The sequence below is a fragment of the Glycomyces sp. NPDC050141 genome (assembly GCF_055586545.1).
Genome location: NZ_JBVJHZ010000008.1, coordinates 1 through 55844, shown reverse-complemented (window position 1 = coordinate 55844; position 55844 = coordinate 1). Strand labels below are relative to the sequence as shown.

At 69.4% G+C, this 55844-nt stretch carries 56 protein-coding genes, 2 other RNA genes and 1 pseudogene (1 of these 59 running past the window's edge); 23 read left to right on the top strand and 36 right to left on the bottom strand.

Annotated features, from left to right (window positions below):
- From ACZ60M_RS07240 to ACZ60M_RS07225, 4 genes are all read left to right on the top strand, one after another.
- Window positions 1-334: the 3' portion of a helix-turn-helix domain-containing protein gene (locus tag ACZ60M_RS07240; protein WP_465415613.1), read on the top strand. 482 nt of this gene lie to the left of the window's left edge; only the last 334 of its 816 coding nucleotides appear in the window; the start codon falls outside the window, past its left edge; it ends in the stop codon at window positions 332-334.
- Window positions 234-482, top strand: a complete 249-nt coding sequence (locus ACZ60M_RS07235) for a DUF397 domain-containing protein (RefSeq protein ID WP_465415611.1) — start codon at window positions 234-236, stop codon at window positions 480-482. The genes ACZ60M_RS07240 and ACZ60M_RS07235 overlap by 101 nt, the downstream gene beginning before the upstream one ends.
- A 190-nt stretch (window positions 483-672) precedes the next feature.
- On the top strand, window positions 673-1371 hold the full coding sequence (locus ACZ60M_RS07230) for a hypothetical protein (RefSeq protein WP_465415609.1): 699 nt from the start codon (window positions 673-675) through the stop codon (window positions 1369-1371).
- A gap of 9 nt (window positions 1372-1380) precedes the next feature.
- On the top strand, window positions 1381-2280 hold the full coding sequence (locus ACZ60M_RS07225) for a sortase (RefSeq protein WP_465415607.1): 900 nt from the start codon (window positions 1381-1383) through the stop codon (window positions 2278-2280).
- Between the two features lie 31 nt (window positions 2281-2311).
- On the opposite strand, the gene ACZ60M_RS07220 is transcribed toward ACZ60M_RS07225, so the two are convergent.
- A complete protein-coding gene (locus tag ACZ60M_RS07220) occupies window positions 2312-3043 on the bottom strand; it encodes a hypothetical protein (RefSeq protein WP_465415606.1) in 732 nt (243 codons plus the stop codon).
- Window positions 3044-3189: 146 nt separating this feature from the next.
- Here ACZ60M_RS07220 and ACZ60M_RS07215 point away from each other — a divergent pair, with 146 nt between their 5' ends.
- The gene (locus ACZ60M_RS07215) at window positions 3190-3621 is read left to right on the top strand and encodes a hypothetical protein (protein WP_465415604.1); all 432 of its coding nucleotides are present in this window, start codon (window positions 3190-3192) and stop codon (window positions 3619-3621) included.
- 52 nt (window positions 3622-3673) lie between these two features.
- On the opposite strand, the gene ACZ60M_RS07210 is transcribed toward ACZ60M_RS07215, so the two are convergent.
- Both ACZ60M_RS07210 and ACZ60M_RS07205 read right to left on the bottom strand, forming a co-directional pair.
- Window positions 3674-4864 carry an FAD-dependent oxidoreductase gene (locus ACZ60M_RS07210; protein WP_465415602.1) on the bottom strand — a complete coding sequence of 397 codons (1191 nt, stop codon included), beginning with the start codon at window positions 4862-4864 and terminating at the stop codon, window positions 3674-3676.
- Window positions 4865-5032: 168 nt separating this feature from the next.
- The gene (locus tag ACZ60M_RS07205; RefSeq protein WP_465415600.1) at window positions 5033-5695 is read right to left on the bottom strand and encodes a PadR family transcriptional regulator; all 663 of its coding nucleotides are present in this window, start codon (window positions 5693-5695) and stop codon (window positions 5033-5035) included.
- 132 nt (window positions 5696-5827) lie between these two features.
- Between ACZ60M_RS07205 and ACZ60M_RS07200 the strand changes: the two genes are divergently transcribed.
- The 4 genes from ACZ60M_RS07200 to ACZ60M_RS07185 all read left to right on the top strand — a co-directional run bounded on the left by ACZ60M_RS07200 (window position 5828) and on the right by ACZ60M_RS07185 (window position 8850).
- Window positions 5828-6796, top strand: a complete 969-nt coding sequence (locus tag ACZ60M_RS07200) for an EamA family transporter (protein ID WP_465415598.1) — start codon at window positions 5828-5830, stop codon at window positions 6794-6796.
- Window positions 6789-7457: an alpha/beta fold hydrolase gene (locus ACZ60M_RS07195; RefSeq protein ID WP_465415597.1), complete on the top strand. Its 669-nt coding sequence runs from the start codon at window positions 6789-6791 to the stop codon at window positions 7455-7457. Before ACZ60M_RS07200 ends, ACZ60M_RS07195 begins: the two co-directional genes overlap by 8 nt.
- A gap of 23 nt (window positions 7458-7480) precedes the next feature.
- Window positions 7481-8380: an aminoglycoside phosphotransferase family protein gene (locus tag ACZ60M_RS07190; protein WP_465415595.1), complete on the top strand. Its 900-nt coding sequence runs from the start codon at window positions 7481-7483 to the stop codon at window positions 8378-8380.
- 89 nt (window positions 8381-8469) lie between these two features.
- Window positions 8470-8850, top strand: a complete 381-nt coding sequence (locus ACZ60M_RS07185; protein ID WP_465415593.1) for a VOC family protein — start codon at window positions 8470-8472, stop codon at window positions 8848-8850.
- A gap of 3 nt (window positions 8851-8853) precedes the next feature.
- Here the strand turns inward: ACZ60M_RS07185 and ACZ60M_RS07180 are convergent, their stop codons facing one another.
- The 16 genes from ACZ60M_RS07180 to ACZ60M_RS07105 all read right to left on the bottom strand — a co-directional run bounded on the left by ACZ60M_RS07180 (window position 8854) and on the right by ACZ60M_RS07105 (window position 18634).
- On the bottom strand, window positions 8854-9792 hold the full coding sequence (locus ACZ60M_RS07180) for a sigma-70 family RNA polymerase sigma factor (protein ID WP_465415591.1): 939 nt from the start codon (window positions 9790-9792) through the stop codon (window positions 8854-8856).
- 10 nt (window positions 9793-9802) lie between these two features.
- Window positions 9803-10990, bottom strand: a complete 1188-nt coding sequence (locus tag ACZ60M_RS07175; RefSeq protein ID WP_465415589.1) for an NAD(P)/FAD-dependent oxidoreductase — start codon at window positions 10988-10990, stop codon at window positions 9803-9805.
- A 315-nt stretch (window positions 10991-11305) separates the two neighbouring features.
- A complete protein-coding gene (locus tag ACZ60M_RS07170) occupies window positions 11306-12895 on the bottom strand; it encodes a hypothetical protein (protein WP_465415588.1) in 1590 nt (529 codons plus the stop codon).
- A gap of 11 nt (window positions 12896-12906) precedes the next feature.
- Window positions 12907-13296 (bottom strand): hypothetical protein, encoded by a 390-nt coding sequence (locus tag ACZ60M_RS07165; protein ID WP_465415587.1) that lies wholly within the window; start codon window positions 13294-13296, stop codon window positions 12907-12909.
- 58 nt (window positions 13297-13354) lie between these two features.
- Complete coding sequence (locus tag ACZ60M_RS07160; protein ID WP_465415585.1) at window positions 13355-13978, bottom strand: hypothetical protein; 624 nt, start codon at window positions 13976-13978, stop codon at window positions 13355-13357.
- Window positions 13979-14024: 46 nt separating this feature from the next.
- On the bottom strand, window positions 14025-15326 hold the full coding sequence (locus ACZ60M_RS07155) for a hypothetical protein (protein ID WP_465415584.1): 1302 nt from the start codon (window positions 15324-15326) through the stop codon (window positions 14025-14027).
- Complete coding sequence (locus ACZ60M_RS07150; protein WP_465415582.1) at window positions 15323-15682, bottom strand: RRQRL motif-containing zinc-binding protein; 360 nt, start codon at window positions 15680-15682, stop codon at window positions 15323-15325. The genes ACZ60M_RS07155 and ACZ60M_RS07150 overlap by 4 nt, the downstream gene beginning before the upstream one ends.
- A 93-nt stretch (window positions 15683-15775) precedes the next feature.
- Complete coding sequence (locus ACZ60M_RS07145) at window positions 15776-16003, bottom strand: hypothetical protein (protein ID WP_465415580.1); 228 nt, start codon at window positions 16001-16003, stop codon at window positions 15776-15778.
- Window positions 16004-16097: 94 nt separating this feature from the next.
- Window positions 16098-16556 (bottom strand): NUDIX domain-containing protein, encoded by a 459-nt coding sequence (locus ACZ60M_RS07140; protein ID WP_465415578.1) that lies wholly within the window; start codon window positions 16554-16556, stop codon window positions 16098-16100.
- A gap of 15 nt (window positions 16557-16571) precedes the next feature.
- Window positions 16572-16645, bottom strand: an RNA gene (locus ACZ60M_RS07135) — hammerhead ribozyme type II.
- 78 nt (window positions 16646-16723) lie between these two features.
- On the bottom strand, window positions 16724-16882 hold the full coding sequence (locus tag ACZ60M_RS07130) for a hypothetical protein (protein ID WP_465415576.1): 159 nt from the start codon (window positions 16880-16882) through the stop codon (window positions 16724-16726).
- Entirely contained in the window at window positions 16879-17232 is a 354-nt protein-coding gene (locus tag ACZ60M_RS07125) for a hypothetical protein (protein WP_465415575.1), read from the bottom strand. Before ACZ60M_RS07125 ends, ACZ60M_RS07130 begins: the two co-directional genes overlap by 4 nt.
- Window positions 17233-17325: 93 nt before the next feature.
- Window positions 17326-17793 carry a single-stranded DNA-binding protein gene (ssb, locus tag ACZ60M_RS07120; protein WP_465415573.1) on the bottom strand — a complete coding sequence of 156 codons (468 nt, stop codon included), beginning with the start codon at window positions 17791-17793 and terminating at the stop codon, window positions 17326-17328.
- Between the two features lie 22 nt (window positions 17794-17815).
- Window positions 17816-17886: hammerhead ribozyme type II (locus ACZ60M_RS07115), an RNA gene on the bottom strand.
- Entirely contained in the window at window positions 17886-18116 is a 231-nt protein-coding gene (locus ACZ60M_RS07110) for a hypothetical protein (protein ID WP_465415571.1), read from the bottom strand. Before ACZ60M_RS07110 ends, ACZ60M_RS07115 begins: the two co-directional genes overlap by 1 nt.
- Window positions 18116-18634, bottom strand: coding sequence for a hypothetical protein (locus ACZ60M_RS07105; protein ID WP_465415569.1), 519 nt, complete (start codon window positions 18632-18634; stop codon window positions 18116-18118). The genes ACZ60M_RS07110 and ACZ60M_RS07105 overlap by 1 nt, the downstream gene beginning before the upstream one ends.
- Before the next feature lie 130 nt (window positions 18635-18764).
- On the opposite strand from ACZ60M_RS07105, the gene ACZ60M_RS07100 reads away from it, so the two are divergent.
- The gene (locus ACZ60M_RS07100) at window positions 18765-19571 is read left to right on the top strand and encodes a GntR family transcriptional regulator (protein ID WP_465415567.1); all 807 of its coding nucleotides are present in this window, start codon (window positions 18765-18767) and stop codon (window positions 19569-19571) included.
- Window positions 19572-20474 (top strand): DMT family transporter, encoded by a 903-nt coding sequence (locus tag ACZ60M_RS07095; RefSeq protein WP_465415566.1) that lies wholly within the window; start codon window positions 19572-19574, stop codon window positions 20472-20474.
- A gap of 189 nt (window positions 20475-20663) precedes the next feature.
- Here ACZ60M_RS07095 and ACZ60M_RS07090 read toward each other — a convergent pair whose 3' ends face one another.
- From ACZ60M_RS07090 to ACZ60M_RS07035, 12 genes are all read right to left on the bottom strand, one after another.
- A complete protein-coding gene (locus ACZ60M_RS07090) occupies window positions 20664-22781 on the bottom strand; it encodes an NACHT domain-containing protein (RefSeq protein WP_465415564.1) in 2118 nt (705 codons plus the stop codon).
- A 90-nt stretch (window positions 22782-22871) separates the two neighbouring features.
- Window positions 22872-23138 (bottom strand): hypothetical protein, encoded by a 267-nt coding sequence (locus ACZ60M_RS07085; protein ID WP_465415562.1) that lies wholly within the window; start codon window positions 23136-23138, stop codon window positions 22872-22874.
- 50 nt (window positions 23139-23188) lie between these two features.
- The gene (locus ACZ60M_RS07080) at window positions 23189-23422 is read right to left on the bottom strand and encodes a hypothetical protein (protein ID WP_465415560.1); all 234 of its coding nucleotides are present in this window, start codon (window positions 23420-23422) and stop codon (window positions 23189-23191) included.
- 640 nt (window positions 23423-24062) lie between these two features.
- The gene (locus tag ACZ60M_RS07075) at window positions 24063-25055 is read right to left on the bottom strand and encodes an LLM class flavin-dependent oxidoreductase (protein WP_465415558.1); all 993 of its coding nucleotides are present in this window, start codon (window positions 25053-25055) and stop codon (window positions 24063-24065) included.
- A gap of 12 nt (window positions 25056-25067) precedes the next feature.
- Window positions 25068-25361 (bottom strand): ArsR/SmtB family transcription factor, encoded by a 294-nt coding sequence (locus ACZ60M_RS07070; RefSeq protein WP_465415556.1) that lies wholly within the window; start codon window positions 25359-25361, stop codon window positions 25068-25070.
- 72 nt (window positions 25362-25433) lie between these two features.
- Window positions 25434-26954: an FAD-dependent oxidoreductase gene (locus ACZ60M_RS07065; protein ID WP_465415554.1), complete on the bottom strand. Its 1521-nt coding sequence runs from the start codon at window positions 26952-26954 to the stop codon at window positions 25434-25436.
- Window positions 26955-26982: 28 nt separating this feature from the next.
- On the bottom strand, window positions 26983-27603 hold the full coding sequence (locus ACZ60M_RS07060) for a GyrI-like domain-containing protein (RefSeq protein WP_465415552.1): 621 nt from the start codon (window positions 27601-27603) through the stop codon (window positions 26983-26985).
- 36 nt (window positions 27604-27639) lie between these two features.
- Window positions 27640-28863, bottom strand: a complete 1224-nt coding sequence (locus tag ACZ60M_RS07055) for an ROK family protein (protein WP_465415550.1) — start codon at window positions 28861-28863, stop codon at window positions 27640-27642.
- Window positions 28864-28927: 64 nt separating this feature from the next.
- Entirely contained in the window at window positions 28928-31507 is a 2580-nt protein-coding gene (locus ACZ60M_RS07050) for a beta-galactosidase (protein WP_465415548.1), read from the bottom strand.
- Complete coding sequence (locus ACZ60M_RS07045) at window positions 31504-32442, bottom strand: carbohydrate ABC transporter permease (RefSeq protein ID WP_465415546.1); 939 nt, start codon at window positions 32440-32442, stop codon at window positions 31504-31506. The genes ACZ60M_RS07050 and ACZ60M_RS07045 overlap by 4 nt, the downstream gene beginning before the upstream one ends.
- Entirely contained in the window at window positions 32442-33341 is a 900-nt protein-coding gene (locus ACZ60M_RS07040; protein WP_465415798.1) for a carbohydrate ABC transporter permease, read from the bottom strand. Before ACZ60M_RS07040 ends, ACZ60M_RS07045 begins: the two co-directional genes overlap by 1 nt.
- Window positions 33342-33427: 86 nt before the next feature.
- Window positions 33428-34699, bottom strand: a complete 1272-nt coding sequence (locus tag ACZ60M_RS07035; RefSeq protein ID WP_465415544.1) for an ABC transporter substrate-binding protein — start codon at window positions 34697-34699, stop codon at window positions 33428-33430.
- A gap of 274 nt (window positions 34700-34973) precedes the next feature.
- Here ACZ60M_RS07035 and ACZ60M_RS07030 point away from each other — a divergent pair, with 274 nt between their 5' ends.
- Window positions 34974-36737, top strand: a complete 1764-nt coding sequence (locus ACZ60M_RS07030) for an ABC transporter substrate-binding protein (protein ID WP_465415542.1) — start codon at window positions 34974-34976, stop codon at window positions 36735-36737.
- 84 nt (window positions 36738-36821) lie between these two features.
- The gene (locus ACZ60M_RS07025; RefSeq protein ID WP_465415540.1) at window positions 36822-37769 is read left to right on the top strand and encodes a cation diffusion facilitator family transporter; all 948 of its coding nucleotides are present in this window, start codon (window positions 36822-36824) and stop codon (window positions 37767-37769) included.
- Here the strand turns inward: ACZ60M_RS07025 and ACZ60M_RS07020 are convergent.
- The 4 genes from ACZ60M_RS07020 to ACZ60M_RS07005 form a co-directional block, all read right to left on the bottom strand.
- Window positions 37756-38943, bottom strand: a complete 1188-nt coding sequence (locus ACZ60M_RS07020) for a hypothetical protein (protein WP_465415538.1) — start codon at window positions 38941-38943, stop codon at window positions 37756-37758. The genes ACZ60M_RS07025 and ACZ60M_RS07020 overlap by 14 nt on opposite strands.
- 76 nt (window positions 38944-39019) lie before the next feature.
- Entirely contained in the window at window positions 39020-40186 is a 1167-nt protein-coding gene (locus ACZ60M_RS07015; protein ID WP_465415537.1) for a hypothetical protein, read from the bottom strand.
- Between the two features lie 116 nt (window positions 40187-40302).
- Window positions 40303-40764, bottom strand: coding sequence for a peroxiredoxin (locus ACZ60M_RS07010; protein ID WP_465415536.1), 462 nt, complete (start codon window positions 40762-40764; stop codon window positions 40303-40305).
- A gap of 126 nt (window positions 40765-40890) precedes the next feature.
- Entirely contained in the window at window positions 40891-41271 is a 381-nt protein-coding gene (locus tag ACZ60M_RS07005; protein ID WP_465415534.1) for a DUF3052 family protein, read from the bottom strand.
- Between the two features lie 411 nt (window positions 41272-41682).
- Between ACZ60M_RS07005 and aceE the strand changes: the two genes are divergently transcribed.
- Window positions 41683-44415 (top strand): pyruvate dehydrogenase (acetyl-transferring), homodimeric type, encoded by a 2733-nt coding sequence (gene aceE, locus ACZ60M_RS07000; RefSeq protein ID WP_465415532.1) that lies wholly within the window; start codon window positions 41683-41685, stop codon window positions 44413-44415.
- A 54-nt stretch (window positions 44416-44469) separates the two neighbouring features.
- Here the strand turns inward: aceE and trxA are convergent, their stop codons facing one another.
- On the bottom strand, window positions 44470-44877 hold the full coding sequence (gene trxA / locus ACZ60M_RS06995) for a thioredoxin (protein WP_465415530.1): 408 nt from the start codon (window positions 44875-44877) through the stop codon (window positions 44470-44472).
- 117 nt (window positions 44878-44994) lie between these two features.
- Here trxA and ACZ60M_RS06990 point away from each other — a divergent pair, with 117 nt between their 5' ends.
- The 9 genes and pseudogenes from ACZ60M_RS06990 to ACZ60M_RS06950 all read left to right on the top strand — a co-directional run bounded on the left by ACZ60M_RS06990 (window position 44995) and on the right by ACZ60M_RS06950 (window position 55741).
- Window positions 44995-46164, top strand: a complete 1170-nt coding sequence (locus tag ACZ60M_RS06990) for a PucR family transcriptional regulator (protein ID WP_465415528.1) — start codon at window positions 44995-44997, stop codon at window positions 46162-46164.
- A 93-nt stretch (window positions 46165-46257) separates the two neighbouring features.
- Window positions 46258-47148, top strand: a pseudogene (locus tag ACZ60M_RS06985) (ACP S-malonyltransferase); the annotation flags it as partial.
- A 41-nt stretch (window positions 47149-47189) separates the two neighbouring features.
- A complete protein-coding gene (locus tag ACZ60M_RS06980; protein WP_465415526.1) occupies window positions 47190-48143 on the top strand; it encodes a beta-ketoacyl-ACP synthase III in 954 nt (317 codons plus the stop codon).
- Between the two features lie 26 nt (window positions 48144-48169).
- The gene (locus ACZ60M_RS06975) at window positions 48170-48406 is read left to right on the top strand and encodes an acyl carrier protein (protein WP_363528385.1); all 237 of its coding nucleotides are present in this window, start codon (window positions 48170-48172) and stop codon (window positions 48404-48406) included.
- A gap of 2 nt (window positions 48407-48408) precedes the next feature.
- Window positions 48409-49626, top strand: coding sequence for a beta-ketoacyl-ACP synthase II (gene fabF, locus ACZ60M_RS06970; protein ID WP_465415524.1), 1218 nt, complete (start codon window positions 48409-48411; stop codon window positions 49624-49626).
- A gap of 178 nt (window positions 49627-49804) precedes the next feature.
- A complete protein-coding gene (locus tag ACZ60M_RS06965; protein ID WP_465415522.1) occupies window positions 49805-51010 on the top strand; it encodes a DUF418 domain-containing protein in 1206 nt (401 codons plus the stop codon).
- A 147-nt stretch (window positions 51011-51157) separates the two neighbouring features.
- Window positions 51158-52357, top strand: coding sequence for a DUF418 domain-containing protein (locus tag ACZ60M_RS06960; RefSeq protein WP_465415520.1), 1200 nt, complete (start codon window positions 51158-51160; stop codon window positions 52355-52357).
- A gap of 73 nt (window positions 52358-52430) precedes the next feature.
- Window positions 52431-52970, top strand: a complete 540-nt coding sequence (locus ACZ60M_RS06955) for a hypothetical protein (protein WP_465415518.1) — start codon at window positions 52431-52433, stop codon at window positions 52968-52970.
- 80 nt (window positions 52971-53050) lie between these two features.
- Window positions 53051-55741, top strand: coding sequence for a Dyp-type peroxidase (locus ACZ60M_RS06950; protein WP_465415516.1), 2691 nt, complete (start codon window positions 53051-53053; stop codon window positions 55739-55741).
- The last annotated feature ends 103 nt before the right edge of the window (window positions 55742-55844 follow it).

The following is a 55844-nucleotide window of genomic DNA, read 5'->3' as shown; positions in this document are numbered from 1 at the left end:
GCTGGCATTCAAGCAGCTCAGCCTGGCCGAGCAAGAGGCGCAGATCGACCGGCTTCTTGAGATCGATGCCCTGCCGAATTGCGAGGTCCATGTGGTCGGCAGGCCCTTCGCGGCCACTCATGCCTTCGATATTTTTCGCGGGGCTGGACGGGCGGGAGCTGGACCGGACTTCGTCTATGTTGAGACGCTCGACCAGAGCCGCCACATCGTCGATGAGGAAAAGATCGGCTTGTATGATCGTTTCTCCAGCGTCATGTTGGATGGCGCGAGGCGAATCGGAAGGTTTCTCGCTGATGGTCGAGTTCACCAACTGGCGGAAGAGCTCCCGGAGTAACAACTCCGGTCAGTCTGACTGTGTGGAGGCTCGGAACACGGCCGCTGGGTTCCAGGTTCGGGACTCCAAGCTCGGGCATGACTCCCCTGTCTTCGATCTGACCGCCTCGGACTTCACTGGCCTCCTTCGCGTCGCTGACCGCGACTGACCGGCCAGGTCCCCGTAGATACCTCGCCCCCGTCCTCCACCTGGAAGGCGGGGGCGCTTCATGTCCTTTGAATCCCTGAGGCCAGCTTTGAGGGACGGTATATATAGGACGCTTTGCGCGCGCAAAGTGGCAGTCCAGAGCGCTACTCGCCATCGGATTGCCTGGATCCATGCCGCAGGAGGCGCACAGGATGCCGTTCGTAGGAAACGAAACCGCCGACCGCTGCGAGCGGCGAACCGGAAAGCAGCGACTCGCCGTATTCGCCACGGGCCTCGCGGTGGCCTCGGCCCTGACCGCGGCGATCGCGGCTCCCGCTTCGGCAGCCGAGACCACCATCAAGCAGACGAACACGGTCACCGAGGCGCAGGCCAAGGCAGGCGAGATCGTCTGGGTGGACGTGGCGTTCACCGACGTTCCCGACCCCGAACCCAACGGCGGCGTCGGCACCGTCCTCTTCCAGCGCATCGACGGCTACACCGACTTCCCGTGGAAGTACGTCGACGGTATGCCCACCTTGGACATCCCGGATGCGGACCAGGAGAAGGTGTGCGGCCCCGACATCGCGGGAGACCACCCATACCTCATCGAGGACAGCGGTCTCGTCTGCGAGATCCACGAAGGTTCCTTCACGTACTCGATCCCGGTGAAGATCCTCAAGGACATCCCTTGCGGGAAACCGATCCTCCCCTGGGACGCCCACTATTCCGAAGAGCGAGGGGCTCACCTCGGCGAGGCCAAGGTCGTGCCGTGCGCGGCTCCCGAGACCGGTGACGGCAGCCTCGCCCAGGCCAGCAGCGGCATGGGCAGCATGATCGGCTGGTCCGCGATCGCCCTGATCGCGCTCGCCGCGATCGGCGCGGTGCTGTGGCGTCGCCGTGTGCACGCCTAGCAGCCGCCAGTGACCGAAGACGAGAACGGGCGCAGCCGACCGGGCGGCGCCCACCGCCGTGCGGCGGGATACCGGAACGGACGCCAGCCCGGCGTGGGCTCGCGTCCTTCCCGGTATCTCGCCGCAGGCACCCCCCGGATCTCACAGCGGCCCGCTGTCGACCGGTCGCGGACCCGCCAACGCCCCGAACCCGAGCCGGCCCCCGTGCGCCGCGTTCCGCAGCGCAGCCTCGGCACGCGGCTCCGGCAGGTCTGGGGCCCCCGTTTCGCCCTCCTCGGAAGGGCTTGCGGCCCAGCGCTGCTCGCGTTCCTGAGGGGCTGCTTCGCGCATCCGCTCATCAGCGCCTCGGTCGCGATCTCGGTGATCCTGGCACTGATGTTCCTTCCCTCGCAATCGGACCAGGTGCACCCGCCTCCGCCCCCGCCGTCGAAGCCCCTCGCCGAGGTCGCCAGCCTTCCCGGCGATTGGCCCGCCGAGGTCACGATCCCGCGGATCAAACTCAAGGCTCCGATCTCGCCGTCCGGAGTGGACGAAAATGGCGCGGCGGAAGTGCCCGCGCTCGACGAGCCCGGGGCGGTCGGCTGGTTCGAATACGGTCCCGCGCCCGGCGAGACCGGTTCGGCGGTGCTGCTGGGCCACCGCGACGCCAGCGCTTCGACCGCCGCGTTCTACTACCTCGACCGGCTGAAGAAGGGCGACGACATCACGGTCACCCGCTTTGACGGGACGGTCTTGCGGTTCAAGGTGGAGGACACCGAGGTCGTGGAGAAGTCGAAGTTCCCAACCGAGGTCGTGTACGGGAACGCCGGACGCCCCGAGCTGCGGCTGGTGACCTGCTACGGGCTCTTCGACAAGGGCACGTACCCGAAGAACCTCATCGTGCACGCCGTGCTGACCGGCACGCCCTGAACCTGAGCTGGAACGCCCGCGCGGCCCGGGTTCACAGCCGGGCCTGCCACCCGGTTCCCTTGGGGCGCTCCGGGGCCCGAACCCAGACCGCCAGGCCCAGGAATCCGGTCCACACCCCGGCGCCCAACGGCAGCCACCACAGCCACGCTCGTTCCAGGGGCGGGCTGTCGTAGAGCTTGCCGAGGAAATGCGGGGCGTACCAGACCGTGACCGTCGAATACGGGTACGGGCACCCGACTCGGCAGTGCAGGCGGCCCAGGTACTCGCCGGTGTCGGCGTCGGTGACCGGAATGCTGCACGGAACCGTGGTCGGTCCGCTGGAACCTCCACCTCCGAACAGGTAGGCGGTGCTGCCCGTGCCGGTCTCGGTCCCAATGCTCACGTAGTCGCCGCAGTCGCTGTTCTCGTGACCGGCGACGGCGTCCTCGCGGACGCCCCAGTGGTAGTTCGCCAGCTGATCCGGTCCGTTGCCGGCGAAGAACACCCACATCAGGAACCACGAGAGGGCGGTCAGCAGGCCCGCGCGGGCCGGTCCGGCCTTGAGCACGACGCCGAACGCGACGAGGATCAACACAGCCGGGATCAACAGCGGCAAGACCATCGGCGAGCAGTACCAGGAGTACTCGCCGCTGTCGAAGCGGCTGCTGCTCAACCACAACGACAGGCCGATCGCCAGGCCGCTCACGACGGCCCAGACGGTGACGCGGGTGTCGGGCGACCACAGCGGCGGGTCGTCCTCGGGGCGGAGGGGAGGAGTGCTCATGGCTTCGATGCTAGGGCGGCCCGTCCACTCCGGACTCCGCAGCGGTTGCGGTCGTGCCTGCGAGCGGACCAACGCGTTTGCGGGCCTTGCGGCAGCCACCTACCCTTGTGGAACTCTCTCAGCTCACCTGCCCCTCAGGAGTTCCGATGGAACAAGCCCTCTACATCGCCGTCCTGTTCGCCTACGGCTACACGATCATCCTGTCTCTGGTCGCGGAACGGCGCCAGCGGGCGAAGATCGACTACCACCCGCATCAGGTGCACCCCGACCACAGCATGGGGAGCCATGTGGCCGAGCTGCTCCTGCACCGCATGGTGTCGTTGATCCTGACGTCCTCGGTCACGGTGCGGCTCTACCTGTTGAACGGCGATCCGGCGACGTGGCTGGCGATCACGCTCACGGTGGTCACGGTGATCCCGACGGTCCTCGTCCTGTTCCCGGTGCGGCGCATGGCCTGGGAGGACATCACTGCTTGGGCCGTGCCCGCCTACGGGAAGGCCATCGCGACGGTGCTGCTCTTGTGCGTGCTGGGTCTGTGGGCCGACCAGGTGGTGCGGGTGGTCGACCTGTTCCGGTAAGCGGGGCGGGCCATGAGGCTCGCGGCCATGGACTACACACCCCGGGGCCCGGCTACACCTTTGCGTCCCAGTCGATGCGGTGGCGTTGGATGGGGCCCTGGGTCTTCTCGGGGTTCATCACGGCCTTGATGAACAGGGGCATGATGAGCGGCAGGATCGCCTGCGCCACTGGCCCGGGGGCCTTGACCGAGTTGGCTTTCGCGCCCATGGCGGCGACCCGTTCGACCCTGTTGCGGCGCAGACGTTCGTAGGCGGTGAAGGCCGCTTCGGGTTCGTCGCGGTCGCGGAGGCAGCGGGCCAGCTCGATGGCGCTCTCGATGGCGAGGGAAGCGCCCTGGCCGGTGCTGTTGGAGGGGGCGTGGACCGCGTCGCCGACGAGGACCATGCGGCCACGGTGCCAGCGGGGGACCGGCGGCATGAGGTGGAGCGCGCCGCTGGCCTGCAGCGTCGCGGGATCAGTCGTGCGGAGCAGGTCGGCTCCGGGCGAGTCGTCGCCGTAGACCTCGCGGAGCCGCGCCATCCACTCCTCGTTCGAGGTCCGGCGAACCTCCTTGAGTGTCAAGGGTTTCGGGAAGGGGAGGTTGACGCCCCAGTGGGTGCGTCCGTCCTGGAGCGCGCCGTACAGGTAGTACCCGCGCTTGCCGAACGCGAAGGTCATGATGCCCGCGTCGAGCGGCACCCGGTGGTCGGCGATCGACTCGAACCCGAGCATCCCGGTGTACTTCGGGCCCGGGTTGGCCGGGTCGATGACGGCCCGGACGGCGGAGTGGACGCCGTCGGCGCCGATGAGCACATCCGCTTCGGCCTCCGTCCCGTCGTCGAAGAGCGCGGTGACCGAGCCCGCGCTTTCGCGGGCGCCGGTCAGCCGCTTGCCGTACGCGAACCGCACGCCCAGTTCCGCGGCCCGGTCGTGCAGGACCTGGTAGAGGTCGGTGCGGTGGAGCAGCTGGAGCGGGCCGACGTCGGGGAGGCCCGGGATGGTGAACCGCTTGCGGTCGCCGATGGTCATGTCCATGCGGTGGACCGGTTGCGCGGCGGCGGCCACCGCCTCGGCGGCGCCGATGATCTCCAGGGCCGCGAGGCCGTTGGGCGCCAAGGCGAGCGTGCCGCCGACGCCGTCCGCGCGGCTCGGGTACGCCTCGTAGACCGTGGCCTCGATACCGGCCATGCACAGGGCCGCGGCGGTGACGGGTCCGGCGATGCCGCCGCCGATGACGGCGGCGGTCCTCACTGTGGTTGACATGGTGCTTCCTTCCTCAGGGTTCGGTTCATGAACCGCCGTGGCAGGAGCGTGAGGCCCGGTTATCCTCGTGGTTGTCGCCTCAGGGCCGGATCTGCGCTCTCGCAAAGGTCGGTTCTGGGTTGTCGCGGTTCCGGCGGCGGCGCTGCAACGCCGCCACCGGAACCGCACTTACTCGCGTTGACCGTCGAGGCTCCTTTCTGCCAGGTCGGCCAGTGCTTCGGGGATCTCCCCGGTGGCGTGGAACGCGCGCCAGAGTCCGAGATCGGGGAATGCGCCGGAGGCGAGTTCTTCGCCGAGCGCCTGCGTCCAGGCCAGGTCGGCCTCGGTGAGCGCCAGTTCGTGCTCGCCTTCGATCTGGAGGAGCCGCGGCACGCTTCCCTCATATGCCGCAAAGGATTCGCGCAGGTCGGTGACGCGCTGTTCCAGGAGGGCGGCGCGCTGGCCCAGGAGTTCGATGACCTCGTCGGGGGTGATCACGGAGGCGACGGAGAGGCCCGCGCGGAAGCGGGCGGGGTCGGCCTCGGTGGCGATCAGTTCGCGGGCCCAGTCGACCATTTCGTTCCAACCGGTCTCGGTGATCCGGTAGACGGTGCGTTCGGGCCGGTTGCCTTCGCGGCTGGTCCCGGCCGCCTCGATGAAGCCGTGCTTCTCCAGGCTCGCCACGATCGAGTAGAGCGAACCCCATTTGACCTGCATGTCACGGTCTTTGCCCCAGGCGCGGAAGGCGCGCGCCATCTCGTAGGGGTGCATGGGGCGGTGGGTGAGGGCGGACAGGACCGCCAGCGCGGTCAGGTTCGACACCTTGCGGCGCGGGCTGCGTTTCGCGGCCATCGGACTCACCTCGAATCAATACTCGTCTTCGAGTATACGAGATCGAGTAATCCGGTGCAAGGTCCCGCGAGGCGGCTTCACATGGGAGGTTTTCCGTTTTGCTTTGCGGCCGCCGGGGCATAGCGTGTCTCCATGACCGCAGCAACAGACGTCGAACCCGATACCGGCCGGCACCAGTCGGCCCGGCCCGTACTCGTCCTGGCCGCCCTCGGCATCGTCTACGTCGTATGGGGCTCGACCTACCTCGGCATCCGGATCATGGTCGAGGACATCCCTCCCATGATCGCCGCTGGTGCCCGGTTCGCCTGTGCTGCAATCATTCTCGGCGTAATATTGATGGCGCGCGGCGGTTTCTCGCGGCTTGCGCTGAGCCGGGCCGAGCTGCTGTCCTGCGCACTGGTCGGACTGCTGCTGCCCGTGCTCGGCCAGGGCCTGGTGACGATCGCCGAAAGCGGCGGCGCCCCTTCGGGTCTGGTCGCACTCCTCATCGCGGCGGTGCCGCTGTGGGTGCTGATGTACCGGGTCCTCTCCGGCGAACGCCCCAAGAAAGCCACGGTCGTGGGCGTGCTCATGGGCTTCGCCGGACTCGCCGCGCTGCTCATCGCGAACGGCGTGGGCGGCGAGTTCCCGTTCTGGACCATCGCGCTGGTGATGCTGTCGACCGCGTCTTGGGCGTTCGGGTCGTGGCTGCAACCCCGCTTGCGGATGCCGAAGGACGCGTTCGTGGCGGCCGTGTACGAGATGGCGATCGCCGGGGTCGTGCTGCTGGCCGTCGGCCTGGCAGCCGGTGAGCGGTTCGACCCGGCCGCGTACTCGGCGCGGTCGTGGGCCGCGTGGGCGTACCTGGTGATCTTCGGATCGGTGGTCGCGTTCTCCGCCTACGTGTGGCTGCTGCAGGCCGCGAACATCTCGCTCGTCGCGACCTACGCGTACGTGAACCCCCTGGTCGCGGTCTTCCTCGGCTGGCTGGTGCTGTCCGAGGCGGTGACGGTGCCGATCATCGCGGGCGGCGCGGTCGTCATCGCGGCCGTCGTTATCGTAGTCAGTACCGAACGCCCTCAACGAAAAGCAGCGGCAGTGAAGGAGCCCGACCATGGCTGAGACCGCGACATTCGCACTGATTCACGGCGGCGGCAGCACCGCCTGGGACTGGCATCTCGTCGAGCCCGCGGTGCGCGGGTTCGGGCACGAGGTGATCGCCGTCGACCTGCCCATCGAAGACCCGGCGAACGGTATCTCCGAGTACGCCGACGCGGTCGTCGAGGCGTGCGCCGGCAAGCCGAACCTCGTGGTCGTCGCGCACTCGTGGGGCGGGCTCGTCGCCCCGATCGTCGCCTCCCGCATCGAGACCGAGCTGCTCGTGTTCGTGACCGCGATGGTCCCGGTCCCGGGCGAGGCGCCGAACGACTGGTGGGCCGCGTCCGGCTTCACCGACCTTGAGGGTGCTGAAGGGGACGCGTTCTTCAACGGGGTCCCCGCGGACCTGGCCGCGGAGTGCGAGAGGCGCGGCCGCGAGCCGGCTGGGGACCGGTACGGCGAGCCGTCGCCGCTGCAGGCCTGGCCCGACGTGCCGACCCGGTTCCTGCTCTGCCGCGACGACCGGTTCTTCCCGCCCGCGTTCATGCGCGGCATGGTGAAGGACCGCCTCGGCATCGAACCCGACGAGATCGACGGCGGCCACATGGTCGCCCTCTCCCACTCGCGCGAACTGGCCGAACGGCTCCACCGCTACTGGACCGACCTGCAAGGTGGCAAGCGCTGACCTCCGGCATGTAGGTTGCGTTGATGGATGAGCTGCAGCTGAGCGACATCGAAATCGACGAAGCCTTCGTGCGGGAGATGCTGCGCGAGCAGCACCCCGACCTGGCCGGGCTCGAACTCCGGGAGGTCGACGGCGGCTGGGGCAACCGGATGTGGCGCGTCGGCGAGGACCTCGCGGTCCGCATCCCGCGCCTGCCGGACAGCCCCGCACTGCTCGAGCAGGAGTACCGGTGGATGCCGGAGATCGCGGGGCGGCTGCCGCTGCCCGTCTCGGCTCCCGTCCGGCGCGGCGAGGCGACCGGCCACTTTCCCGCGACCTGGCTCGTGACCACCTGGGTCGCAGGCACACCGCTCGACTACGTCCCGGTCGAGCGCGGCGCGCACGCGGCCGAGGCGCTGGCGAAGTTCCTTGCGGCCCTGCACGAGGAGGCCCCCGAGGACGCGCCGGTGAACCCGCACCGGAGCGTGCCCCTCGCGAACCACACCGAGGACGTGGAGCGGGGCATCAACGCCTGGTCGACCGAGGAGAACGCCGCCGCGCTGCGCGCGATCTGGAGCGACGCACTCGCCGCCGACCCGTGGGAACACCATCCCGTGTGGATTCACGGTGACCTGCACCCCGCGAACGTGGTCGGGGCTGAAGGCACCCTGTCGGGCATCGTGGACTTCGGCGACATGTGCGCGGGCGACCCGGCCACCGACCTCTCTGCGGCGTGGATACTCCTGCCCGAAGGCGCCGCGCGGCTCTGCCTCGACGCCTATCCCGACACCGACGAGGCCATGGAGCTGCGCGCACGCGGCTGGGCCCTCATGCGCGCCCTCGGGCTCATGCACGTCGGCTACGCGGGCGAACAGGGCTGGCCCGGCGGCAAACCCACCTGGATGCCCGCCGGGAGAGCCACGATCGCCCGCCTCCTCGCCTAGGCCGTGTTGCGGCATCGCGTCCCCGGCGTCGGCGCCCTCCAGCCGTAATCCGGTAGCGGCCGGGTGGGGGTTGCGGCAGACTCGCAGGCATGGTCTCTGAACTGCAGAACGTCGCGATCGACTGCGCGAACGCCTACGAGCTGGCGCGGTTCTGGAGCAACGTGTTCGACCGTCCCCTGCACCCGGAGGACAAGCCCGGCGACGAGGAGACGGAAGTGATGCTGCCAGGCGGCCCGGCGATCTTCTTCAACCAGGTCCCGGAACCCAAGACCGCCAAGAACCGACTGCACCTTTGCCTGCGTCCGAAGACCACGCGCGACGAAGAGGTCGAGCGGCTGCTCGGGCTCGGCGCCACCTTCGTCCACGATCGACGGAATGCCGACGGCACCGGCTGGGCCGTGCTCGCGGACCCCGAGGAGAATGAGTTCTGCGTCCTCAGCAGTGCTGCCGAGCGCGCGGCGGCGACCTAGCGGCTACCAGGAGGCGATGAGCGGGGCGTCGTCGTGGTTTCCTTGGCGCCATTGGGTTGTGGCCCGGGTGAGGCGGTGGTCTGAGGCCATGCTGATGAGGCCCGCGATCTTGTCGCCGCGGGGGTCGAGGGCGACCAGACCCGCGACTCGGTCGTCCACAATGGCGAGGATGGCGGGGGCGCCGTTGACGAGCCCGGCGTGGAGCGACAGCGGTCCTCCCGCGAGGGCGCGTTTCGCCGGGGTCGGCCTGAGTCCGGCCCTGACGGCGGCGGCGATGCGGACCGGGACCGACTCGTAGCGCAGCTTTTCGAGGAGCCCGAAGCCGTCGGTGACGGCCGTGGCGTCGGCGGTCAGCAAGGTCACCAGTCGGTCGGTCTCGCCCGAGGTCGCGGCGTCGAGGAACGCCTCAACGATGCGTTGGGCCGCTTCGCGGTCGACCTGGGCGGCGTCGCGTCCGGCCGTGACGTGGCGGCGGGCGCGGAGGGCGTGCTGCTGGCTCGCGGAGACCGAGATGTCGAGGATGTCGGCGATCTCGTTGTGGCTGTAGGCGAATGCTTCCCGGAGGATGTAGACGGCGCGTTCGACCGGCGACAGGCGCTCCAGGAGCATGAGCACGGCGAGGGACACGGACTCGCGCTGCTCGAAGGTCTCGGCCGGGCCGAGCATCGGGTCGCCGTCCAGGAGCGGTTCGGGCAGCCACGCGCCGACCGCCCGCTCCTTGCGCGACTGGGCCGACCGGAGCTTGTCGAGCGCGAGATTCGTGACCACTTTGGTCAGCCACGCCTCGGGCACCTTGATATAGCTCTGGTCGGCGGCCTGCCAGCGCAGGAACGCGTCCTGCACGACGTCCTCGGCGTCGGCCGCCGAACCGAGCAGGCGGTACGCCAACGAGGCCAGCCGGGGCCGGCCGGCCTCGAAGCGTTCCACGGTGGCGGTGTCCATGAGCGCCACTCTAGGCGGCGACCGCCTCGGCGGCGCGCACGGCCGGGGCGGCCATGCGGTGCCTGCGCGAGGGCAGACCCCAGGTCGGGTTGGCGACGCCCCAGGTAGCGGTCTTGAGGATGCCGTTCTTGAGGCCTGCGGCGGTGCGGCCGCACATCGCGCCCTTTGTCCGGACGTCGCCGCCGACGACCTGCAGGATCGCGTCCTTGCGGCCGAGGCTGATGTGGTTGCCCACGTAGACCAGCGCGGTGCGTTTGACCGTGCGCCCGGTGAGGTCGCCGATGATCGCGGCGGTCGCCTGCTGGCTGGTGAACCCGGCTGAGGCGCAGGACATCGGCAGCGGCTGGCCGTTCTCGCCGACGACGAACGCGGCGTCCCCGGCGGCGTAGACGCCGGGGTGGGAGACCGAGCGCATCTGGCGGTCGACGGTGATCTGGCCGTTCGCTTCGACGGTGAGGCCGCTGGCGGCGGCGATCGGGTGGACGGCGAAGCCCGCGGTCCACACGGTCGCGTCGGCAGGCAGGAACGCCCCGTGCGCGGTGAACGCGCCGTCCGCCGCGACGCGGTCGACGGGGGCGTACTCGTGGATCGCGATGCCGAACCGCTCGAAGCTTGCGAGCAGGTGCCTGCGGGCTTTCGGGCCGAGCCAGCCGCCGAGTTCGCCGCTGGTGGCGAGCACGACCTTCAGGCCCGGGTGGGATTCGGCGATCTCGGTGGCGCCTTCGATCGCGGTCAGGTTGCCGCCGACGATGAGCACAGTGCCGTTGCCGCCCAGGGCATCGAGCCGGTCTCGCAGCCGCAGGGCCGCAGGGCGGGAGGCGATGTGGAAGGCGTGCTCGCCCACGCCCGGCACGCCGTGGTCGGCGGCGGTGCTGCCGAGCGCGTAGACGAGCGTGTCGTATTCGAGCAGGCCGAGGCGGTCGCCGCCGGTGATCGAGACGGTCCTCTGGTCGGGGTCGACGGCGGTCACGCGGGCCAGTTCGACGCGGACGCCGGTGCCCGCGAAGATGTTCGCGAGCGGCCGGTGCTTGAGGGTCTGCCCGGCCGCGACCTGGTGGAGGCGGAAGCGCTCGACGAAGTCCGGTTCGGCGTTGACGAGGGTGATCGCGAAGTCGTCCCGGTCGAGGTGGCGCGCGAGGTACCCGGCGGCGAACGTGCCGGCGTATCCCGCGCCGAGGACGATGATGCGGTGCTGCATGGTCTCGCTCCTGTCTGGTTCGGTTGACGCCCTTTGAACGGGACAGCTCCGAATTCCATGACAAGCCGCCGCTATGGCCTCCGTCACTGCGCAGCGGCGTGTGCCGGCCGCCCGCCGATCCGCATGCGGCCGCGGGGGGGGGGGGGCCGGGGGGGGGGGGGGGGGGGGGGGGGGGGGGGGGAGGAGGGGGGGGGGGGGGGGGGGGGGGGGGGGGGGGGGGGGGGGGGGGGGGGGGGGTGGGGGGGGGGGTTTTTTTTTTTTGTGGGGGGGGGGGGGGGGGGGGGGGGGGGGAACCCCCCCCCGCCGGTGAGTGGGTTAGTCGCCCAGCAGGTACTGCTTGCCGCCGGCCGAGGCGACGGCGCGGTGCGCGTCGGCCACGGCCTGGTGGCGGGCGAGTTCGGCGACGAAGTTCGCGAACGCGGTCTGGGCCGCGGTCAGCTGGTCCATCGCCTGCGCGAGGGCGGTGATGGGTTCGCCGGTGACTTCGGCGTTCACCAGCGAGGCCCGGGACTGCTCGGCGGCGACGACCGCGTTGCCGAGCTGCTCGACCATCGCGTTGCCGTAGCGCTGCGCGGCCGGAAGGGTCGCGGTCTCGCCAGAGGTGTTGGACATGGATGCCTCCTGAAGGTTGGTGTTCATCGGTTCGTTGTCGGACAGATCGGATTCGGTATCGGTGTGACGGGACGGGACGAGGACGGCTTCGACCCTGCGGCCCTGCTCGGCGACGACGTAGGCATCGGGCAGGAACAGGGTGTCGCCGGTGAGCTCGTCGCGGTACAGCTCGACGTGCTCTTCTCCGCGATCGAGCGCGTCGAGGATGGCGTCGATGGCCTGGGGCGGCATCCCCTGCCGCTCGGCCCGGTCGGCGAACACCGGGAAGCGTTCCTCCGGCGGCAGCTCCGCCTCGGGGACCTCGGCCAAGTCAGCCGTGTCTCCGTCCGGGCCCGGTTCGGGCGAGGTGTCTTCGGTCGCGTCGGCTTCCTGAGTGAAGGCCTCGGGGAACGCCGAGCGGTAGGCCCGGTCGAAGTCGCCGTCGTAGCGCAGGTAGGACTCGACGAACTGCCGGTACTTCCCGCCGCTCAGCCCGGTGCTGTCGGCCGCCGCATACGCTGCCTGCCGGTCGGCGAGCTCCTGCCGGTGCCGTTCGTATTCGGCCTCGGCCTGCGTGAAGTCGCCGCCGAATCTGGTGTGGGCCAGCATGAAGACCCAGTAGCCCTTGCTGCTCACGGCCAAGCCGTGGTCGCGGACCGCCTGCTTGCTGAGTTCGAGCCAGCGAGTCTCGTCGTCGTCCGGTTCGGACGGTGAAGTAACGAACGGGTTCCAAGGCTCGTCGGTGGTCTCGCCGCCTTCCCACTGCGGCATGACCGGCACCTCGACCTCGATCCCGTTGACCGGCTCCGGCGCGTCGTCTTCGGTCTCGGCGGGTTCGGCCGGGATCGGCTGCGCGGTGCGCGGGATGGAGTCGAAGGCCTCGTCGACGCTGTCGGCGGGCGCGGTCTCCAGCTCCGCGTCGATCGCGACGGGCGCGCCGAGCGCGTCCTGGTCGACCGCGACCGGTGCAGGTTCGGGTTCGGGTTGCTTGGGTCGCAGGGAGGCCGGGCCGAACCGGTTGATGGCCTTGGCCCAGCCCGCCGTCCACAGCGCGGTCAGCCACGCCGAGGGCCCGGGCTTGTAGCCGTAGGCGTCGACGGTCTTGCGACGCCGGGCCGCGGCGGCTTCCCACGCCTCGTCCCAGTACCGGCCGAACCCGCGACGGCCTGCCGTGCCGGTCTCGCGGCGGGCGGCGAACTTCTGCATCCGGGGCGACTCGGTGCCCTTGACGGCGTGGATCGCGTCGGTGACGTTCATACCGAGCGCGTGGCCGAGCACGGCGGTGATCGCGATGACGGCGATGATCTCGATCATGACCAGGCCCCTTACGCCAGGGCCGCGATGGTGCCGAAGACGATGCCGAACATCGGGGCGACCAGGGGCGAGAAGCAGATCGTGGTCCAGTGAATCCAGCCCTTGCCGCCCGAGGACTCGGCCCCGGCCGGTTCCAGGCTGTGCGGGATCATCACCAGGACCCAGAACAGGACGATCCCCAGCGCGATCGCCCACCCGGCAGAGGCGCCCAGGAGCGCGCCGGTGCCCATCGAGGACAGCTCGACCAGCCAGGCGCCGATCTTGCCCAGCCACTCACCAGCGATGCCCCCGGCGACACCGAGGCCGAACAGGAACAGGAACGTGTACTGGGCCTTGGGGTGGACTTTGAACAGTGCGAGCACGACCCAGGTGATCAGGCTGCCCGTTGCGATGAATTCCATGAGGTACCTCTCGGTTTCGATGTAGTCGGTTGCGGTGGAACGGGTTCGATTCGGTGGTCTAGAACGCGACGAGGAGGACCAGCCCCCACAGGCCGACCGCTAGGCCGACCGTGACGGCGCGGCCGGGCCGCTGGACGATCCAGGCCAGGACGTAGGCGAGCGCCGAGACCGGGACGGCGACGACGCGGTTGTAGACGCGCCCGGCCTTGCGGGCCTTGCCCTCCCCCGCGCACCAGGGCGCGGTGTCGGCGTAGGCGATGACCTCGTCGAGCGAGGCCGGACGCTCGGTCCGCCAGTCCGGCGGCACCCAGACCGCCCGGAAGTCCGCGAGCCGCTCAGCCATCGAGACCCCGGCCGGGGCGACCTCGGCCGCCGCTTCGTCGGCTTCGTGTGCCTCGGCGGGGACGGCTTCGGGTGCCGTCTCAGCGGCGGTCTCGGGCTCGGTGACGGCCGGGCCCGACCCTGCACTCGCTACACCCGGATCGGGTGCAGGGTGCAGGGTTTCGGGCGCTGCGGTCCCCGTCTGAGCTGCATCGTCGTCCGGGACGACCCGGAGGTGGCGGTGCAGGGTGCAGGGTGCAGGGTCGGCGTTCACGGCCGGTTCGGCCGGTTCTGGCGCGGGTGTTTGCGGGGCCGCAGACCCGTTCTCGAACGGGCTCCACGCGGCGGCTTCAGCGGTCATCTTCATCTCCTCTTCTCGGATCGGTGGCCGGACGGCCGGTCGGTGGCTAGTGGGTGTCGGTTTGCGCGTCGAACCAGGCCTTCAAAGCGCGGGCGCGGATCTTGGCGCATCCGAGGGTCCGGCGGATCGACTCGGCGTTGCGCGGGTCGATCACCTGCCCGGTCTTGGGGTCGATCCGCCCGTTCCGGATGGCCTCGCTGAACTCGGCGAGCAGTTCGGTATCGGACCGGGGTTCAGGAGTGGACTCGCCGCTGACCTGCGACGGTCCAGGCCCGGTCCACTCCCGGTCCAGGGCCAGTCCAGGGCCGGTCCAGTCCGAGTCCACGTGGACCGGCCCCAGTCCAGACCCGAAGCGGACGGCCTCGGCGGCGAACGTGTCCGGCTCGTCGGAGGCCTCGGCGAGGGCGGTGCGGACCTCGGCGATGAGCTTCGGTACCAAGTGCGCCGAGATCGCGAACCCGGCCGGGACGATCACCCACACCGCCGCGGCCGCCGTGAAGCCCTCGTCGACGGCGGCGTGCAGGCCGACGTTGAGGCCGACCGCGACCGTGACGAGGGCCCATTCCAGGACCCGGTACGGGTTGTCGTCGCCTTCTCCGACTGCGCCGAGGATCTGCGCCACCAAGATCGCGATGATCGGCAGCGTGATCAGCGGCTCGACTAGCCAGTTGATGAGGTGCGTCCCCGGTGAGAGCGCGTCGAGCTGGACGCCGACGTTGACCGCGCCGAGCACCGCCGCGAGGGCGGCGGGCAGGACCGCGATCCACGGCACGATCCGCTCGGCGAAGGCCAGGCGCACCATCCGCATGCTCGGGTCGAGCACACGGTCGCGGCGTTCCCGCGCCGCCGCAGCACGGCGCTCACGACGCCGACGCGACTCGTCGAGCTTCGCCTCATGCAGGGTCTGACGACGCGCGCCGTCGACCGCGAGGCCCATGCGCAACTCGGCGACTTCGCCGTCCGCCTTCCGCTCGGCTGCGCGCCGCGCGAAGGCCTGGCCGATGACCTCGCTGGCCTCGTACTCGGAGATCGCCTCAGCCAAACGCTCGACATCGGCCACGGTCAGTGAGTCGGCCTTGGCCAGGGCGGCGCGGGCCGCCGCCGGGTTGGGGCGGGCGATCTCGTCGGTCGGGCGGCCCTTGGCGTCTCTCACGCGCGGCCACAGATCAACGTCAGCGTCGGAATCCACCTCCGCCTCAACCACAGCGGAGGGGGCCTCGTCCATGGCGGGCACCGGGGGGACCGGGGTCGGTTCGACGCCGGTGGCGGCCAGGACCGCGTCCTCGAACGCTGCCCAGTCGTTCCCAGGCTCGTCGGGCCCGGTCAGGGTGTTGTCGATGGTGCTCATGCGGAGGCTCCTTCGTGGCAGGCCAGGCATTCGCCCAGGCTGCGCGGGATGTAGTAGCCGTACTCGGTGCCGCAGGTCGGGCAGATGCACTGCGCGACATGGGCTTTCAGCAGCGCGGCAAGCTGGGCCTCGGTCGCGGGGCGCTTGGGCCAGGCCAGCTCGGGGCGGTAGAGGTAGGCGAAGCGACGGCCGCAGCGCCACAGGATCTGCGCGGCGATCGGCTGGCGGCCCGGAGTCAGGCCGCGCTCGGCGAGCTGACGGCGCGTGTACAGGCCCGCCGGAGCGTGCTTGTAGTTGAACGTCGGCAGCCCGCCGTGGCGTGCTCCGGTCGGATCGTCGAACTCGGCTCGGTACACGGCCGCCTCCCTCCTGAAGTGATGTGGCTTGGCTCGTCAGCGGAGAGGGAGCCACCCTCATCCGGACCACGGGCCCAAAGGCCCGGGTTTCGCCTAGTACTTGCTGGCTCGGCGAGCGGCGTCCCGCGCGTCGCGATCCGTGCGGTGATAGGACGTGGACTCCTTCACCCGCCCGAGATCGGCCTCAGCGTCCTTGCGGAAAACCGTCAACTCGCTGTCGTTGTCGCGCCTGCAGACGAGGAAGACGTGCTCCTCGGTCTCCGCCTTCGCAACCCGACTGTCCGGAAAGGTCTTGGTCCAGGTGAGTTTCTTGCCGCCCATAGGCTTCCTCCTTCGCGTGTTGGCTTGGCTCGTCAGCGGGCCGGGAGCCGCCCGGCACCGGACGCGACACCCGCCAGGCGGGGTCGCGTTTCGCCTAGTCGTCGTGGTGGTCGAGTTCGCCGTCCAGCAGGGCGCTGTAGGCGTCGGCGAGAATGTCCTTGTGGTCGAAGGCCATCGGGCGCTTGAACGCGTCCTCGACGTCGACCCACTGAGCGGAGGCGGCGTCGTCGCCCGCCTGGGCGGTCGTCCCGAGCGGCACGGTCACGGCGTAGGCGATCGAGACGACGCGGCCACGCGGGTCGCGGTCGGGCTCGTCGTAGACGCCGACCTGGTAGAGCCGGTCGGGGTCGAGGTCGAGGTGGGTTTCCTCGGCGGCTTCGCGGGCGGCGGCGGCCCGGCTGGTCTCGCCGAGGTCGACGTACCCGCCGGGCAGTGTCAGGCAGCCTTTGAAGGGCTCCCAGCCGCGTTCGATCAGCAGCACCTCGTCACCGCGGAACGCGATGATGTCGGTGGTGAGGCTGATCGTCTCGACCGTGTCGTTGGTTCCCGACATGTTGTCTCCCTTGGGGTTCGGCTTGGCTCGTCAGCGCCGGAGGTGCCACCTCGCGACGGACCACGGGCCCGAGAGCCCGGGTTTCGCCTAGTGATTGCGTGGTCGGTTCGTGCAGGTCGAGGAGTAGTGGCCGCCGCCGCAGTCGGGGCAGGTCACGCGGTGCGCGGTCACAGTCCGACCTCCACGTAGATGCGGACCTGGCCCCGCTCTTGCGCCTTGCGGCACGCCTTCGGCTCGGAGACGGACTGGACCGGCAGGAGCCGGGAGAGCTGGGTGACGACCTGCTGCGCCTCGGACGGGAGGCCGATGATGCGGATCTTCGTCATGCCGCCACCGCCACGGGCTCGACGTAGTTGGCATAGGACATGTGCGCGGCGTGGCGCTGCATGTGCTCGCTCGTGATCGCCACTGCCTGGTACGCGACCGCACCGAACCAGTCGCCGTGGCGGACGAACCGGTGGGCCTGACCTTCGGCAGACATGCCGTGGACGCCAGTGATCGGGATGTCGGCCGCCTCGCTGATACGGGCGAGTTCGGCCGACTCCGCAGTGTCCGACTCGCCGCGGACCGAGTAGCGGGCCTCGACCTTGTCGATCGGGACCTCGGGGTGGTTCTCGAGCCAGTCGATCAGCTCGCGGGCCTGCGCCAGCAGCTCGGCGCGTTCGTTGGTGTCCATCGGTGCTTCCTCTCTGTCTTGGGTCTTGACTGCCACCGCTCCTTCACCGCTCGCCCCGTGCCGGGCGGTGAAGGACGGAGCCGGGCAAGGCCGCTAGAACGGCGGGTTGTTGGCGAAACCGCCAGCAGCAGCGGCGACCGGCTCGCGTGAGGTCTGCCCGGACCACGGGTCGTCCGCCGGAGCGCCACCGTTGCCCTTGGCGGCCTTGACGACCTGGGCGGTCGCCCACTGGAGCGAGGGGCCGACCTCGTCGGCGACCAGCTCGATCGCGGTCCGCTTCTGGCCCTCGGGGGTCTGCCACTCGGACTGGCGGAGCTTCCCGACCGCGATCACCCGCTGCCCCTTCGACAGCGAGTTCGCCGCGTTCTCCGCGATCGGCCCGAACGCGGTGCAGCGCATGAACAACGTGTCCCCGTCGACCCACCGGTTCTGGGCGGAGTCGAACCGGCGCGGGGTCTGCGCCACGGTGAACCGCGCCCACGCCTTCCCGGAGGCGGCGTACTTCACCTCGGGGTCGGCCGTCAGGTTCCCGACCACGGTCACTTCGCTGGTTCCCTGCATGGGCACCACTTCCCTTCCACTGCATCGGCTTGGCTCGTCAGCACCCCGGAAGCCACCCGGGATGGACCAAGGCCCGAAGGCCTGGTTTCGCCTCACTCGCCCGGCCTGTACAAGGCCAACCAGGCGTCGATCTCGTCGATGCGCGCCCGGTCGGAGACCTCGCCGGTCAGGACCAGGTGGTTGAACAGGCCAGCGGCCAAATTGACCGCAGCCTCAAGGCGATCGGAGAGGGTGGTGAGTCGCCGGATCTCCTCGCCATCGGCCTCGGCCTGGGCGTCGATCTCGGCCAGATCATCGGAAGACATCCAGATCCCGTCGCTCATCACGCCACCGCCCCAGCCGTGACGCGGGAACCCGCGTGCAGACCGGACACGAACGAGGCCCGACGCGCCGAACGACGGCGGGATCGGGCCTTGGCTGCGAGGGTGACGATGCGCGAGGGAGAGGCACCGCGAGACGCGGCACTGAGAACCGGGGCGTCGAGGGCGTTGCCCAGGCTGTCGACCACGGTGACGTTGCGGGAGAGAAGGAACCGGGCGTGCGTCAGACACACCTGGCGGCGGTGCATGAGCGCCCGCTTCGCGGCCTGCCACTCCGCCACGGTCAACTCGACCGCGACGCCGGCCACCGCGCGGTCCACCGCGACCTCATCGATCAGGTCCGGGTCGGCCGGGCACTCAAGGTCAAGACCAGACTCAGCGGCGGCTTCCTTGTCCGCGATGAGCGCGGCATCCCAGCACCCCGGGCAAGCAACGTCGTCCCACGACGGGGAGTGACCGTGCTCGGCACGGCACAGACGCGCCGCCGCCGAAGCGACCGGATGAGAACCGTCGAAATCCATGCGTACCTCCAAGGGAGCGAAACTGGCTTAAGCCAGATCTGGCTTAAGCCAGTTATAGCATGGATGATTCGGCTCACGCAAGCATCTGGCCCAAGCCAGTTGAGATACGCTGATCTACGAGGTGAAACGGATGACCAACCAGACCACCGGCCACGAAGAGACCGGACCCGAAGAGCCCACGAAGCTCGCGCCGCGGCACCAGATGGCGAACGAACTCCGGGACGACATCATCAACGGTGTCTACGAACCAGGCGAGAAGTTGCCCTCGCAGCGGGACCTGGTCAATCGGTATAGACACGCCCGCAATACCGTGGCCGAGGCCGTGAAGATCCTCATCACCGAAGGCCTGCTCGACAACAGGGACAGGGCTCGACCAACGGTCCGAGGTCCACGGCGACTGCTCAGACTCGGCGCCGAGCGCTACTCGAATCGACTTCGGGAGGAGACCGGGAAATCCCCGTTCCGCGCCGAGGTCGAGAAGCAAGGGAAGACGCCGCACGTCGACTGCACCATCACGACCATCCGACCGCCTGCGAATGTCGCGACGCGACTCGGGCTCTCGACGGATGAGGACTTCGTCGTCCGGCGGGAGAACTGGTACTACGCCGACGAGGAACCCGTGCAGGTCGGCGTCACCTTCATCCCCCTGGAGATTGCCAAAGGCAGCCCGCTCGAGAACTCCGCGAACTTGGGCAAGGGCAGCCTGTACGGCCGTTTCGAGGACCGGGGCCACCGCATCTCCGCGATCCGCGAGGAGATCTCCTCCCGGATGCCGACGCCCGAGGAAATCAAGGGCCTGATGATCCCTGCCGGTGTCCCGGTCATCGACGTCATCCATACAGGCATCGACCAGGATGACCAGCCCTTCGAGGTCACCCACTTCACGATGCGGGCCGATATCAACGGACTCGACTACCGAATTCGGATCGAGGACTAGGTGGCCCTGCGGCACCTTGGAACACTTCGCGTTGCCGCGTTGGCGGCCTTGTGGGGCTCAAGCTTCCTGTGGATCAAGGTAGGGCTGGAAGGGTTCTCCCCGATCCAGATCACCTTGTTGCGCATGGCTCTTGGGGCCGCCGTGCTCCTGTCAATCCTGCGCCTGCGAGGTGTCGGCCTCCCTGCAGGATGGGCGACCTGGGGCCACCTCACTGTTGCGGCGCTATTCGGCAACGCGATCCCGTACCTGCTCTTCGGCATCGGAGAGGAGACGGTCTCCTCGGCCACAGCAGGGGTCATCAACGCATCGACACCGCTCTGGACAGTCCTGCTCACGGTATTGGCGTATCGAAGCGGACGATCTGCCAGGCAGAACGCGTGGAGTCTTGTACTGGGATTCGCCGGGGTGCTGTTGATCTTCTCCCCTTGGCGCTATGGCTCGGAGATCGCCAGCTGGGGCGGAATGGCATGCCTTGCGGCGGCTGCCTCCTACGGCGTGAGCTATGTCTACATCGGCCGCTTCTTGGCGAGGCAGAAGCTTGGCGCGTTGAGCATGGCAGCGGGTCAACTGATATGCGCGACTGGTATCACCCTCCTCATGGTGCCGATGCTCGGCTGGTCCACGCCGAGCTGGGAGCTTGAGCCTGTCGTTGCCGTTGTCATCCTCGGAGCGTTCGGGACAGGCATCGCTTATGTTCTCAACTACCGAATCATCACTGACGATGGCCCAACTGCGGCATCAATTGTCGTCTACCTGCTGCCCGTCGTAGCCGTAGTGCTTGGAATGGCCGCCCTAGGCGAACGGCCCAAACTCCAAGTCATCGTGGGGATGATCGTAGTTCTCGCCGCAGCAAGGCTTCGGAGAACCGACCAGCGTCCTGCTCAAACCGAGGCTGAAACATAGGGGATTTCGCCACGAGAGCACGAGAGGCCCTTGGTAGTTGTCAAGGGCCTCTCGCATCGCCGTGATTTGACCTGGTGGCATCCCCTGTCGGCCGTTCACCGGACGGTGCTTCGGTTCGACTTCCGCCAACTCGCTTCGACGAAGTTCCCGTTACCGAGGTGCTGACTGGGCTCGCGTCCGGTGACGAGCTCAAGCGCCAAGGCGCGTATCTGGTCCGTCCGAGTCATCGGCGAGGTAGTCGAGCACTTTCGCGTGCCGGAACTCCCATCCGTACAGGGTGCGGCGAAGGACACCTCGGTGTTCAGCGTCGGCAAGGAACCGCCCGAGCCGCCACGGCAGGCGCCCGCGCACCGCGAGCATCACGTGAGCGAGTAACGCCGCAAACGAATCAGCGGTGTCGCTGTTCGCCAACGGCAGCAACAGCAGCGCACCGAGGCACATGTTCAACCAGATTCCCGGGTGCCGCAGGTCAGACACTCCCAGTGACACGTGTGCAACGACCCACCAAACCAACAGTGCTGCTACGTCTTCAATGAATGAGTGTTTGAACCATTGGCGAGCAGACACACTTGAAACGAGGGCCGAGTACCGGTCAGCAGCCGCAATTATTATCGCTGTGAGAACCAGTCCAGCGACGGTCAACACGCCAAATTGCAGGACCCTACTCTCAACTGCCAGCACCCGAGCTCCGGCCGCGTACCAGGCGTAACTACGTTCATCTGCGGCGGCAGGGCCCCCGGTGGCGATCACATACGACCCCCGCCCGGTCCACAGTATCCACGTGAAGTTTCCAATAATCACCGCAAGCAGCACAACTAGCAGCGCCTTGGCAAGGTAACGTCGTCGCCGACCAGTCAATACTCCTTTCTTCTTATTAAATCTCATTTTCCGATATTGCCGGTCCACATAGTTCAAGTACCCGTTGGCAATAGCCAAGCTCGCGGCAAGCGACGCGAAGCCAACATTGACGTTTGACCACACTCCAGAAACCGCGAGCGGAAGCACAATAGCTACCGCGAACACGATCGCGAGCACGAAAGCGCCGGCTGCCGTGGCACGCCAGTACTGGTACACGTGAACGAGACGCTCGGCGTTGAACACAGGTTGGCGGTATCTGCTCATGCGGGAGGCGATCGTCGACATCCACCGTTCGACCCTCAGGAACCGTTTCGGATCAGGCTCCGTGTGGCCCGGGGCCGTGTACACCGCAGGCAAGTACGCTGCCAGAAGGCGCCGTTCGATGTCTTTTGCGGTCGAAGCGTCAAGGAGCGATCCCGGGTCGGTTTTCGATCGTTTGAACACAGTCTGTGCCAAGTACAGGTGCAGTGGATTCGCAAGCGCGGCCGCTACAGGCCCGCCCGGGTCGGACCGGATCCGGTCAAGGACGACCCGCCACCGGTCCGGTCCGTTCAGTTGCCCTGTTGGCAAGTACTGGGCGGCGTCGGCAGCGGTAACGGGGGCCATGTCGACCACTGCGGTGCGGGCGAGCGGCACGCCCGCGGCCTCCACAGCGTCCGCGAACTCGCGGGGCCGGGACGAGAGTACGAGACTCCGGCCGGGCGCGAGCGAAGCGTTGACCGCTTTGAACGCCTGCACCTGTAGGTGCGGCGCGATCTCGTCAAAGCCGTCGACGACAGGAAGGATCCGCTGTTCGGCGACAAGCGCTGCGACGGCGTCCGGATCGACCCGGTGTTCTTTCCCATACGCAACACGGATCTGCGTGGCCAGCCACTGGTCGAACCGGTCAACGGCGGGATTCCACCCGGCAAGGCTCACGAGGACGGGTATGGGGTCGCCCTTACTGGATTCGGCAAGCAGTTGGGTGACCAGCAGCGCCAGGAGGGACGTCTTCCCACTCCCGGGCGCACCAAGAACAACCAGGCGACGGTACGGCAGTTCTCGCCATCGTTGGGCGGCATCGTGCACGTCGCCGTGCAGGCGCACCCGGACGACGTTCGACACCGATTTGTCCACAATGTCTCCGGGCGGGGCTGCAACGTTCAACGCCGTGGACGTCCATGCCACACGAATCGGAGTTGTCAATCCCCGCGTCTGAACGACCTCCGTCCACTGCCGCAGCACCTGCTGGCGAAGCGATGCCGCGAACGCGTCGGCGCGTTTGTCAACCGGTAGTCCCGGACCGACACGCGCGTACCACAATGACGCCACGGCGACGACAACCATGAGAACCGTGATCGCAGTGGCAACAGTCGGGTTGTCGCCGTTGGTGAACAGGACCCAAGCGAGGGCGGCGACTGCGGCGGAAGCGAGAACGGCGAGAAGCTGCCGCCGGGAGGGTGCACGCATACTGGGGGTCCTTGATGCAGAGCGGAACAGGGGTCCGTGCAGTGTCCCATCCCGGCGGTCTCACCGCCACTGCGCTCGAGATGGACCGCCCTACGGACCGAGGATCGCGCGGATCTGGTCAGCAGCTCGCGCAGCCGTTGTGGGGTCGGCTACCGCGATGGGCTCGTCGGCGCCCGCGAACCAGCCAGGGCCGACCGTAAACGGTGCGCCAGTGAGGGCGGTTCCCACGGGCCCGAGGTCACACACGATCGCGTTGCCCGCCAGGGACTCGGCGACGACCTCGACGATGATGTACTGCCCGCGGATGCGGTTGAAGTCGTCGGAGGAGACGATCAGGCAGAGCATCCCGCCGGGCATGACCGAACCCTCGGGTGCGTGCCAGACCTCTCCGAAGCGCGGGAGCCGCCTCAACGGCTACCCCGGGCGGCGAGGATCGCTGCTGTCGTCGTAGAGGCCCGTTCAGGGCCGTATCCGGCGGCGTTCAGGACGGCGGTGTCGGCGGCGAGCCGGGACCGGAGGTCGTCGGCGCGGATGAGCTGTTCGAGGTAGGCGGAGCGGTCCAGGTGGGATTCCTCGGCGCGACGCGCGAGGATCGAGATGGTCTCCTCTTCGAAGGAGACGGAGGTCTTCTGTCGAGCCATACCGCCGAGCATACCGCCGAACGGGTGCACAGACCAGCCCCAAGCGGGCAGTCAAGCCGTTCGAAGGCCTTCAGGTTCACGGTCGTCAAGGAAGGCTGAAACAAGGGAGAACATGGCTCTGACCTGCGAAAACATAACCCGCTGAGAGCCACGTAGAGCCACTTCCAGAGCTTCCCCCTGCATGGGTATACCCCCCTGAAACCTTGATCAGGAAGGAATGCCATGGAGAGAGGACGGTTGGTTGTAGATGTCCTACAAGAATCTCAAGGTTTGGTTGTATCCGGAAAGTGCGCAGGTTGCACCGTTTGAAACTTTCCCAGGTCAGAGGCCATTCGAAACGGTGCAACCGGTGCAACCAAGCTTCATGCACCGTTCCACCTCTTCCAGCCCATGTTTCAGCTTCCCGACCCAAGCGAAAACGTGGCTAGGGGCCAAATCCGGGGCCAAGCCGCGCGGACCCTGCCGGACTTCAGTGGACGATGCGTGCAACGGATCGGCTGGCAAGAGACGGTTCGTGCTGTCCTATCCAGGGCCTCTGCACCCTCGATTCACCCTTACAAGGAGGTGGTCACAGGTTCGATCCCTGTAGCACCCACTGGTACGACGACGGCCCCGCGCGGTGCGCGGGGCCGTTCTCGGTTCAGCTCGGGCCCATGGCCTTCGCGGTGAGTTCCACCGAGCGGATGCGGTCGGGGACTTTCTCCGAATAGTGGGCGGTGATGAGCTCGTCGGCGCGGGCTGCGGCCGCGAAGTTCTCCAGGTAGGTGCGGACCTCGTCCGGGGTGCCGGTGGCGGTGTACTTGGCCATGGCCGAGAGCTGCTGTCCCCCAGGGGAGTCGAGGAACGCCGCGATCTCCTCGTCGCTGAAGGTGCGGCCGCCCTGGCCGCGCGAGATGAACGCCCGCGCCCGGTTCCGGTAGGCGGTCTGGCGCTGCTGCTCGGCGTCGTCGTGGTCCTCGGCGGCGAACACGTTCACCCCGGCGATGACGTACGGCTCGGCGAGCTGCGCGGAGGGCTGGAACTCCTCGCGGTAGGCGGCGACGGCGTCGAAGAGCGCGTCGGGCGCGAAGTGGGACGCGAACGCGTACGGCAGGCCGAGCTGGGCGGCGAGCTGCGCGCCGAAGAGCGAGGAGCCCAGGAGGTACAGGGGCACTTCGCCTTCGGGGACGGGAACGGACTGCACGCCGGGGACGCGGGACTCACCGGCGAGGTAGGCCTGGAGTTCCAGCACGTCCTGCGGGAACGTGTCGGCGGAAGTCGCGTTGCGGCGGATGGCGCGCATCGTCTCGCGGTCGGTGCCGGGGGCGCGGCCGAGGCCGAGGTCGATGCGGCCCGGGAACAGGGTCTCCAGGGTGCCGAACTGCTCGGCGATCACCAGTGGGGAGTGGTTGGGCAGCATGATGCCGCCAGCGCCGAGCCTGATCGTCTCGGTGTGCTCGGCGACGTGGCCGATGACGACGCTCGTGGCGCTGGAGGCGATGGTCGGCATGTTGTGGTGCTCGGCGTACCAGACCCGCCGGTAGCCGCTGCGTTCGGCGGCCCGGGCGAGTTCGACGCTGGCCGCGAGGCTTTCACGCGCGGAGCGTCCCGGCGCGATCGGCGCGAGGTCGAGGATCGACAGTGCGACAGGCATACAAGGGCCTTCCTAGAGCTTCTGGTGGAGGTCTTCGGTGAACGCGCGGATGCGCGCCTCGTCGCGGCGGTAGTAGATCCACTGGCCGCGCCTGGTGGCCTGGAGGAACCCGGCGCGCTGCAGGATCGCGAGGTGCGCCGAGACCGTGGAGGCGGAGGCGCCCGACTTCTGCTGGATCAGCCCGGCGCACACCCCTAGCTCAGCCGTGTCCCCGCACGGGAAGTTGGCCTCGGGGTCCTTGAGCCAGTTGAGGATTCGCAGCCGCGTCTCATTGGAGAGGGCCTTGCACTCGTCGAGCACGTCCACCGCCTTTCGGCATTTCGCTAATTTCCGAAACTATCCCGGACGGAGGGCGGACGCCAAGATGAGGCTGGTCACTCAGTGGTGCGGGTGGGCTTCGAGCGGGTCGGGGGCGGGGCCCTGGATCACCGCGCCCGTGGTGTCGTACCGCGAGCCGTGGCACGGGCACTCCCAGGTCTGCTCGGCCTCGTTGAAGCCGACGACGCAGCCGAGGTGGGTGCACTTGGCGGACAGGACGCTCAGGCCGCCCTCCTCGTCCCGGTAGACGGCCCGCAGCGCGCCGTGGAGGCGCATGACCGCGCCCTCGCCGGGCGCGAGGTCGCCGGGCTCGGACGGGGCGGCGTGCGGCAGGCGGTCGCCGATGAAGTGCCCCATGACCTTCGACTGGGCCTTGGCGATGCGCCCGGCCTCCTGCAGCAGGTGGAACCGCCCGGGGCCGAACAGCCCGGCCCACTCGGGCGGCCTGCCCGCGATCGTCGCCGCGATGAGGCGCGCGGCCGCGACCCCGTTGGTCATCCCCCAGCCGCCGAACCCGCACGCGACGTACACGCCGTCGTCGCCGTGCAGCGGGCCGACGAACGGGACGCGGTCGGAGGTCGCGTAGTCCTGTGCGGCCCAGCGGTACTCGACCGGTTCGGCCTTGAAGCGGGCGGCGGTCCAGGCGGTGAGGCGGTCGAGGCGGTCGGCGGTGCCGTGGTCGCCGGGCGTGAACTTCTCGCCGGTGACGATGAGGAGCCGCCTGCCTTCGCCGTAGGGGGCGGTGCGCACGGAACGGAGGTTGTCGTCGGGGGTGAGGTACATGCCGCCGGGGTCGTCCGAGGCGGGGATCGGCGCGGCCACGACGAGTTCGCGGCGGGGCGAGAGGCGCGCGAAGAGCTTGATCCGGTCGATCACCGGGAACTGCGTCGCGATGACGACCTGGTCGCACTCGACCGCCGCACCGCCCGCGAGGGTCAGCGTGTGGCGGCCGTTCGTCTCGATACCGGTGACGCGGGACTGCTCGAAGATCCGCGCGCCCTGCTCATGCAGGTCGGCCGCGAGCGCGAGCAGGAACTTGCGCGGGTGGAACTGGGCCTGGTCGGCGACGCGGACGGCCCCGGCGACGGGGAACGGCAGCCCGGTCTCGGTGGTGAACGCGGCGTCCAGGCCCGCCTCCCGGGCGGCCTCGGCCTCCTCGCGCAGGTCGGCGACGCCGCCCTCGTGCTCGGTGTAGACGTACGAGGGCGCGCGTTCGAGGTCGCAGTCGATGCCCAGTTCGGCACTGAGGGCGAAGACGTGCTCGATCGCGGCGGTCTGCGACGCGGCGTAGTCGCTGGCGGCCGCCGAGCCGAAGGCGCCGGCCAGGTGCGCGTAGATCGCGCCGTGCTGGGCGCTGAGCTTCGCGGTGGTGTTGCCGGTGGCGCCGGTGACGATCCGGTCGGCCTCGAGCAGGGCCACCGAGCGGCCCGCGCGGGCAAGCTCCCAGGCGGTGCAGATCCCCGCGATGCCGCCGCCGACGACGGCGACCTCGGTGGCGACCCGGTCCTTCACGGCCGGGTAGGTGGTCGGCTCGGTCGTGGCGGTCCAGTAGGACCCGCGAGGGACCAGCGGCGTGCTCATGCCCTCGGGATACCCCGGGGCGCCCGGGTCATTCCACGGGTTTGACGGGCTGTCGCAGGATCGTCTTGAGCTTGGCGGGCGCGGTGCGGCGGGCGTCGCTGAGGTAGATCTCGTGGTGGTCGCCGTTGAAGGTGAGCTTGTTGTACGGCAGGTAGTGGTCGTGGAGGCGCTGCAGGACGGGCGTCTCGGACTCGTACGAGCCCAGGTGCAGGGTCTGGACGCACAGGCCTTCGGCGAACCTGACGAGCCGCAGCTGCTCGAACGCCGGGTTCGGGTGCTTCGCGGCGGCCTCGCCCGCGGCCGCGACCACCATCTCCTCGGTGATCCACTCGGGCTGGCTGATCATCATGGTCCACTCCCACGCGCCCTTCTCGCGGGTGAGGAACACGGCCGGGTCGTCGGCGCGCCACAGCCCTTCCATGGGGGCGACGGTGAAGTCCCGGCCGAGGGTCCGCTTGCTCGCGAACTTCAGCGTGTACGCCGTCCCGTACAGGGCCGCGACGGCGTCGGCGTACGAGTCCGCGGTGTTCGGGTCGCCCTTGCCGTCGACGGCGAGGAACCGGAACTCGGGCACCTCGACGACGGCGAACGCGTGGCGCGGCGGCGAGTACAGCTGCTTGTGGGCCTTCTTGACGTCGTACTTCTCCATGCCCCGCAGTGTCCCATCCCCGTGCGACACGGTTGATCAGATGGCGGTGGGGACCCGGGTGGTCACGAGGCCCACGTCGCCGAGGAAGCGCTCCAACGCGATCGTGGCGATGCCGGTGGCGACCGAGTTGCCGCGCACGGTGGAGACCTCGATGGCGAGGTCGGCGGCGGAGTCGCCGGGGGCTTCCTCGAGGACGCGGCGGCGCACGGCCGGGACGAGGTGGTCGCCCAGAGCCCAAGCGGTCCAACCGGTCAGGGTGATCATCTCGGGGTTGACGATCGCGCAGAGGTCGGCGATCGCCGAGCCGAGGTACCGGGCGGTCAGCTCCAGGGTCTCGGTCAGCGCCGGGTGCGCCGGGGGTTCGAGGGCCGCGGCGAGCGCCCCGATGAACTCGCGCTGCATCGGGACGGACGCGAGCGGATGCTCCGGGGCGATCGCCGCGAGCGTCTGCTGGATGCCCGCCGCGCCCACATAGGCCTCGACGCAACCCGAACGCCCGCAACGGCACCGGCGGCCGTCGAGGGCGAGGAGGCTGTGCCCCCACTCCCCCGCGCCGTTCTGGGCGCCGCGCAGGATCGTGCCTTCGAGGACGATCCCGGCGCCCACGCCGGTGCCGAGGTTGACGGTGATCATGCTCTTGTGGCGGCGGCCCTCGCCGAACCAGAGCTCGGCGGTCGCCATCGCCTTGAGCGGGTTGTCCACGACCATCGGCAGGCCGATCCGCCCGCGCAGCCGGTCGACGTGGAGCCACGGCGCGTTCGGCACGACGACGGCGACCTCGGCCCGGCGCTGCATGCCGCCGGGCAGCGAGATGCCCACGCCGAGCACGTCGTCGCGGGTGGCGTCCGCGCTCTCGAGCGAGGTGTCGAGGGCGTGCACGATGGCGTCGATGACGTGGTCGGAGTCGTCGTGGTGCTCGTCGGCGGCGACCTCGGCGGAGGCGAGCTCGTCGAGTGCGGCGTCGAACACGGTCGCCCGCACGTACGTCTCGGCGACGTCGACGCCCACGATGCGGCCGCGGTTCCCGTTGAGCCGCAACGTGGTCGTGGGCCGTCCGATGCGGCCGCCGGTGCGGCGGGCCTCGGTGGCGATGCCCTCTTCGAGGAGGTCGCTCACCACCGTGGCCACCGTCGCGTTGCTCAGGCCGGTCGAGGCGGCCAGGTCGCCCCGGCTCGCCTCGCCCGCCGCCAGCAGGGCATGCAGCACGTCGAGCCGCGACTCGCTGCGGATGTCGCGCGAGGTGCGCCTGGTGACGGCCATGTGGATCTCCTGTGCAGCTACTGGGGTTGCCGCGGCATCCGGGGATGCCGCGACACCCCCTGGATCATTCCGGCGAGACGGCGGCGGTGACGCGCGCGAGGCGCGGCCGGTCGCCGTCGGCGGTGCCGTGGAGCAGCAGGCGCACCGCGCCGGTGTTCCATGATCCCGGAATCCACAGTCGACCGGGGTCCCCGCCGGTGAACTTCGGCCGGGCCGCGTCGTCGAGCCACACGCGCCCCAGCAGTTCGCCGCGAACGAACGCGCTGACGCGCACCTGCTCGCCCTCGAACCGCAGCGACAGGCCGCCGGACGGGACGGTGACGTCGAGCCAGGCTTCCTCTCCCGCAGCGAGTTCGAGCGGCAGCTCGACCGCGGTCCCGACGCTGTCCTTCTCGGACAGCGCAAGGAGGGCGTGGTCGGGCTGCGCCTCGACCTGCCAGTCTCGCACAGCCTCCAGGCGCAGCAGGGTCGCACCGCCGCCGTCGACCGGCCAGTGCGGCATGGTGATCGCGATGTCGCGGCCCTCGCCGGGGCCGAAGTGCACCCAGGGGTCGTTGGGGCTCACGATGCTCGACTGACCGTCCACGGTGATCTCGCACGGGGTCTGGAGCCCGTCGAGGTGCAGCGCGTAGTGGCTGGTGCCGTCCACGGGCAGGGCGCGCCGGTACGTGACCGGGCGTCCGATCCGGGAGCTGCTCCAGCCCGCGAGGGTCCGCACGGGGGCGGGCTCGCCCGCCCACTGCTCGACGCCTTCGACGGTCCACAGTGAAGCGACGTCCTCGCTCGACGCGACCGCCCAGACGCGGCCGAGGCCGCGCAGCGACCCGATCGCGAGGCCGGGCAGGCGCGAGTCGTCGAAGTTCGCGTGTCCCCAGGTCTCCACCGTGGCGTCGAACTGCGAAGCGCCGTTCAGCGGAACCCGAACAGTCGCACCGAAACGCGCGAAGCTCGGGAGCGCGGTGCCGTCGAGGGCGAGGTCGACGATGTCGCCCGCGCCTTCGATGAGCAGTTCGCCGAGCCCTGCGACGGCGGCCGCGTAGTGGGTACGGCCCCGGTAGACGCCGACCGCTTCGGAGACCGGCGGCAGCTCGTGCGCCTCGGTCTCGCCGGTGCGGGTCTCCAGGTCGAGACGGGTTGCGGCCGTGAGGCCCTCGGGCTCGGGCAGGGCCGGGTGGATGACGCCCGCGGTACCGTCCGGGGTCGCCACGTCCTCGGGGTGGTGGACCACGACGGTCCAGCGGTCGGCGCCCGAGGCGACCTCGGTGACGACCGATCCGCCCTGTACGGGGGCGTCGATCGCGACAGTCTGCACGCCTCCTGCGCCTTCGAGCGCGATCGTGGTCCCCGTGCGGGAAGCGAATTCGAGCCCGGCAGATCCGGCGGCGACGAGGTCCGCCGAGGCGAACTTCAGCGTGCCGGGCAGGTCGAAACCGGCGAGCGGCAGGTCGCGCAGGACCAGCGCGCACGAGAACGGCGCGAGTTCGGCAACGAGCTCGCCGTCCTCAGTCGCGAAGGCGGCCTTGCCGACTGTGTCGCCGAGGTTCGGCACGCCGGTGAGCGTGCCGCCGCCGTCGAGGACCAGCAGCGACGGGGAGTCGCTGGTGGCCACGTCGACGCTGATGCCTTCGGCCGCAGTCGTGGTCGCACGGGCGAGAGCAGGGCCGAGGGTGCGGGCGAGGGCCGCGAGGACGCGTGCCTCGGCCGTCTCGGTCCGGGACTCGCCCACCGGGGACAGGAAGCCCCCGAAGTCGTAGTCGTGGGTCATGAACCCGCCGGGGTCGCCCCAGTTGCCGACCGAGGGCGTGTACCCGAAGTCGTAGCCGGAGGCCTGCAGGTACGGCGCGACCAGCGTTGCGCCGCTGGCCACGAGCCGCCGCAGCGTCGTGTGGAGGCGGTTGGTCTCGGTGACCAGCAGCGGGAGCCCCTTGGCGCCCACCAGGTCGGCGTAGCGGCGCACTTCGGCCTCGATGAACGGCGAGCGGTCGTCGGGGTAGAAGTTGAACGCCGGGGCGATGCCCTCGACGCCGCCGGTGGCGCCGATCAGGTCGCCCTGGCCCGCGCACGCGATGAGCGGCACGTCGATGCCGTGGCCGACCGCCATGTCGCGCAGGGCGGTCAGGTAGGCGTGGCGGTCGTGCGTGTCGAAGAAGTCGAGCTCGTTCTCCAGCTGCACGGCCACGACGCTGCCGCCGCGGCCCCACTGGCGGGAGGCCAGGAGCGGCAGGGCCTGGTCGAACCAGCGCCCGACCTGCTCCAGGAACTTCGGTTCCGCCTGGCGCAGTTCGAGTCCGTCTTCGAGCGCGAGCCACGAGGGCAGCGCGCCGCCGTCCCATTCGGAGCAGATGTACGGGCCGGGCCGGGCGATGACGGCCAGGCCCGCTTCGTGGGCGAGGTCGAGGAACGCGCCGACGTCGCGGCGGCCCTCGAAGTCCCACACGCCCGGGGCGGTCTCGTGGAAGTTCCACGGCAGGTAGACGTCGATCGCGCGGTACCCGGTGGCGCGCACCTGCGCGAGCCGCGCCTCCCAGACTTCGCGCGGAAGCCGGAAGTAGAACAGCGACGCGCACAGGAGCGTCTCCTCGCGGTCGTCGAGGACGAGCCCAGAGCGTCCGAGCCGGACGGTCGCGGTGGACAGATCAGTCACTTCACACCAGCACTTCCACCTTGGAGGTTCATTTCGTACAGGTACTTCTGGCCGAGGTAGTAGATGACGATCATGGGCAGGGTGAGGATGATCGACCCGACCATGATGAGGTTCCACGGCGGCAGCTGCATCGCGTTGCTCGTGCTCGTCATGTACTGCAGGCCCAGCGCGAGCGGCATCTGCTCTTCGGCGTTGAGGTAGATGAGCGGGCCCATGAAGTCGCCCCACGCGTGCGTGAGCGTGAAGATCGCGATCGCGGTGAGGATCGGCCACATCATCGGCAGGATGATCCGGCGGTAGACGCCGAAGTAGCCGAGGCCGTCGACCTGGGCCGCTTCGTCGAGCTCGTTCGAGATGCGGGAGACGAACTGCCGCACCAGGAACACGTTGAACGCGTTGGTGAAGAAGTTCGGGATGATCAGGGGCAGGTAGGTGTTGACCCAGCCGAGCTCCTTGAACAGCAGGAACTGCGGGATCATCGTGATCTGCGCGGGGATCATCATGGTGGCGAGCACGAGGATGAACATGAAGTTCTTGCCCGGCGCGCGCAGGCGCGCGAACGCGTAGCCGACGAGCGAGGACGAGACGACCTGGCCCACCGCCGACAGGGTCGCGATGACGACCGAGTTGGTGATGAAGCGCCCCACCGGCAGGCCGGTGGCGGTGAAGACGTCGGTGAAGTTCTGCCACCGGAACTCGGTCGGGATCACGGTGAACGCGTTCTGCGCGCTGGTCTGGTCGCTCGCGAGCGAGATCGAGATCATGAGCACGAACGGCACGAAGAAGACCGCGGAGACCACGAGCAGCACCGCGTAGGTGGCGGGCGAGGCCTTGAAGACCGAGAGCTTCTTCTGCGCGTTGTCGTTCGCGTCCTGCTTCTTGCGGCCGGTGCGGGCCGTGCTTGCGGTGATGGTGCTCGGGGAGACGGTCGCCATCACTTCACCTCCGTCTCGTAGAAGACCCACTTGCCGGCCGTGCGGAACGCGATCAGCGTGAGCAGCAGGATCACGATGAAGAGCAGCCAGGCGATGGCCGAGGCGTAACCGAAGTGGTAGAAGGAGAACGCCTCCTGGAACAGGAGCGACACGACCATCTGGCTGGCGTTGTCGGGGCCGCCCACGTTCTTGCCCGGCGCGAGGATGTACACCTGGGAGAAGATCTGGAACGCCCCGATCAGCCCCATGATGAGGTTGAAGAAGATCACCGGGGTGATCTGCGGGAACGTGACGGACCAGAACTGGCGCCAGGAGCTGGCGCCGTCGATCTCGGCGGCTTCGTAGAGCTCGCGCGGGATGCCGTTCATGGCCGAGAGCAGGAGCACCGTGGCGCCGCCCGCGCCCCAGATCGACAGGATGACCAGCGCGGGCTTGATCCAGGTGGTGCTGAGCAGCCAGTCGGGGCCGTCGATGCCGACCCAGCCGAGCAGGGTGTTGAGCGGGCCCGAGGGCGCGAGCACCATCTTGAAGACCATCGCGGTCGCGACGAGCGGGACGAGCGTGGGCAGGTAGATGAAGGTGCGGAAGAGCTTGCGGCCCTTGACCCTCTTGTTGAGCAGGTTCGCGAGCCACACGCCGATGATGAGGCCGAGCGGCACGGAGATCGCGGCGTAGAAGAAGGTGTTCCAGAGGGCCTTCCAGAAGATGGGGTCCTCGGTGAGCGCCTTGGTGTAGTTGTCCAGGCCGACCCATTGGGGCGGCGTGAAGGAGTCCCACTCCGTCAGCGAGATGTAGACGGAGGCGATCATGGGGCCGAGCAGGAACCCGACGAACCCGATCAGCCACGGCGAGATGAAGAGCCAGAAGAACAGGGCTTCCTTCTTGCGCCGCTTGGACATTTTGGGGCGACGCCTCCCGGCGCCGCGCGACTCGCGCGCGGCGCCGGGGGCTTCGTCGACGACGACGGTAGACATCGGAGCGTCAGCTACTCGATGATCGATTCGAGCTGCGTCTGGACCTTGTCCAGTTCGGTCTGCGCGTCGCCGCCCTCGTTCCAGAAGGTGCCGAGGTTGTCGTCGAAGGCCGCCTGCATCTCGTTCCACTCCGGGATGAACGGGGCGCGGAAGATGAACTCGGAGGACTCGCCGAAGGCGCCCATGTTCAGGCCCTCGGGGGCCCAGGAGGGCGCGAGGAACGCGTCGGACTGCTGCACTTCGAGGTTGGCCGGGACGTCCTGGCCCTTGTCGATGATGACGGTCTGCGCTTCGACGTCGGTGAGGAAGTCGATGGCCTCGAAGGCCTTCTCGGGGTTGGCCGAGTCGCGGGTGACGGAGAGGCCGGAGCCGAAGGCGGAGACGGCCTGCTCCTGGCCGCCCCACAGCGGTGCGATGCCCCAGTTGACGTCGGACTCCAGGAGTCCGCCGATGCCCCAGAAGCCGGTGGCGTTCATCGCGACGGTGCCCGCGGCGAAGGCGGAGTCGCCGCCCATGTCCGGGCCCATGTCCGCGTACTCGGTCGCGGTCGGCGCGTAGCCGTACTTGTACTGGAGGTCGTTGGCCCACTGGAGGGCCTGGACGACCTCGGGCGAGTTCACGGTGGGCTGACCGCTGTCGTCGATGATCTGGCCGCCGTTCTGGTAGGCGAAGCTCCACCACTGGGCCCACCAGCCGGCGCCGGAGAAGCCCCACTGCTCGCCGGGGATGGTCAGCTTCTCCATGGCGGCCTGGGCGTCTTCCTGGGTCCACGCGGCCGTCGGGTACTCGACGCCCGCAGCGTCGAAGAGGTCCTTGTTGTAGTACAGGATCATCGCGCCGGAGCGGTCCGGGATCGCGTAGGTCTGGTCCTCATAGGTGTACAGGTCGCCGGCGGGGCCGAAGCGCTGCTCCATGTCGAGGCCGGAGGACTCGATGTACTCGTCGAGGGGCACGAGCTGGCTCTTGGAGGAGTACGAGTTGACGTTCTCGGCCACCTGCATGATGTCGGGGCCGTCGCCGCCCGCGATCATCGTCTGGACCTTCTGCGCGTACTTGTCCGAGGGGATCAGCTGCAGTTCGATCTTGGTGTCGGGGTTCGCGGCCTCGTAGAGGTCGATGCGGGCCTGGTAGGTCTCCTTGTCGAGGTCGCCGCCCCAGACGACCATCGAGAGGGTGCCGTCGTCCTCGGCTTCGCCTCCGCCGCAGGCGGCGAGGGCCGTCGCACCGATGAGAACCGTCGCGGCCAGCCCGGCGCCTCTGCGCCAATAAGCCTTGTCCACCATGTCTTCCGCCTCCTTGCGGTCGGGGGTTCGGACGTCGGCGGGCCGCCGACGCGAGTTAAGACAAGGCAAAATCTAACCCATAGATAAAGGGTTGGATAGAGGCACCTGATAACGATTTCGACGCGATGAACGCAGGATGACCGGACGACGTTGCCGGTCGCCGGGCGCATACGCTAGCATTCCTATCGTTTTACTAGACTTCCATTTCAGACGGCATTATGGTGTGATGCACGTCTGTGAGTCTTTCCCCCCGAAAACCGTGAAAGAGCCAGCTATGCCCGAGATCGAACCCCGCCGGGGCCTGCGAACCAGAGCCCTCGCCGCCACCGCCGCAGCCGCCCTCGCACTGACCCTCAGCGCCTGCGGCGACGACGAAGCCGCCTCCACCGGCACCGGCTTCGAGGACTGCCTGACCGACCCCGTCACCTGCAACTCAGGACCCCGCGCCGAAGGCGGCGACCTCGTCTGGGCCGTGGCCGGAAAGTGGGAGGCCTGGGGCCAGGCCGACATCTACGGCTCCAGCCTCTCCACCTCGATCATCAACCAGCCGCTGCGCCCCACCGTCTTCGTCTACGACCAGGCCGGCGAGATCCACTACAACGACGGGATCTACTCGGCCGCACCCGAACTCCTCGCCGAAGCGCCGATGACCGTGGCCTACCACCTCAAGCCCGAGGCCACCTGGGGCGAGGGCACCCCGATCGGCCTCGACGACTTCCTCTGGCACTGGAAAGCCACGTCCACCGACGAGGCCCAGTGCGCCGGATGCACCCCCGCCACCGAGTACGGCTCCCACGTCGCCACCATCGAGCAGGGCGGGGACAACACGATCGTCGTGACCTATGAGGACGGCTACCTCGACGCCGAGTGGTACGCCGCCCAGGTCATCACCCACCCCGCGCACATCGCCGAAGCGCGCGGCCACGCCGACTGGCGCACCGACCCGGCCGTCATGGCCGCCTCCGTCGCCGACTTCTCCGCGCACCCGCCGCTCGACTACAGCGCGGGCCCCTTCAAGATGACCGAAGGCGTCCTCGGCGACTACGCGAAGTACGTGCCGAACACCGAGTGGACCGGCTCGCAGCAGTCCACCCTCGACACCTTGACGCTCAGGTACATCGAAGGCGCCGACGCCATGGCCACCGAGCTGCGGCAGGGCAACATCGACGGGGCCGCGCCCTCCAGCTTCGACCCCGAGATCCTCGACCAGCTCGGTGCCGACCCCGACCTCAAGTACAGCGTCGCGCCCCAGTCCGGCTGGTCCCACATCGACGCGAACTTCGACAACCCGTTCCTCGCCGCCGAACCGCTGCGCCGCGCGGTCTTCACCGCGATCGACGCCGACGAGATCAACGCCCGCGCCTACGGCACCGCGTTCGAAGGCACCGAGACGATGACCAGCGTGCTCTTCCGACCCGGCTCCGAGTACCACTCCGACCAGATCGGCGACTCCGGCCTCGGCTCGGGCGACCAGGACGCCGCCCGCCAGATCCTCACCGAAGCCGGGTACACCTGGGACGGCGACGCGCTCCTCACCCCCGAGGACGAACCGGTCTCGCTGCGCTTCCGCACCGGCATCGAAGGCGAGGCGTTCACGCCGATCATCCAGGACCTCGTCATCACCTACCTGGGCGAACTCGGCATCGAGATCACCACCGACCCGATCCCCGGCGGCGAGCTCAACTCCGTGCTCGAAGCCCGCGACTGGGACCTGATCCTGTTCTCCTGGATCGAGACCCCGCTGTTCGCGTCCTCCGCGGCCGACTACTGGGGCGAGGGCAACCACACCGGCTTCCAGAACGACGAAGTCGACGCGATCGTCGCCGAACTCGCCACCACGCTCGACCGCGACAAGGCCGCCGAGCTCAACAACCGGGCCGCGCAGATCTCCCTCGACAACGCCGTGCAGCTGCCGCTCGCGTGGACCCCGCAGCTGGTCATGGTCAACCAGGACGTCGTGAACGTCCGCGACAACTGGGCCACCACGATGCGGGTCTTCTACAACATCGGCGAATGGGGCTTCGCTGAGGAGTCCTGAACCGGACCCTGACGGGCCGGGCGCATCGCGCCCGGCCCGTCCGCTTGCGCCCGGAGCGCCCGCCGCTCGCATAGGCTCGGAGCCGTGAGCGATCAAGCGGCAGAGGTCAACTCGGAGAGCGTCCTCACGGTGCTCGTCGCCGGTCTCATGAACCTCGGCATCGCCCTCGCGAAACTCGTCGCGGGCCTCCTCGGCGGCTCCGCCGCGATGGTCTCCGAGGCCGCCCACTCGGCAGCAGATACGGTCACCGAGTTCATGCTGTACATCGCGCTGCGCAACAGCGCGAAACCCGCGAACGAGGCGCACCCGTTCGGGTACGGGCGGACGGCCTACCTGTGGGCGGCCCTGGCGGCGGCGTTCACGTTCGTCGCGGGCGGCCTGTTCTCGATCACGCACGGCTTCCACTCGATGCACGACGAGGCCGAAGGCGACTTCCTGCTCTCCTATGCCGTCCTGGGGATCTCCTTCATCCTCGAATCGGTCTCCTTCGGACGGACGCTCGTACAGCTGCGGGGCGAATCCGAGCGGTGGTCGGTGTCGCCCAAGTCGTTCCTGCGCCACACCCCGGACACGAGCCTGAAGGCGGTGTTCCTCGAAGACCTCGCGGCGCTGATCGGCCTGGTGCTGGCGGCCGGGGGCCTGCTGCTGACCGAGTTCACGGGCAGCCCGGTCTACGACGGGGCGGCGTCCGTCCTCATCGGCGTACTGCTGCTCGTGGTCGCGGTGCTGCTCGGCCGCGCCAACGTCTCGCTCCTGATCGGCCGGAGCCTGCCGCCGCGCTTCCGCGAGGCCGTGCGGACCGAACTCGAAGCGGGTGAGGACATCACGGCCGTCCAGGAGCTGCTGACCCTCCAGCTCGGACCGACCGAGGTCATGGTCGCCGCCAAGGTCGACTTCCGCGACAGCGCGAGCGGCGAGGCGATCGAGCGCACCTGCCGCACCCTCGAAGCCGGGCTGCGCCAGCGCTACCCGATGGTGCGGTACGTGTTCCTGAGCCCGTGGGGCGAGGCCCCGGAGGTCACTCCCCGATGACCGCCTGCGCGGTCTCCAGGTAGCCCTCCATGTCCTCCTGCCACGCGTAGGTCTCCTCCTCGACGTCGAGGTAGTACCGCAGCTGCGCCTGCGCCCAGGCCGCGTCGGCGGCCTCCCGGTAGCCGGACTCGTCGCCGCACTCGGCGAAGTCGACGGCCATGGCCCGCTCGAACTCGAGCCAGCCCGCGATGTCGGCGACGTCGGGGACCTCGTCCGGGATCTCGGGCCAGGGGCCAGTGGTCGGGGTGCCTTCGTCGGCCGGGTTCACGGTCTCGCCCGCCGCCACCAGGTACTCGCGGACCCAGATGCGGTCGTGGTCGAACGTCCAGCCGGTCGAGCCGCGCGCGTCGAGGCAGTCGAGGAGGCCGGACTCGGCGTCGGCGTCGTCCATGCGCGCGGTGTAGCGCTCGTCCATCGCGGCCCAGTCGCCGGTGGGCGGTTCGGGGCGCGCGATCCAGTCGGTGAGGCCGTCCTCTTCGTTCTCGACGGGTGTGAGCTCGCCGTAGACGGCTTCGACCATCTCCAGGTAGCAGCCTTCCGGGGGCGGGCCGCCGAGGTCGCCGCTGTCGCCGTCCGCGGCGGCCCCGGCGACCTCGGGGTGGTGGTGGGCCGCCCACGGTTCGCCCGCATAGGCGGTGTACCAGGCGAACTGGTCCTCGGGGTCCTGGAGGTAGAACTCGTGGAGCCCCGTCTCCTCCCCGGAGAGGCGCTGGCCCATCTCCTCGGCGAACCCCGCTGAGAAGGTCTCGGCGAGGAACGCCTCCTGCTCGAGCGCCCATTCGCCGTAGAGCTCGGGTTCGGCCTCCTGGGCGCCGTCGAGCGCCGTCCACTGCCAGAAGCCCCGGCGTTCGGCGTCCTCGACCCCGGGCAGGAACCGCGCGTACGGTGGTTCGCCGAGGAACGTGTCGCGCTCGCTCTGGGCGGTGATCGGGAACTCGGCCGGGTCGTGGAGGTCGAAGCCCTGCGCCTCCAGGCAGTCCTGGACGATCCGGGCCTCGGCCGCGTCCAGTTCGGCGGTGAGGCGGCTGCTCTCGTTGTACATCTCGGTGATGCGGTCGTCGTAGGCCTCGATGTCGAGGTCTTCCTCTTCGCCCTGGAACCAGGCGCATCCGCTTGCGGCGGCCGCGATCAGGGCGGTCAGAGCGGCAGCGGCGGTGGTTCGCTTGCGCAGCACGGGAATCCCATCCGGTCGGAGTCGTCGCTGACGAGTACGCCCGCGGTCCGACCCGGGGTTGCCCGATTGGGGTGCGTTATTCGCCGATTGCGGCCTGCGCCTGGGTGATGAGGTCGCGCATCTGCTCCTGCCAGGCGAAGGTCGCGCCTTCGACCTCCAGGTAGTAGTGGAGCTGCGCCTGCTGCCACGAGTCGACTGCGGCGGCGCGGTAGCCGGACTCGTCACCGCACTCGGCGAAGTCGACGGCCATGGCCCGCTCGAAGTCGAGCCAGCCCTGCGGGTCGTCGGCGTCGGGGACGTCGCTCGGCGGGTCGGGCCATCTGGTCCCGGCGTCGGGATAGGAGTTGAGCGCGTACTCGCCGTCGCCCGCCTCGGAGAGGTAGGAGTGGACGAACAGCTCCCCTTCGTAGAACTCCCAGCCCTCGTGGCCTTGCTCGACGAGGCAGTCGAGGAGGTCGCCTTCGGTGTCGGCGACGCCTTCCTCGTAGCGCTCCTTCATCAGGGTCCAGTCGCCGTTGGGCGGTTCGGGGCGCAGGTCGTGCTTGGTCCAGCCTGCTTCCATCTCGGCGATGGCGTCGCCGTAGACCGCTTCGAGCATCTCCAGCTGGCAGCCTTCGGGCGGCAGCGGCCCGGCCGACTCCCCTTCGGCGGCGTCCTCGCCGCCGGCGGGTTCGGCGCCGGTGAGGTACGAGTACGAGGCCGCGGCCCAGGTCTCGCCGCCGTAGGCGACGTACCAGGCGTACTGCTCGGACTCGGGCTGGGTGAAGAACTCCGGGAGCCCGTCTTCGTCCTCGCCTTCGAACACCACCGTCGTCCAGCCGATCTCGGCCTGGTACTCGGCCCATTCGGCGTCGAGCTCGTCGCCGCCTTCGACGTGCTCGTAGCCGTCGATGCTGGTCCACTGCCAGAATCCGCGCCGCTGGGCGTCCTCGGCCTCGGGCAGGAACCAGGCGTACGGCGGCGCGTCCATGAAGGACTCCCGCTCGCCGGGTTCCATGTCGCCCAGCTCGTAGGGGTCGTGGACCTCGAAGCCCTGGGCCTCCAGGCAGTCCTGCACGATGCGGATCTCGGCCTCGTCGAGCTCCTCGACGAGCCGCCGGCTCTCGTTGTAGGTGTCGGTGAGCTGCTGCTCGTACTCCTCGTAGTCGAGGTACTCGACCTCGGGCTCAGCGGCGAACCAGGAGCAGCCCGAGGCGGTGGCCAGCACGGCCAGGCCGATGACGGCGGCCTTCGTTCGCGGCACGGCGGACTCCAATCGGGGGGGGCTATGCCGTGACAGACGCACCGGGGCCCGCCCTGGGTTGCATCCGGACGCGCGGAAGGGCCGCCGGGGCGAACCCGGCGGCCCTTCCGGAAGTCCTAGGCCAGCTCGGACAGGGCCTTCTGCCAGGCGCCCTGGTCGCGGGCCTCGCCGGGCATGTTCATCTCGGCGAAGCGGACGACGCCCTGCTTGTCGATGACGAAGGTGCCGCGGTTCGCCATGCCCTTCTCCTCGTTGAACACGCCGTAGGCCTGGGCGACCTCGCCGTGCGGCCAGAAGTCGGACAGCAGCGGGAACTCGAAGCCCTCGCGCTGCGCCCAGACCTTGTGGGCGAACGGGGAGTCGATGGAGACGCTGAGGACCTGGACGTCGTCGCTCTGGTAGGCGTCGAGGTTGTCGCGGATGCCGCACAGCTCGCCCTCGCACACGCCGGTGAACGCGAACGGGTAGAACACGAGCAGGACGTTCTTCTCGCCGAGGAAGTCGGCCAGCGACACTTCCTGGTTGTTCTGGTCCTTCAGGGTGAAGGCAGGGGCCTTGGTTCCGGTTTCGATCGGCATGCGCGCTCCTCGCGGTGCAGCCCTCCGCGGAGGGCCTTCATTGCTCTGACGCGCTGAACGTTAGCGGCAGGCGCGCGCGGCCACCAGCGGGCCCGCCCGGAGCGGACCCTCCGACACACCCGGGGTTCAGCGGCGGGCGACGACCATGCGGGACGCGATCCAGTCCGGGGAGGCGTTCAGGGTCTTCGTCGATTTGAGACCGGCGAGGGCCGTCGACTCCTCGATGTCGGCGGGCTCGATGTGGCCGCGCCGCCCGGCCTTGGGGGTGAGGAGCCAGACCACGCCGTCGTCGGCGAGCGGGTCGCGGGCGTCGAGGAGGAGGTCGACCAGGTCGCCGTCCTCTTCGCGGCACCACAGGAGCACCGCGCCCACGATCTCGTCGGAGTCCTCGTCGAGGAGCTCCCCGACCGCCTCGATGAAGGCGCTGCGCAATCCGGCGTCGACATCGGTGTCGAAGCCGATCTCCATGACGGACTCGACGCCTTCGAGTCCGAATCGCTGCACCACGCTCGATGACTCCACCGGGCTGCTCGGAGCGTTCACTTCATCCCCTCCATCGGTCGGGCTGCCAGAGCGTCCCGCTCTGCTCTGCACAGCCTATGAAGTAGACCATAGGAGGCGTGTCATATCCAGCGCTCGCGCACGCGGAAATGAGGCCCGCGAACGGATTCGCAAAGCCCCCCTTGGGGCGTCGTGCGGACACGTTCACATGGCGGTGATCTCGCTTGCCGAGACGGCTTTCACAGCACCGCAGGTGAGCGGGTTTCACAGTCGCGGGGAGTGTGGGCGCGGTCGCATCAAGGCGGGTGGGTCGACGATGCTCGCGGTAGATTCAAGGGAGGATGGTAGAAAACGAAGACACTCTGCTGCCTGAAGAGCAACCCTGCAAAGCCGCAGTCTTAGAACGAGGGATCGCCCGTGACCACGGAACAGAACCGGCCGCCCATCAGTGACGGATTGCCGACCCAAGGACCGGACACTGACCCTGGGGAGACCAGCGAGTGGCTGGAATCCCTGGACGGCCTCCTCGACGGCGGCGGGCGCACCCGTGCCCGCTACGTCATGCAGCGGCTGCTCGAGCACGCCCGCAAGCGCCAGATCGGCGTACCGGCGTCCACGAGCACCGACTATGTGAACACCATCCCGGTGGAGTCCGAGCCGCACTACCCCGGCGACGAGGCCATCGAGCACCGCATCCGCTCATACGTGCGCTGGAACGCGGCGATGACGGTCCACCGCGCGCAGCGACCCGGCATCGGCGTGGGCGGCCACATCTCGACGTACGCCTCCGCGGCGAACCTGTACGAGGTCGGCTACAACCACTTCTTCCGCGGCCGCGGCCACGAGGGCGGCGGCGACCAGATCTTCTTCCAGGGCCACGCCTCCCCCGGCATGTACGCCCGCTCCTTTGTGGAAGGCCGGCTGACCGAGGACGACCTCGACGGCTTCCGCCAGGAGGTCTCGCGCCCGCAGGGCGGCCTGCCGTCCTACCCCCACCCGCGCCTCATGCCGGACTACTGGCAGTTCCCGACCGTGTCCATGGGCCTGGGCCCGATCAACGCGATCTACCAGGCGCTGTTCAACCGCTACATGGACGACCGCGGCATCAAGGACACCAAGAAGCAGCAGGTCTGGGCGTTCCTCGGCGACGGCGAGATGGACGAGGTCGAGTCGCGCGGCGCGCTGCAGTTCGCCGCCGGCGCCGAGCTCGACAACCTCACCTTCGTCGTCAACTGCAACCTGCAGCGCCTCGACGGCCCGGTCCGCGGCAACGGCAAGATCGTCCAGGAGCTCGAGTCGTACTTCCGCGGCGCGGGCTGGAACGTCATCAAGGTCATGTGGGGCTCCGAGTGGGACCCGCTGCTCGCCGCCGACGCCGACGGCGCGCTGGTGAACCTCATGAACACCACCCCCGACGGCGACTTCCAGACCTTCAAGGCCGAGTCGGGCGCGTTCATCCGCGAGCACTTCTTCGGCCGCGACACCCGCACCAAGGCGATGGCCCAGCCCCTGTCGGACGACGACATCTGGAACCTGCGCCGCGGCGGCCACGACGACCGCAAGATCTACGCCGCGTACAAGGCCGCGATGGACCACGAGGGCCAGCCGACGGTGATCCTCGCGCACACCGTCAAGGGCTACAAGCTGGGCTCGACCTTCGAGGGCCGCAACGCGACCCACCAGATGAAGAAGCTCTCCCTCGACGACCTCAAGGGCTTCCGCGACGCCCTGGAGATGCCCGTCACCGACGCGCAGCTCGAGGCGAACCCGTACCTGCCGCCGTACGTCAAGCCCGCGGCCGGTTCGGCCGAGGCCGAGTACGTGCAGGCCCGCCGCGCCGCACTCGGCGGTTCGATCCCCAAGCGCCGCAACACGGTCATCCCGATGAACCTGCCCGGCGAGGAGACCTACAAGTCGGCCAAGCGCGGCTCGGGCAAGCAGAAGGCCGCCACCACCATGGCGCTCGTCCGCCTGCTCAAGGACCTCATGCGGGACAAGGAGACCGGCAAGCGCTGGGTCCCGATCATCCCCGACGAGGCGCGCACGTTCGGCATGGACGCGATGTTCCCGACGGCGAAGATCTGGTCCACGCACGGCCAGCAGTACCTGTCGGTGGACCGCGACCTGTTCCTCTCCTACAAGGAGTCCGAGCAGGGCCAGCTCATGCACGTGGGCATCAACGAGGCCGGTTCGATGGCCGCGTTCACCGCCGTGGGCACCTCGGGCGACACGCTCGGCGAGCCGATGATCCCGTTCTACATCTTCTACTCGATGTTCGGGTTCCAGCGGACCGCCGACGCGATCTGGGCCGCCACGGACCAGCTCGCGAACGGCTTCCTCATCGGCGCCACCGCCGGGCGCACCACGCTCAACGGCGAGGGCCTGCAGCACGAGGACGGCCACTCGCTGCTCCTGGCGCACACCAACCCGGCGGTCGTCTCGTACGACCCGGCGTACGGCTACGAGATCGGGCACATCGTCCAGGACGGCCTGCGCCGCATGTACGGCGAAGGCGAGCACGTCTTCTACTACATGACCGTGTACAACGAGCCGATCGTGCAGCCCGCCGAGCCGGAGGACGTGGACGTCGAGGGCATCCTCAGGGGCATCCACAAGGTCCAGACCGCGCAGGGCTCCGGCCCCCGAGTACAGCTCCTGACCTCGGGTTCGGGCATGTCCTGGGCGACGAAGGCCGCCGAGCTGCTCGAAGCGGACTGGGGCGTGGCCGCCGACGTCTGGTCGGTCACCTCCTGGACCGAGCTGAGCCGCGACGGCATCGAGGCGGACAAGCACAACCTCCGCCACCCGGAGGCCGAGAAGCAGGTCCCGTACGTGACGAGCAAGCTCGCGAACGCCGAGGGCCCGTTCATCGCCGTCAGCGACTACATGCGGGCCGTCCCGGACCTCATCAGCCGCTGGGTGCCGGGCGACTACACCTCGCTGGGCACGGACGGCTTCGGCCACTCCGACACCCGCGGGGCCCTGCGCCGCCACTTCAACGTCGACGCCGAGTCGATCACCGTGGCCGCACTCCAGCAGCTCGCCGCCCGCGGCGAGGTCAAGCCGGAGCTGGCCGCCCAGGCGGCCGCCAAGTACCAGATCACCGACCCGACCGCCGCCGAGGCCGGCGAAGCGGGCGGCGACTCCTAGTACGTATGACGAAGGGGCCGCGAGCGAAAGCTCGCGGCCCCTTTCACGTTCGACCTAGTGCTGGTGGTCGTGGCCCGCGTGGTCGTGCTCGTGGTCGTGCTCGTCCTCTTCGGCCTCGACCTGGCGGCGGACCTCGTCCATGTCGAGCTCCTTGACCTTGCCGATGATCTCCTCGAGCGCGGCCGGCGGCAGCGCGCCGGGCTGGCTGTAGAGGAGGATGCCGTCGCGGAAGGCCATGAGCGTGGGGATCGACTGGATCCCGGCCTCGCCCGACAGCTCCGGCTGGTCCTCGGTGTCGATCTTCCCGAAGACGACGTCAGGGTGCTTCTCGCTCGACGCCTCGAACGTGGGCGCGAACATCTTGCACGGGCCGCACCAGTCGGCCCACCAGTCCACCAGCACGATGCCGTTGCCGGTGACGGTCTCCTCGAAGTTGTCCTTGGTCAGTGCAACCGTGGCCATTGGGCCGCCTCTCTGTCTTGGCTTCTGTGGTGCTCTTCCGCGCAACAGTAGTGGCGGCCGAGGTATTCCGACAGACGGCCATGCGCGGCGTGCGCCACGTCTGGCAGGCTATAGGGCATGGATCTGGCCACGACCATTCAGAACATCGAGCGCTCCTCCTCGGCGCTGACGACCCAGTCGCTCACCCGGATGGACGAACGCCTGCCCTGGTTCCGCGACCTCCCCGCCGAGCAGCGCTCCATGGTCACCCTGGTGGCCCAGGCCGGGGTGCGGCAGTTCCTCGAATGGCTGCGCAACGGCGGCGAGGACCTGGGCACCTCCGACATGGTCTTCGAGGCCGCCCCCGTCGAGCTCGCCCGCGCCATCAGCCTCCAGCACACCGTCGCCCTCATCCAGGTCGTCATCGACGTGGTCGAGGAGCAGGTGCCCGCGCTCGCCGCCGATGGCGAGACCGACCAGCTGCGCGAGTCGGTGCTGCGCTTCAGCCGCGAGATCGCGTTCGCGTCCGCCCGCGTGTACGCGCGCGCGGCCGAGACGCGCGGCGCCTGGGACGCGCGCCTCCAGGCGATGCTCGTCGACGCGCTCCTGCGCGGCGACAACTCCGACGAGCTGATCTCGCGCGCCGCCGCCCTCGGCTGGTCCGAGACGCAGACCATCACCGTCGTCGCCGGCACCACCCCCGGCGGCGAGGCCACGCTCGTGCTCCACTCGGTGCAGCGGGCCGCCCGGCGGCTCGGGCTCGACATCCTCGCGGGCGTCCACGGCGCCCGCCTCGTGCTGCTCCTCGGCGGCGTCAAGGAGCCCGTGGAGATCGTCGAGAAACTCACCGGGCAGTTCGGCGACGGCCCGATCGTGGTGGGCCCCACCGTGACCGGCCTGGCCGAAGCGTCCACGTCGGCGCTCGCGGCCGTGTCCGGGCACCGGTCCGCCGCGGCCTGGCCCGACGCGCCCCGGCCCGTCACCGCGACCCAGCTCCTCCCGGAGCGGGCCATCGCTGGCGACGAGGAGGCCCGCCGCACCCTGCGCGAGAGCGTCTACCTGACGCTGCGGCGCGCGGGCGGCGAGCTGCTGGAGACCATGGACGCGTTCATCGCCTCCGGCGGCGTCCTGGAGGGGACCGCCCGGGAGCTGTACGTCCACCCGAACACGGTCCGGTACCGCCTGCGCCGTATCCAGGAGGTGACCGGTTTCTCCCCCACCGAACCGCATGAGGCCTTCGTCCTGCGTGTGGGGTTGACCATAGGTCGCCTGGAGAACGCTTCGGGTACCCGGCGTTCTCGCAGTTGACAACGAGTGTTGTAGATTCCCTACAAGAACCGAGCGGGCTTTCAGTCTCCAGGCTGCTCCCGTATCACCTGTTGTCAATGCGAAAGTCTTAATGTGCTTGCCATTCTCGCTCCCGGGCAGGGCTCGCAGAAGCCCGGGTTCCTCTCGCCATGGATCGATTACGACCCCGCCGCCGAGGCCCGCCTGCGCGCCTGGTCAGAGCTGATCGGGCTCGACCTCGTGCACCTGGGGACCAACGCGGACCAGGCCGAGATCACCGACACCGCCAACACCCAGCCGCTGCTCGTGGCCGCCGGGCTGCTGGCCGCCGAGTACCTTCCGGTCTCGGCCGCCAAGGTCGTCGCGGGCCACTCGGTCGGCGAGCTCACCGCGCTCGCCCTCGCCGGGGTCCTGACCCCCGAGGACGCCGTCAAGCTCGCCGCCGTGCGCGGCCGCGAGATGGCCGCCGCGTGCAGCATCGAGCCGACCACGATGGCCGCCGTCCTCGGCGGTGTCGAGGACGACGTGCTCGCCGCGATCGAGAACGCCGGCGCGTGGCCCGCGAACCGCAACGGCGCCGGGCAGATCGTCGCCGCCGGACCGGTCGCCGCGATCGAGAAGCTCACCCAGAGCCCGCCCGAGAAGGCCCGCATCATCCCGCTCAAGGTCGCCGGGGCGTTCCACACCCCGCACATGGCGCCCGCGCAGGAAGCGCTCGAAGCCGTGGCCTCTGAGATCCGGGTCGCCGACCCGGTCCGCACCCTCCTGTCGAACAAGGACGGGCGGCCCGTGAGCAGCGGCGCCCAGGCCCTGCAGCAGATCGTGGCCCAGGTCACGTCGCCGGTCAGGTGGGACGCGTGCATGAGTACGCTTGAAGGACTGGGCGTCACGGCGGTCCTCGAACTGCCGCCCGCCGGTACCCTCACCGGGCTCGCGAAGCGGGCCCTCAAGGGCGTCGACCGGATCAATGTCAACACTCCCGACGAGCTCGCCCTCGCCGCCGAGTACGGCACGGATGCCGAACACGAGTTGAACGAAGGAGCCGAGTGAGCGTCATCGGAACGCGCGTCGTCAGCGTCGGGCACTACCAGCCCGAGAAGATCCTCACCAACGCCGACCTCGCCGAAATGGTCGACACCAACGACGAGTGGATCGTCTCCCGTGTCGGCATCAAGGAGCGCCGCATCGCCGCCGACGGCCAGAAGGTCGCCGACCTGGCGATCGAGGCCGCCCGCGAGGCCCTGTCCAACGGCGGATTCACCTCGGCCGACATCGACTTCGTCATCGTCGCCACCGTCTCCGCCAAGGACATCTGCCCCAACACCGCCTGCCGCGTCGCCGACGCGCTCGGCATCGACGCCCCGGCGGCCATCGACATCAACACCGCCTGCTCGGGCTTCGAGTACGCGCTGGCCCAGGCCGACATGGCCATCCGGGTCGGCAGCGCCAAGCGCGCGCTGGTGATCGGCGCCGAATGCCTCTCGGCCGTGACCGACTGGGAGGACCGCTCGTCGTGCGTCCTCTTCGGCGACGGCGCGGGCGCGGTCGTCATCGAGGGCACCGACAACCCGGAGCTGGCCATCAGCCCGGTCCTGTGGGGCTCCGAGCCGTCGATGAGTGACGTCATCCGCATCGAGGAGGACGTCCCGTTCATCAAGCAGGCCGGCCAGACCGTGTTCCGGTGGGCCACCACCCAGCTCGCGCCGCTCATCGAGCAGGTCGCCGAGCGGGCCGGCCTCAAGGTCAACGAGCTCGCGGCCTTCGTGCCGCACCAGGCGAACCTGCGCATCATCCAGGGCATCGTCAAGCGCCTCGACTTCAGCGACGACTGCGTCGTCGCCGAGGACATCGTCTACTCCGGCAACACGTCCGCGGCATCGGTGCCGCTGGCGCTGTCGAAGTTGGTACAAAGTGGCAAGGTGGCCTCCGGCGCCCCGATCCTCCTGTTCGGATTCGGCGGCGGACTCACCTACGCCGGGCAAGTCATCCGCTGCCCGTAATTATCGAGAGGAAATAACTCATGGCTCTGTCTCGTGACGAGATCCGCGAAGGCCTGTCCGACATTCTCGAAGAGGTCGCGGGCGTCAACCCCGACGATGTCGCCGACGGCAAGTCGTTCACCGACGACCTGGACGTCGACTCGCTCGCCATGGTCGAGGTCGTCGTCGCCGCTGAAGAGAAGTTCGGCGTGAAGATCCCGGACGACGAGGTCGCGAACCTGAAGACCGTCGGCGACGCCGTCTCCTTTATCGAAAAGGGCTAAATGTGACTGAGGTAGTCGTGACCGGGCTCGGCGCGACCACTCCCCTCGGCGGGGACGTGGCGTCGACCTGGGAAGCACTCGTGGCCGGTCGGTCGGGCGTGCACCTGCTCCAACACGAGTGGGCGCGGGAACTCCCCTGCCGTATCGCCGCCGAGCTGGCGGTGGAGCCGTCCGAGGTCCTCCCTCGGGTGCGGCTGCGCCGCCTGGACCGCTCCGAGCAGATCGCGCTCATCGCGGCTCAGCAGGCGTGGGACGACGCGGGGCTGAGCGACGACCTCGACAAGGAACGCCTGGGCGTCGTCTTCGGTTCCGGCATCGGCGGGGCGCTCACGCTCCTCGCCCAGGACGACATCCTGGAAGAGAGCGGCGCCCGCAAGGTCTCCCCGTTCACCGTGCCCATGCTCATGCCCAACGGCCCCGCCGCCGTGGTCGGCCTGGAATTCGGCGCCCAGGCCGGCGTGCACGCCCCCACCAGCGCGTGCGCCACCTCGGCCGAGGCGATCGCCTCGGGCGCCGACATGATCCGCCTCGGCCGCGCCGACGTGGTCGTGGCGGGCGGCGCGGAAGCGGTCATCGGCGGCCTGCCGATGGCCGGGTTCTCGTCGATGAAGGCCATGTCGACCCGCAACGACGACCCGACGCACGCCTCCCGGCCCTGGGACCGCGACCGCGACGGGTTCGTCATGGGCGAAGGCGGCGGCGCGCTCATCCTGGAGCGCCGCGAGCACGCCGAGGCCCGCGGGGCGAAGATCTACGCCGTCGTGGCGGGCTCCGGCCTGACCTCCGACGGCTTCGACATGGTCCAGCCCGACCCGGAGTGCCGGGGCGGCAGCCGGGCGATGGCGGCCGCGATCAAGCAGGCCGGTATCGACCCGAAAGAGATCGGCCACGTCAACGCCCACGCGACGTCCACTCCGGTGGGCGACATGGCGGAGGTCAAGGGCATCAAGCGCGTCGTGGGCGACCACGTCGTGCTGACCGGGACCAAGTCCATGACCGGGCACCTGCTCGGCGGCGCGGGCGCAGTCGAGTCGATCGCGGCGATCCTGGCGATCAAGGAGGGGGTCATCCCCCCGACGATCAACCTCGAGAACCCGGACCCGGCCCTGGACCTCGACGTCGCGGCGAACGAGGCCCGCAAGGTGGAGCTGAACGCCGCGCTCAACACGGCCTTCGGCTTCGGCGGCCACAACGCGGCGCTGTTGTTCACCAAGGTGTAGCCGGAACAGTAGCAGCAGCCTGAGGGCCCCAACGCATTCGCGTTGGGGCCCTCAGTACTACGACCTGGGTAGGGTCGGCGGCACGCCAGGTTCGGCCGCTGGCAGGACTCCTCGCAGGGCCCGGATACCTAGACTGGTGGACAGGAAACCACACCCAGTCCGCCACAAAGGAGACACCGTGTCCGCCTCCACCCCGCTCGCCACCGTCGAACCGCCGGGCCCGCCGGCCTCGATCAGCAAGGCCGAGCGCTCGCTCGCCCCCGATATCGCGCGCGGCGGCATGCTCCTGTTCATCGCGCTCGCCAACGTCCCGATCCACTTGTGGGGCATGGGCTTCGACAACTACGGCCACAACACGGGCCAGTCCGGGGCCGACCACATCGCGCTGTTCGTCGAGCAGCTGGTCATCGCCGAGCGCTCCCGGCCGATGTTCGCGATCCTGTACGGCTTCGGCATCGCGGTGATGGCCTCGCGGATGTTCGCGCGCGGCATGGACCCCAAGGGCGTCCGCAAGGTCCTGCGCCGCCGCTCCTGGTGGCTCGTCGCGTTCGGCCTGATCCACTCGCTGTTCCTCTTCTGGGGCGACATCCTCGCCCCCTACGGCGCCACCGGCCTCATCGCGCTGTTCTTCGTGCACCTCTCGGACAAGGCCCTCAAGAAGTGGCTGTGGGGCTCCGCGATCTACCTCGTCGTCATCGGCCTCCCGCTGCTCGCGTTCGCGTACACCAGCGGCGGCGGCGGCGCGCCCGTGTCCGGGGACCTGCCGCCGTACGTCGAGCAGATGGTCATGGGCGTCTTCGCCTCGACCATGGTCATCGCGGTCAGCCTGCTCCTGGCTATGTTCCTCCCGCTCGTCGCGGCGGGCATGGTGCTCCAGCGCTCGGGCTGGATCGACCACCCCGAGGCGCACCTGCCCAGGCTGAAGCAGGTCTTCATCTCCGGCATGGTCGTGAACGTGGCCAGCTCGCTTCCCGTGGCGCTCATCGCGCTCGGCGTCTGGGAACCCGCGAAGCCGCTGTTCGTCGGCGCCATGTACCTGACGCTCCTGGGCGGCATGTACGCCGGGCTCGGCTACATCTGCGGCTTCGCGCTCCTGGCCCACAAGCTGCGCGGCTTCGGCCGCCGGGGCATCCCGGGCGCGCTCGCGGCCGTGGGGGAACGCTCGCTCACCAGCTACCTGCTGCAGTCGATCATCATGGCCCCCTTGCTCACCGCGTGGGGCCTCGGCCTCGGCGAGGACATGGGGTACCTGACGGCGTTCGGCGTCGCGTTCGCCACCTGGCTGGTCACCGTCTTCGTGGCGGTCGCGCTCGACAAGGCCGGGAAGCGGGGCCCGTTCGAGGTCCTGCTGCGCCGCCTCACGTACGGCCCCAAGCGGGTCTGAGCACCTGCCTCACCGGGTCCACGGGGGTCCCGGTGAGGCAGGCGGTAGCCCGTCCCGGGGGCCTGCACTACTGCGCGCGCGGCTCGTCTTCCCTACTGTGGGAAGTGAAACCAGAGCAAGCCCGTCACCTCCGCAAAGGAGTCCGTCGTGTCCTCCGCACCGCCCCTCGCCACGCTCGGGCCGCCCGGCCCGCCAACCTCGATCACCAAGGCCGAACGCTCGCTCGCACCCGACATCGCGCGCGGCTTCATGCTCCTGTTCATCGCCCTCGCGAACGTCCCGGTCCACCTGTGGGGCATGGAGCACGACAAGTACAACCACAACACCGGGCAGTCGGCCGCCGACCACATCGCGTACTTCTTCGAGCAGCTGCTCATCGCCGAGCGCTCCCGCCCGATGTTCGCCGTCCTCTACGGGTTCGGCATCGCCATCATGGCCTCGCGGATGTTCGCGCGCGGCATCGAGGCCAAAGGCGTCCGCAAGATCCTGCACCGCCGCTCCTGGTGGCTCCTGGCGTTCGGCTTCGTCCACTCGGTGTTCCTGTTCTACGGCGACATCCTCGCCCCGTACGGCGCGATGGGCCTGATCGCCCTGTTCTTCGTGCACCTCTCCGACAGGTCGCTCAAGCGCTGGCTGCTCGGCTCGATCGCGTACGTCGTGCTCGTCGGCAACGCGATCATGGCGTACTTCTTCACCACGAACGGGACGCCGCCGAGCTTCGACCTGCCGCCGTACCTCGAGCAGATGGTGTTCGGGGCGATCGCCTCGCCCACCGGCGTCCTCGGCATCATGATCACCGGCTCGTTCTTCCCGCTGGTCATCGCTGGCATGATGCTCCACCGCGCGGGCTGGATCGAGCACCCCGAAGCGCACCTGCCGCAGCTGAAGAAGGTCTTCGTCACCGGCATGGTCGTGAACGTCGCGAGCGCGCTTCCCGTGGCGCTCATCGGCCTCGGCGCCTGGGAGCCCTCGACGGGGCTGTGGCAGGCCTCGGTGTACCTGACGCTCCTGGGCGGACTCTACGCCGGGATCGGGTACATCTGCGGGTTCGCGCTCCTGGCCCACAAGCTGCGCGGCTTCGGCCGCCGGGGCGTCCCCGGGGCCCTCGCGGCGGTCGGCGAGCGTTCGCTCACGAGTTACCTGCTGCAGTCGTTCATCATGGCGCCGCTGCTCACCGCCTGGGGCTTCGGCCTCGGCGAAGACCTGGGGTACCTCGGAGCGTTCGGCGTCGCGTTCGGGACCTGGCTGGTCACCGTGTTCGTGGCGGTCGCCCTGGACAAGGCCGGGAAACGGGGCCCGTTCGAGGTCCTGCTGCGGCGACTCACCTACGGCCCCAAGCGGGCCTGATTCCCGACACCCCCGCGTCGCATTGCCGACGCGGGGGTTCCGCCGTTTCGGGGCGGCGTGACACAATACGCGCGTGCAAGTGAGGCAGACTCCGTTCCGACTGCTGCGGGCCGCCGTGTTCGCAGCGGTCTCGGCGTCCGCTTCGCTCCTCCTGCACCTGTGGAGCGGCGGGAACGCCCCCGGCCCGCTCCAGTTCGCCGCCGCGCTCCTCCTGCTCTTCGCCGCCGCGTACGGCATCGGCGGACGCCAGCGCGGGTTCCTCGCGCTCGCGCCCCTGTGCCTTGCGGCGCAGTACGGGCTGCACGAGTTCTTCGAGATCGGGGCCGCCGCCACGGCGGGGCACGCGCACGGCGCGGGCCTGAGCATGTGGCTGGTGCACGTCGCGGCCGCTCTGGCGCAGGCGTCGTGGCTGGCGCGCGGTGATGCCGCGTTCGCGAAGCTCCTCGACGCGCTGACGCTCTTCTTCGCGCGCGTGGTCCGGTTCCTCGGCGCGGGCGCTCTCGTGGTGATCCGGCCGCGCCGGTTCACGCTGCGGGCGCAGACGCCGCGTCCGGTCCCGGCGGTGCGCACGGCGATTTCGCACCGCGGTCCACCTCTGTTCGCTTTCTCCTGAGTCCTTTTGTCCCCCAGCGCCTTCGGCGTTGACTCCTGCCCTGGTTCCCGTGTGCTCCCGGGCTGCTCGGAAAGCGAACAATGTCAGATAAACCCAAGATTTGGGCTGCCCTCAGGCAGCTGCTGCTCCGGCTGCATTTCTACGCCGGCATTCTCATAGCCCCGTTCCTGCTGGTCTCGGCCGTGACCGGGCTGGCCTACGCGCTGTCCTACCCCGTCGAGGACGCGCTCTACTCCGATCTGCGCACGGTTGACGAGGGGGGCGAGCGGTTGAGCCTCGCCGACCAGGTCGAGGCCGTCACCGCGACCCACCCGGACTGGACGGTGACGGCGATCCGCCCGGCCGACGAGGACGACGCGTCGACGGCTGTGGTCGTCGACGACAGCGTGGTCCGCGAGTCGGGTGCGGTCGCCGTCGTCTACGTCGACCCGTACACCGGGGAGGTGCTCGGCGACTCGACCTCGTACGGGTCCTCGCGGGCCGGGCCGGTGCGCGAGTGGATCTCGACGCTGCACCGGAACCTGCACCTCGGCGAGCCGGGCCGCCTGTACTCGGAGCTCGCGGCCAGCTGGCTGTGGGTGGTGGCGCTCGGGGGCCTGGTCCTGTGGATCGCCCGCAAGAGGGCGAACGGCGGCCTGTGGCGGCCGAAGCCGACCGGTTCGGGCCGGTCCCGGACCCTCGCGTGGCACGGCCCGGTGGGCCTGTGGCTGGTCCTCATTCTGCTGTTCCTCTCGGTGACGGGTCTGACCTGGTCGCGGTACGCGGGCGAGAACGTCGACAAGCTGCGCGAGACCTTGAGCTGGACGACGCCTTCGGTCACGGTGGAGGGCGCGTCCGGGGGCGACCACGGTGGCCACGGCGGGCACCACGACTCGACTGAGGCCTCGCCGTTCGCGGTGGCGCTGCTCGACAGCGTGTACGCGACCGCGCGCGACGCGGACATGAACGGCCCCTTGCAGATCACCCTCCCCACGGGCGAGGGCACGCAGTACCTGGTGGCCGAGACGCACCGGTCGCTGCCGCTCGAGCAGGACCAGCTGGTCGTCGACACGGCCGGTGGCGCGCCGGAGGTGGCCGAGGAGCTGCGGTTCGCGGACTGGCCGTTCATGGCGCAGGCGACGAACGTGTTCATCGCCGCGCACATGGGCCTGCTGTTCGGTCTGGCGAACCAGCTGCTGCTGGCGGCGGCGATGCTCGCGGTCGTGCTGATGATCGTGTGGGGCTACCGGATGTGGTGGCAGCGCCGCCCACTGCGCTCATCGGAAAACCGGCGCGCGACTATGGGCCGTCCGTACGCGCGCGGGACGCTGCGGAAGCTCCCGTCGTGGGTCGCCGCAGGGGTCGTGGTCGTCGCGGCCGGAGTCGGCTGGTTCTTCCCGCTACTCGGCATCTCCCTGGCCGCGTTCATCGTCATCGACATCGCTATCGGGCTGTGGCAGCGGTTCCGCAAGCCGCCCAGGGAGAACAACGACGGCGAGGCCGTGGTGTCGCGGCGTGCGGCGCTGGCGGGGGCGACGATCTCGGCGGCGGTCGGCGCGGGCGTCGGCATGGCCATCGCGTCGTCGCAGAACGATGGAGGCGAAGCGGCCGAGGCAGCATCCACCATCGAGCCGTTCTTCGGCGACCGGCAGGGCGGGATCGAGACACTCGCGCAGCAGCACGCGCTGTTCGCGTCGTTCACGTTGTCCGACAAGGCGATGACCGGCGAAGCCCTCGACGCGGCCGCGATGAAGGCGAACCTCCAGACCCTGCTGCGGGACTGGTCGGCGGTAGCCGCTGCCCTAGCGGCCGGTGAGGCGCCGCCGAAGGCGAAGATCGACGGGGACGACCAGTTCGACGCCGAAGCGGTGGCGGCGGGCCTGGACCCGGCGCGGCTGACGGTGACGTTCGGGCTCGGCCCGAACGTGTTCGCGAAGGCCGGGCTGGAGGCGGCGCAGCCGTCGAAGCTGGTGGAGCTGCCCGAGTTCGACGGCGACAAGCTGAACCCGGCCTGGTCCGGCGGCGACCTGCTCCTGCAGGTCTGCGGCGACGACCAGCAGGTGGTGAGCAGCGCGTTCCTGGAGCTGCGCAAGCGCGCGGTCGGGTACGGGACGCTCGGCTGGGTGCAGCAAGGCTTCTCGTCGCGCCCGGCCGAGGGCGGCACGCCCCGGAACCTCATGGGGTTCAAGGACGGCAGCGCGAACCCGGAGGTCGGATCGGCCACCTTCGACGAGCGCGTGTGGGCGGTCGACTCGGAGCCTTCGTGGTTCGAAGGCGGCACGTACCTGGTGTTCCGCAAGATCCGGATGCGGCTGCCGGACTGGTCGATGCTCACCGCCGAGGACCAGAACCTGACGTTCGGGCGCGAGCGCGACTCCGGTGTGCCGCTGAGCGGCGGCGGCGAGCTCGACCACCCGGACTTCGAGGCCCTCGACGAGTCGGGCCTGCCCGCCGTCCCGGCCGACTCGCACATCGCGGTCGTGCACGACGCGCCGATGGTGCGGCGCGGCTACAACTACGACTACGGGTTCCTCACCCAGGGGGATGTCAGCTCCGATGCCGCGACCGACGGGCACGAGGACGGGCACATGCACGCCGCGCACCCGTACGACGCGGGGCTGCTGTTCGTGTCCTTCCAGGCCGACCCGCAGGCGTTCATCGACGCGCAGGAGAAGATGGCCGCGTCTGACCGGTTGAGCGAGTTCATCACCGCCGAAGGCAGCGCGGTGTTCGTGCTCCCGCCGGGTGCGCCCGAGGGCGGCTACGTCGGCCAGGGGCTGTTCGAAGCCTGAGGATGATGGTGGCGGGGGGGGGGGGGGGGGGGGGGGGGGGGGGGGGGGGGGGGGGGGGGGGGGGGGGGGGGGGGGGGGGGGGGGGGGGGGGGGGGGGGGGGGG

Bases quoted from the DNA above. Each gene is read 5' to 3' on its own strand.
- ACZ60M_RS07190 (WP_465415595.1), top strand. From the start codon at position 7,481: ATGGATGAGCTGCAGCTGAGCGACATCGAAATCGACGAAGCCTTCGTG.
- ACZ60M_RS07125 (WP_465415575.1), bottom strand. From the start codon at position 17,232: ATGGACACCAACGAACGCGCCGAGCTGCTGGCGCAGGCCCGCGAGCTG.
- ACZ60M_RS07100 (WP_465415567.1), top strand. From the start codon at position 18,765: ATGACCAACCAGACCACCGGCCACGAAGAGACCGGACCCGAAGAGCCC.
- ACZ60M_RS07235 (WP_465415611.1), top strand. From the start codon at position 234: ATGATCGTTTCTCCAGCGTCATGTTGGATGGCGCGAGGCGAATCGGAA.
- ACZ60M_RS07175 (WP_465415589.1), bottom strand. From the start codon at position 10,990: ATGCAGCACCGCATCATCGTCCTCGGCGCGGGATACGCCGGCACGTTC.
- ACZ60M_RS07130 (WP_465415576.1), bottom strand. From the start codon at position 16,882: ATGACGAAGATCCGCATCATCGGCCTCCCGTCCGAGGCGCAGCAGGTC.
- ACZ60M_RS07010 (WP_465415536.1), bottom strand. From the start codon at position 40,764: ATGCCGATCGAAACCGGAACCAAGGCCCCTGCCTTCACCCTGAAGGAC.
- ACZ60M_RS07080 (WP_465415560.1), bottom strand. From the start codon at position 23,422: ATGGCTCGACAGAAGACCTCCGTCTCCTTCGAAGAGGAGACCATCTCG.
- ACZ60M_RS07035 (WP_465415544.1), bottom strand. From the start codon at position 34,699: ATGGTGGACAAGGCTTATTGGCGCAGAGGCGCCGGGCTGGCCGCGACG.
- ACZ60M_RS07195 (WP_465415597.1), top strand. From the start codon at position 6,789: ATGGCTGAGACCGCGACATTCGCACTGATTCACGGCGGCGGCAGCACC.
- ACZ60M_RS07230 (WP_465415609.1), top strand. From the start codon at position 673: ATGCCGTTCGTAGGAAACGAAACCGCCGACCGCTGCGAGCGGCGAACC.
- ACZ60M_RS07170 (WP_465415588.1), bottom strand. From the start codon at position 12,895: ATGATCGAGATCATCGCCGTCATCGCGATCACCGCCGTGCTCGGCCAC.
- ACZ60M_RS07180 (WP_465415591.1), bottom strand. From the start codon at position 9,792: ATGGACACCGCCACCGTGGAACGCTTCGAGGCCGGCCGGCCCCGGCTG.
- ACZ60M_RS07220 (WP_465415606.1), bottom strand. From the start codon at position 3,043: ATGAGCACTCCTCCCCTCCGCCCCGAGGACGACCCGCCGCTGTGGTCG.
- ACZ60M_RS07205 (WP_465415600.1), bottom strand. From the start codon at position 5,695: ATGGCCGCGAAACGCAGCCCGCGCCGCAAGGTGTCGAACCTGACCGCG.
- ACZ60M_RS07165 (WP_465415587.1), bottom strand. From the start codon at position 13,296: ATGGAATTCATCGCAACGGGCAGCCTGATCACCTGGGTCGTGCTCGCA.
- ACZ60M_RS07155 (WP_465415584.1), bottom strand. From the start codon at position 15,326: ATGAGCACCATCGACAACACCCTGACCGGGCCCGACGAGCCTGGGAAC.
- ACZ60M_RS07065 (WP_465415554.1), bottom strand. From the start codon at position 26,954: ATGAGCACGCCGCTGGTCCCTCGCGGGTCCTACTGGACCGCCACGACC.
- ACZ60M_RS07055 (WP_465415550.1), bottom strand. From the start codon at position 28,863: ATGGCCGTCACCAGGCGCACCTCGCGCGACATCCGCAGCGAGTCGCGG.
- ACZ60M_RS07110 (WP_465415571.1), bottom strand. From the start codon at position 18,116: ATGAGCGACGGGATCTGGATGTCTTCCGATGATCTGGCCGAGATCGAC.
- ACZ60M_RS07075 (WP_465415558.1), bottom strand. From the start codon at position 25,055: ATGCCTGTCGCACTGTCGATCCTCGACCTCGCGCCGATCGCGCCGGGA.
- ACZ60M_RS07215 (WP_465415604.1), top strand. From the start codon at position 3,190: ATGGAACAAGCCCTCTACATCGCCGTCCTGTTCGCCTACGGCTACACG.
- ACZ60M_RS07060 (WP_465415552.1), bottom strand. From the start codon at position 27,603: ATGGAGAAGTACGACGTCAAGAAGGCCCACAAGCAGCTGTACTCGCCG.
- ACZ60M_RS06990 (WP_465415528.1), top strand. From the start codon at position 44,995: ATGGATCTGGCCACGACCATTCAGAACATCGAGCGCTCCTCCTCGGCG.
- ACZ60M_RS07105 (WP_465415569.1), bottom strand. From the start codon at position 18,634: ATGGATTTCGACGGTTCTCATCCGGTCGCTTCGGCGGCGGCGCGTCTG.
- ACZ60M_RS07140 (WP_465415578.1), bottom strand. From the start codon at position 16,556: ATGTCGGGAACCAACGACACGGTCGAGACGATCAGCCTCACCACCGAC.
- ACZ60M_RS07030 (WP_465415542.1), top strand. From the start codon at position 34,974: ATGCCCGAGATCGAACCCCGCCGGGGCCTGCGAACCAGAGCCCTCGCC.
- ACZ60M_RS07045 (WP_465415546.1), bottom strand. From the start codon at position 32,442: ATGGCGACCGTCTCCCCGAGCACCATCACCGCAAGCACGGCCCGCACC.
- trxA (WP_465415530.1), bottom strand. From the start codon at position 44,877: ATGGCCACGGTTGCACTGACCAAGGACAACTTCGAGGAGACCGTCACC.
- ACZ60M_RS06950 (WP_465415516.1), top strand. From the start codon at position 53,051: ATGTCAGATAAACCCAAGATTTGGGCTGCCCTCAGGCAGCTGCTGCTC.
- ACZ60M_RS07210 (WP_465415602.1), bottom strand. From the start codon at position 4,864: ATGTCAACCACAGTGAGGACCGCCGCCGTCATCGGCGGCGGCATCGCC.
- ACZ60M_RS07145 (WP_465415580.1), bottom strand. From the start codon at position 16,003: ATGGGCGGCAAGAAACTCACCTGGACCAAGACCTTTCCGGACAGTCGG.
- ACZ60M_RS07200 (WP_465415598.1), top strand. From the start codon at position 5,828: ATGACCGCAGCAACAGACGTCGAACCCGATACCGGCCGGCACCAGTCG.
- ACZ60M_RS07085 (WP_465415562.1), bottom strand. From the start codon at position 23,138: ATGCCCGGCGGGATGCTCTGCCTGATCGTCTCCTCCGACGACTTCAAC.
- ACZ60M_RS07160 (WP_465415585.1), bottom strand. From the start codon at position 13,978: ATGACCGCTGAAGCCGCCGCGTGGAGCCCGTTCGAGAACGGGTCTGCG.
- ACZ60M_RS07090 (WP_465415564.1), bottom strand. From the start codon at position 22,781: ATGCGTGCACCCTCCCGGCGGCAGCTTCTCGCCGTTCTCGCTTCCGCC.
- ACZ60M_RS07040 (WP_465415798.1), bottom strand. From the start codon at position 33,341: ATGTCCAAGCGGCGCAAGAAGGAAGCCCTGTTCTTCTGGCTCTTCATC.
- ACZ60M_RS07185 (WP_465415593.1), top strand. From the start codon at position 8,470: ATGGTCTCTGAACTGCAGAACGTCGCGATCGACTGCGCGAACGCCTAC.
- ssb (WP_465415573.1), bottom strand. From the start codon at position 17,793: ATGCAGGGAACCAGCGAAGTGACCGTGGTCGGGAACCTGACGGCCGAC.